The organism is Streptomyces thermocarboxydovorans, assembly GCF_039524635.1.
GTDB classification, from domain to species: Bacteria; Actinomycetota; Actinomycetes; order Streptomycetales; family Streptomycetaceae; genus Streptomyces; species Streptomyces thermocarboxydovorans.
Genome location: NZ_BAAAGU010000009.1, coordinates 54,383 through 104,604, shown reverse-complemented (window position 1 = coordinate 104,604; position 50,222 = coordinate 54,383). Strand labels below are relative to the sequence as shown.

Annotated in this window: 81 protein-coding genes and 2 pseudogenes (2 of these 83 running past the window's edge); 64 read left to right on the top strand and 19 right to left on the bottom strand. The window is 71.4% G+C overall.

What is annotated here, in order from left to right:
• Positions 1 to 99: the final stretch of a CPBP family intramembrane glutamic endopeptidase gene (locus ABD198_RS06390; protein WP_343998400.1), read on the top strand. It extends 705 nt beyond the left edge of the window; 99 of the gene's 804 nt are visible here — the last part of the coding sequence; its start codon lies beyond the left edge, outside the window; the stop codon is at positions 97 to 99.
• 44 nt (positions 100 to 143) lie between these two features.
• Here ABD198_RS06390 and ABD198_RS06385 read toward each other — a convergent pair whose 3' ends face one another.
• Both ABD198_RS06385 and ABD198_RS06380 read right to left on the bottom strand, forming a co-directional pair.
• Positions 144 to 953: a PhzF family phenazine biosynthesis protein gene (locus ABD198_RS06385; protein WP_343998399.1), complete on the bottom strand. Its 810-nt coding sequence runs from the start codon at positions 951 to 953 to the stop codon at positions 144 to 146.
• 115 nt (positions 954 to 1,068) lie between these two features.
• Positions 1,069 to 1,359: a hypothetical protein gene (locus ABD198_RS06380; protein ID WP_343998417.1), complete on the bottom strand. Its 291-nt coding sequence runs from the start codon at positions 1,357 to 1,359 to the stop codon at positions 1,069 to 1,071.
• A 33-nt stretch (positions 1,360 to 1,392) separates the two neighbouring features.
• Between ABD198_RS06380 and ABD198_RS06375 the strand changes: the two genes are divergently transcribed.
• Complete coding sequence (locus ABD198_RS06375; protein WP_343998416.1) at positions 1,393 to 1,740, top strand: hypothetical protein; 348 nt, start codon at positions 1,393 to 1,395, stop codon at positions 1,738 to 1,740.
• Positions 1,741 to 1,855: 115 nt separating this feature from the next.
• The gene (locus ABD198_RS06370) at positions 1,856 to 2,491 is read left to right on the top strand and encodes a PadR family transcriptional regulator (RefSeq protein WP_343998398.1); all 636 of its coding nucleotides are present in this window, start codon (positions 1,856 to 1,858) and stop codon (positions 2,489 to 2,491) included.
• 92 nt (positions 2,492 to 2,583) lie between these two features.
• Here ABD198_RS06370 and ABD198_RS06365 read toward each other — a convergent pair.
• Positions 2,584 to 2,771, bottom strand: a pseudogene (locus ABD198_RS06365) (hypothetical protein).
• A 199-nt stretch (positions 2,772 to 2,970) separates the two neighbouring features.
• Here ABD198_RS06365 and ABD198_RS06360 point away from each other — a divergent pair.
• The 3 genes from ABD198_RS06360 (at position 2,971) to ABD198_RS06350 (ending at position 5,925) form a co-directional block, all read left to right on the top strand.
• Complete coding sequence (locus ABD198_RS06360; RefSeq protein ID WP_343998397.1) at positions 2,971 to 3,585, top strand: Clp protease N-terminal domain-containing protein; 615 nt, start codon at positions 2,971 to 2,973, stop codon at positions 3,583 to 3,585.
• Between the two features lie 139 nt (positions 3,586 to 3,724).
• Positions 3,725 to 4,723, top strand: coding sequence for an EamA family transporter (locus ABD198_RS06355; RefSeq protein ID WP_343998396.1), 999 nt, complete (start codon positions 3,725 to 3,727; stop codon positions 4,721 to 4,723).
• 239 nt (positions 4,724 to 4,962) lie between these two features.
• Positions 4,963 to 5,925 carry a DMT family transporter gene (locus ABD198_RS06350; protein ID WP_343998395.1) on the top strand — a complete coding sequence of 321 codons (963 nt, stop codon included), beginning with the start codon at positions 4,963 to 4,965 and terminating at the stop codon, positions 5,923 to 5,925.
• A 77-nt stretch (positions 5,926 to 6,002) separates the two neighbouring features.
• Here the strand turns inward: ABD198_RS06350 and ABD198_RS06345 are convergent, their stop codons facing one another.
• Entirely contained in the window at positions 6,003 to 6,473 is a 471-nt protein-coding gene (locus ABD198_RS06345) for a pyridoxamine 5'-phosphate oxidase family protein (protein WP_343998394.1), read from the bottom strand.
• A 146-nt stretch (positions 6,474 to 6,619) separates the two neighbouring features.
• On the opposite strand from ABD198_RS06345, the gene ABD198_RS06340 reads away from it, so the two are divergent.
• Positions 6,620 to 7,309 carry a cysteine hydrolase family protein gene (locus ABD198_RS06340; protein ID WP_343998393.1) on the top strand — a complete coding sequence of 230 codons (690 nt, stop codon included), beginning with the start codon at positions 6,620 to 6,622 and terminating at the stop codon, positions 7,307 to 7,309.
• 4 nt (positions 7,310 to 7,313) lie between these two features.
• Here the strand turns inward: ABD198_RS06340 and ABD198_RS06335 are convergent, their stop codons facing one another.
• Positions 7,314 to 7,793: a Rieske (2Fe-2S) protein gene (locus ABD198_RS06335; RefSeq protein WP_343998392.1), complete on the bottom strand. Its 480-nt coding sequence runs from the start codon at positions 7,791 to 7,793 to the stop codon at positions 7,314 to 7,316.
• Positions 7,794 to 7,986: 193 nt separating this feature from the next.
• Here ABD198_RS06335 and ABD198_RS06330 point away from each other — a divergent pair, with 193 nt between their 5' ends.
• Together ABD198_RS06330 and ABD198_RS06325 are read left to right on the top strand one after the other, a co-directional pair.
• Positions 7,987 to 8,751 carry a HipA family kinase gene (locus ABD198_RS06330; RefSeq protein ID WP_343998391.1) on the top strand — a complete coding sequence of 255 codons (765 nt, stop codon included), beginning with the start codon at positions 7,987 to 7,989 and terminating at the stop codon, positions 8,749 to 8,751.
• Entirely contained in the window at positions 8,748 to 9,146 is a 399-nt protein-coding gene (locus ABD198_RS06325; protein ID WP_343998390.1) for a DUF3037 domain-containing protein, read from the top strand. The genes ABD198_RS06330 and ABD198_RS06325 overlap by 4 nt, the downstream gene beginning before the upstream one ends.
• Before the next feature lie 18 nt (positions 9,147 to 9,164).
• On the opposite strand, the gene ABD198_RS06320 is transcribed toward ABD198_RS06325, so the two are convergent.
• Positions 9,165 to 9,740 carry an excalibur calcium-binding protein gene (locus ABD198_RS06320; RefSeq protein WP_343998389.1) on the bottom strand — a complete coding sequence of 192 codons (576 nt, stop codon included), beginning with the start codon at positions 9,738 to 9,740 and terminating at the stop codon, positions 9,165 to 9,167.
• A gap of 549 nt (positions 9,741 to 10,289) precedes the next feature.
• Here ABD198_RS06320 and fabG point away from each other — a divergent pair.
• The 5 genes from fabG (at position 10,290) to ABD198_RS06295 (ending at position 15,162) form a co-directional block, all read left to right on the top strand.
• Positions 10,290 to 11,051: a 3-oxoacyl-ACP reductase FabG gene (gene fabG, locus ABD198_RS06315; RefSeq protein WP_343998388.1), complete on the top strand. Its 762-nt coding sequence runs from the start codon at positions 10,290 to 10,292 to the stop codon at positions 11,049 to 11,051.
• A 12-nt stretch (positions 11,052 to 11,063) separates the two neighbouring features.
• Positions 11,064 to 11,822 carry an SDR family oxidoreductase gene (locus ABD198_RS06310; RefSeq protein WP_343998387.1) on the top strand — a complete coding sequence of 253 codons (759 nt, stop codon included), beginning with the start codon at positions 11,064 to 11,066 and terminating at the stop codon, positions 11,820 to 11,822.
• 239 nt (positions 11,823 to 12,061) lie between these two features.
• A complete protein-coding gene (locus tag ABD198_RS06305; RefSeq protein ID WP_343998386.1) occupies positions 12,062 to 13,648 on the top strand; it encodes an ABC transporter substrate-binding protein in 1,587 nt (528 codons plus the stop codon).
• Between the two features lie 90 nt (positions 13,649 to 13,738).
• On the top strand, positions 13,739 to 14,422 hold the full coding sequence (gene ung, locus ABD198_RS06300) for a uracil-DNA glycosylase (RefSeq protein ID WP_343998385.1): 684 nt from the start codon (positions 13,739 to 13,741) through the stop codon (positions 14,420 to 14,422).
• A gap of 212 nt (positions 14,423 to 14,634) precedes the next feature.
• Entirely contained in the window at positions 14,635 to 15,162 is a 528-nt protein-coding gene (locus ABD198_RS06295; protein ID WP_343998384.1) for a hypothetical protein, read from the top strand.
• A 170-nt stretch (positions 15,163 to 15,332) separates the two neighbouring features.
• Here the strand turns inward: ABD198_RS06295 and ABD198_RS06290 are convergent, their stop codons facing one another.
• The 3 genes from ABD198_RS06290 to ABD198_RS06280 form a co-directional block, all read right to left on the bottom strand.
• Entirely contained in the window at positions 15,333 to 15,821 is a 489-nt protein-coding gene (locus ABD198_RS06290) for a hypothetical protein (protein WP_343998383.1), read from the bottom strand.
• A gap of 114 nt (positions 15,822 to 15,935) precedes the next feature.
• Positions 15,936 to 16,535 carry a mycothiol transferase gene (locus ABD198_RS06285; RefSeq protein ID WP_343998382.1) on the bottom strand — a complete coding sequence of 200 codons (600 nt, stop codon included), beginning with the start codon at positions 16,533 to 16,535 and terminating at the stop codon, positions 15,936 to 15,938.
• A complete protein-coding gene (locus ABD198_RS06280) occupies positions 16,466 to 16,762 on the bottom strand; it encodes a TetR/AcrR family transcriptional regulator (RefSeq protein WP_343998381.1) in 297 nt (98 codons plus the stop codon). The genes ABD198_RS06285 and ABD198_RS06280 overlap by 70 nt, the downstream gene beginning before the upstream one ends.
• A gap of 314 nt (positions 16,763 to 17,076) precedes the next feature.
• On the opposite strand from ABD198_RS06280, the gene ABD198_RS06275 reads away from it, so the two are divergent.
• The gene (locus ABD198_RS06275; protein ID WP_343998380.1) at positions 17,077 to 17,982 is read left to right on the top strand and encodes a Gfo/Idh/MocA family protein; all 906 of its coding nucleotides are present in this window, start codon (positions 17,077 to 17,079) and stop codon (positions 17,980 to 17,982) included.
• Here ABD198_RS06275 and lnt read toward each other — a convergent pair.
• Both lnt and ABD198_RS06265 read right to left on the bottom strand, forming a co-directional pair.
• Positions 17,906 to 19,468: an apolipoprotein N-acyltransferase gene (gene lnt, locus ABD198_RS06270; RefSeq protein WP_343998379.1), complete on the bottom strand. Its 1,563-nt coding sequence runs from the start codon at positions 19,466 to 19,468 to the stop codon at positions 17,906 to 17,908. The genes ABD198_RS06275 and lnt overlap by 77 nt on opposite strands.
• Before the next feature lie 85 nt (positions 19,469 to 19,553).
• On the bottom strand, positions 19,554 to 20,042 hold the full coding sequence (locus tag ABD198_RS06265; RefSeq protein WP_343998378.1) for a nuclear transport factor 2 family protein: 489 nt from the start codon (positions 20,040 to 20,042) through the stop codon (positions 19,554 to 19,556).
• Positions 20,043 to 20,429: 387 nt separating this feature from the next.
• Between ABD198_RS06265 and ABD198_RS06260 the strand changes: the two genes are divergently transcribed.
• Positions 20,430 to 21,170 carry an SDR family NAD(P)-dependent oxidoreductase gene (locus ABD198_RS06260; RefSeq protein WP_343998377.1) on the top strand — a complete coding sequence of 247 codons (741 nt, stop codon included), beginning with the start codon at positions 20,430 to 20,432 and terminating at the stop codon, positions 21,168 to 21,170.
• 96 nt (positions 21,171 to 21,266) lie between these two features.
• On the opposite strand, the gene ABD198_RS06255 is transcribed toward ABD198_RS06260, so the two are convergent.
• The 5 genes and pseudogenes from ABD198_RS06255 to ABD198_RS06235 form a co-directional block, all read right to left on the bottom strand.
• Positions 21,267 to 21,446, bottom strand: a complete 180-nt coding sequence (locus ABD198_RS06255; protein ID WP_343998376.1) for a hypothetical protein — start codon at positions 21,444 to 21,446, stop codon at positions 21,267 to 21,269.
• A gap of 67 nt (positions 21,447 to 21,513) precedes the next feature.
• Positions 21,514 to 21,645, bottom strand: a pseudogene (locus ABD198_RS06250) (undecaprenyl-diphosphatase); the annotation flags it as partial.
• 5 nt (positions 21,646 to 21,650) lie between these two features.
• Positions 21,651 to 23,045: an integrase gene (locus tag ABD198_RS06245; protein WP_343998375.1), complete on the bottom strand. Its 1,395-nt coding sequence runs from the start codon at positions 23,043 to 23,045 to the stop codon at positions 21,651 to 21,653.
• Between the two features lie 69 nt (positions 23,046 to 23,114).
• Positions 23,115 to 23,312: a hypothetical protein gene (locus ABD198_RS06240; protein WP_343998374.1), complete on the bottom strand. Its 198-nt coding sequence runs from the start codon at positions 23,310 to 23,312 to the stop codon at positions 23,115 to 23,117.
• Positions 23,313 to 23,460: 148 nt separating this feature from the next.
• Positions 23,461 to 23,826, bottom strand: coding sequence for a hypothetical protein (locus ABD198_RS06235; protein WP_343998373.1), 366 nt, complete (start codon positions 23,824 to 23,826; stop codon positions 23,461 to 23,463).
• A gap of 250 nt (positions 23,827 to 24,076) precedes the next feature.
• On the opposite strand from ABD198_RS06235, the gene ABD198_RS06230 reads away from it, so the two are divergent.
• The 17 genes from ABD198_RS06230 to ABD198_RS06150 all read left to right on the top strand — a co-directional run bounded on the left by ABD198_RS06230 (position 24,077) and on the right by ABD198_RS06150 (position 32,290).
• Positions 24,077 to 24,322, top strand: a complete 246-nt coding sequence (locus tag ABD198_RS06230; RefSeq protein ID WP_343998372.1) for a helix-turn-helix domain-containing protein — start codon at positions 24,077 to 24,079, stop codon at positions 24,320 to 24,322.
• A 2-nt stretch (positions 24,323 to 24,324) separates the two neighbouring features.
• A complete protein-coding gene (locus ABD198_RS06225) occupies positions 24,325 to 24,606 on the top strand; it encodes a hypothetical protein (RefSeq protein ID WP_343998371.1) in 282 nt (93 codons plus the stop codon).
• A gap of 78 nt (positions 24,607 to 24,684) precedes the next feature.
• Positions 24,685 to 24,915: a hypothetical protein gene (locus ABD198_RS06220; RefSeq protein WP_343998370.1), complete on the top strand. Its 231-nt coding sequence runs from the start codon at positions 24,685 to 24,687 to the stop codon at positions 24,913 to 24,915.
• The gene (locus tag ABD198_RS06215; RefSeq protein WP_343998369.1) at positions 24,912 to 25,205 is read left to right on the top strand and encodes a hypothetical protein; all 294 of its coding nucleotides are present in this window, start codon (positions 24,912 to 24,914) and stop codon (positions 25,203 to 25,205) included. The genes ABD198_RS06220 and ABD198_RS06215 overlap by 4 nt, the downstream gene beginning before the upstream one ends.
• Complete coding sequence (locus ABD198_RS06210; RefSeq protein ID WP_343998368.1) at positions 25,202 to 25,462, top strand: hypothetical protein; 261 nt, start codon at positions 25,202 to 25,204, stop codon at positions 25,460 to 25,462. Before ABD198_RS06215 ends, ABD198_RS06210 begins: the two co-directional genes overlap by 4 nt.
• Entirely contained in the window at positions 25,462 to 25,632 is a 171-nt protein-coding gene (locus ABD198_RS06205) for a hypothetical protein (protein ID WP_343998367.1), read from the top strand. Before ABD198_RS06210 ends, ABD198_RS06205 begins: the two co-directional genes overlap by 1 nt.
• Positions 25,629 to 25,982: a hypothetical protein gene (locus tag ABD198_RS06200; protein WP_343998365.1), complete on the top strand. Its 354-nt coding sequence runs from the start codon at positions 25,629 to 25,631 to the stop codon at positions 25,980 to 25,982. The genes ABD198_RS06205 and ABD198_RS06200 overlap by 4 nt, the downstream gene beginning before the upstream one ends.
• Entirely contained in the window at positions 25,982 to 26,128 is a 147-nt protein-coding gene (locus ABD198_RS06195; RefSeq protein WP_343998364.1) for a hypothetical protein, read from the top strand. The genes ABD198_RS06200 and ABD198_RS06195 overlap by 1 nt, the downstream gene beginning before the upstream one ends.
• Positions 26,125 to 26,562 (top strand): hypothetical protein, encoded by a 438-nt coding sequence (locus ABD198_RS06190; protein WP_343998363.1) that lies wholly within the window; start codon positions 26,125 to 26,127, stop codon positions 26,560 to 26,562. Before ABD198_RS06195 ends, ABD198_RS06190 begins: the two co-directional genes overlap by 4 nt.
• Positions 26,563 to 26,690: 128 nt before the next feature.
• Positions 26,691 to 27,023, top strand: a complete 333-nt coding sequence (locus ABD198_RS06185; protein ID WP_343998361.1) for a hypothetical protein — start codon at positions 26,691 to 26,693, stop codon at positions 27,021 to 27,023.
• Positions 27,020 to 27,844 (top strand): PD-(D/E)XK nuclease-like domain-containing protein, encoded by an 825-nt coding sequence (locus ABD198_RS06180; RefSeq protein ID WP_343998360.1) that lies wholly within the window; start codon positions 27,020 to 27,022, stop codon positions 27,842 to 27,844. The genes ABD198_RS06185 and ABD198_RS06180 overlap by 4 nt, the downstream gene beginning before the upstream one ends.
• A 12-nt stretch (positions 27,845 to 27,856) precedes the next feature.
• On the top strand, positions 27,857 to 28,645 hold the full coding sequence (locus ABD198_RS06175) for an ATP-binding protein (protein ID WP_343998359.1): 789 nt from the start codon (positions 27,857 to 27,859) through the stop codon (positions 28,643 to 28,645).
• Positions 28,646 to 28,710: 65 nt separating this feature from the next.
• Positions 28,711 to 29,088 (top strand): DUF4326 domain-containing protein, encoded by a 378-nt coding sequence (locus ABD198_RS06170; RefSeq protein ID WP_343998358.1) that lies wholly within the window; start codon positions 28,711 to 28,713, stop codon positions 29,086 to 29,088.
• Positions 29,085 to 29,447, top strand: coding sequence for a hypothetical protein (locus ABD198_RS06165; RefSeq protein ID WP_343998357.1), 363 nt, complete (start codon positions 29,085 to 29,087; stop codon positions 29,445 to 29,447). Before ABD198_RS06170 ends, ABD198_RS06165 begins: the two co-directional genes overlap by 4 nt.
• Before the next feature lie 85 nt (positions 29,448 to 29,532).
• A complete protein-coding gene (locus ABD198_RS06160; protein WP_343998356.1) occupies positions 29,533 to 29,763 on the top strand; it encodes a hypothetical protein in 231 nt (76 codons plus the stop codon).
• On the top strand, positions 29,763 to 30,608 hold the full coding sequence (locus tag ABD198_RS06155) for a hypothetical protein (protein WP_343998355.1): 846 nt from the start codon (positions 29,763 to 29,765) through the stop codon (positions 30,606 to 30,608). The genes ABD198_RS06160 and ABD198_RS06155 overlap by 1 nt, the downstream gene beginning before the upstream one ends.
• A complete protein-coding gene (locus ABD198_RS06150) occupies positions 30,605 to 32,290 on the top strand; it encodes a DNA cytosine methyltransferase (protein WP_343998354.1) in 1,686 nt (561 codons plus the stop codon). Before ABD198_RS06155 ends, ABD198_RS06150 begins: the two co-directional genes overlap by 4 nt.
• A 61-nt stretch (positions 32,291 to 32,351) precedes the next feature.
• On the opposite strand, the gene ABD198_RS06145 is transcribed toward ABD198_RS06150, so the two are convergent.
• Positions 32,352 to 32,555 carry a hypothetical protein gene (locus tag ABD198_RS06145; protein WP_343998352.1) on the bottom strand — a complete coding sequence of 68 codons (204 nt, stop codon included), beginning with the start codon at positions 32,553 to 32,555 and terminating at the stop codon, positions 32,352 to 32,354.
• A gap of 183 nt (positions 32,556 to 32,738) precedes the next feature.
• On the opposite strand from ABD198_RS06145, the gene ABD198_RS06140 reads away from it, so the two are divergent.
• From ABD198_RS06140 to ABD198_RS06065, 16 genes are all read left to right on the top strand, one after another.
• Positions 32,739 to 33,587 (top strand): hypothetical protein, encoded by an 849-nt coding sequence (locus ABD198_RS06140; RefSeq protein ID WP_343998351.1) that lies wholly within the window; start codon positions 32,739 to 32,741, stop codon positions 33,585 to 33,587.
• Between the two features lie 8 nt (positions 33,588 to 33,595).
• Complete coding sequence (locus tag ABD198_RS06135; protein WP_343998350.1) at positions 33,596 to 34,381, top strand: ATP-binding protein; 786 nt, start codon at positions 33,596 to 33,598, stop codon at positions 34,379 to 34,381.
• Positions 34,378 to 34,713: a hypothetical protein gene (locus ABD198_RS06130; RefSeq protein WP_343998349.1), complete on the top strand. Its 336-nt coding sequence runs from the start codon at positions 34,378 to 34,380 to the stop codon at positions 34,711 to 34,713. The genes ABD198_RS06135 and ABD198_RS06130 overlap by 4 nt, the downstream gene beginning before the upstream one ends.
• Positions 34,710 to 34,898, top strand: a complete 189-nt coding sequence (locus ABD198_RS06125; protein WP_343998348.1) for a zinc finger domain-containing protein — start codon at positions 34,710 to 34,712, stop codon at positions 34,896 to 34,898. Before ABD198_RS06130 ends, ABD198_RS06125 begins: the two co-directional genes overlap by 4 nt.
• Positions 34,895 to 35,086 carry a hypothetical protein gene (locus ABD198_RS06120; RefSeq protein WP_343998347.1) on the top strand — a complete coding sequence of 64 codons (192 nt, stop codon included), beginning with the start codon at positions 34,895 to 34,897 and terminating at the stop codon, positions 35,084 to 35,086. Before ABD198_RS06125 ends, ABD198_RS06120 begins: the two co-directional genes overlap by 4 nt.
• A complete protein-coding gene (locus ABD198_RS06115; RefSeq protein WP_343998346.1) occupies positions 35,083 to 35,283 on the top strand; it encodes a hypothetical protein in 201 nt (66 codons plus the stop codon). The genes ABD198_RS06120 and ABD198_RS06115 overlap by 4 nt, the downstream gene beginning before the upstream one ends.
• Positions 35,284 to 35,559: 276 nt before the next feature.
• The gene (locus ABD198_RS06110; RefSeq protein WP_343998345.1) at positions 35,560 to 36,321 is read left to right on the top strand and encodes a DNA-methyltransferase; all 762 of its coding nucleotides are present in this window, start codon (positions 35,560 to 35,562) and stop codon (positions 36,319 to 36,321) included.
• Between the two features lie 76 nt (positions 36,322 to 36,397).
• Positions 36,398 to 37,225: a DNA adenine methylase gene (locus tag ABD198_RS06105; RefSeq protein WP_343998344.1), complete on the top strand. Its 828-nt coding sequence runs from the start codon at positions 36,398 to 36,400 to the stop codon at positions 37,223 to 37,225.
• A gap of 73 nt (positions 37,226 to 37,298) precedes the next feature.
• Positions 37,299 to 37,583: a hypothetical protein gene (locus tag ABD198_RS06100; RefSeq protein ID WP_343998343.1), complete on the top strand. Its 285-nt coding sequence runs from the start codon at positions 37,299 to 37,301 to the stop codon at positions 37,581 to 37,583.
• Between the two features lie 55 nt (positions 37,584 to 37,638).
• Positions 37,639 to 38,565, top strand: coding sequence for a hypothetical protein (locus ABD198_RS06095; RefSeq protein ID WP_343998342.1), 927 nt, complete (start codon positions 37,639 to 37,641; stop codon positions 38,563 to 38,565).
• A complete protein-coding gene (locus ABD198_RS06090) occupies positions 38,562 to 38,738 on the top strand; it encodes a hypothetical protein (RefSeq protein ID WP_343998340.1) in 177 nt (58 codons plus the stop codon). The genes ABD198_RS06095 and ABD198_RS06090 overlap by 4 nt, the downstream gene beginning before the upstream one ends.
• Positions 38,735 to 38,986: a helix-turn-helix domain-containing protein gene (locus tag ABD198_RS06085; protein WP_343998339.1), complete on the top strand. Its 252-nt coding sequence runs from the start codon at positions 38,735 to 38,737 to the stop codon at positions 38,984 to 38,986. The genes ABD198_RS06090 and ABD198_RS06085 overlap by 4 nt, the downstream gene beginning before the upstream one ends.
• A 115-nt stretch (positions 38,987 to 39,101) precedes the next feature.
• The gene (locus tag ABD198_RS06080) at positions 39,102 to 39,434 is read left to right on the top strand and encodes an FDXHR family putative zinc-binding protein (protein ID WP_343998337.1); all 333 of its coding nucleotides are present in this window, start codon (positions 39,102 to 39,104) and stop codon (positions 39,432 to 39,434) included.
• Positions 39,435 to 39,558: 124 nt separating this feature from the next.
• Positions 39,559 to 39,735, top strand: coding sequence for a hypothetical protein (locus tag ABD198_RS06075; protein ID WP_343998336.1), 177 nt, complete (start codon positions 39,559 to 39,561; stop codon positions 39,733 to 39,735).
• A gap of 27 nt (positions 39,736 to 39,762) precedes the next feature.
• Positions 39,763 to 40,395 (top strand): hypothetical protein, encoded by a 633-nt coding sequence (locus ABD198_RS06070; protein ID WP_343998335.1) that lies wholly within the window; start codon positions 39,763 to 39,765, stop codon positions 40,393 to 40,395.
• A gap of 77 nt (positions 40,396 to 40,472) precedes the next feature.
• The gene (locus tag ABD198_RS06065) at positions 40,473 to 40,943 is read left to right on the top strand and encodes a DUF4429 domain-containing protein (RefSeq protein ID WP_343998334.1); all 471 of its coding nucleotides are present in this window, start codon (positions 40,473 to 40,475) and stop codon (positions 40,941 to 40,943) included.
• Positions 40,944 to 41,033: 90 nt separating this feature from the next.
• Here ABD198_RS06065 and ABD198_RS06060 read toward each other — a convergent pair whose 3' ends face one another.
• Both ABD198_RS06060 and ABD198_RS06055 read right to left on the bottom strand, forming a co-directional pair.
• The gene (locus ABD198_RS06060; RefSeq protein WP_343998333.1) at positions 41,034 to 41,183 is read right to left on the bottom strand and encodes a hypothetical protein; all 150 of its coding nucleotides are present in this window, start codon (positions 41,181 to 41,183) and stop codon (positions 41,034 to 41,036) included.
• A complete protein-coding gene (locus ABD198_RS06055) occupies positions 41,180 to 41,941 on the bottom strand; it encodes a helix-turn-helix domain-containing protein (RefSeq protein WP_343998332.1) in 762 nt (253 codons plus the stop codon). Before ABD198_RS06055 ends, ABD198_RS06060 begins: the two co-directional genes overlap by 4 nt.
• Positions 41,942 to 42,451: 510 nt before the next feature.
• Between ABD198_RS06055 and ABD198_RS06050 the strand changes: the two genes are divergently transcribed.
• The 15 genes from ABD198_RS06050 to ABD198_RS05980 form a co-directional block, all read left to right on the top strand.
• Positions 42,452 to 42,928: a DUF6907 domain-containing protein gene (locus ABD198_RS06050; protein WP_343998331.1), complete on the top strand. Its 477-nt coding sequence runs from the start codon at positions 42,452 to 42,454 to the stop codon at positions 42,926 to 42,928.
• Positions 42,925 to 43,194, top strand: a complete 270-nt coding sequence (locus ABD198_RS06045; protein WP_343998330.1) for a hypothetical protein — start codon at positions 42,925 to 42,927, stop codon at positions 43,192 to 43,194. The genes ABD198_RS06050 and ABD198_RS06045 overlap by 4 nt, the downstream gene beginning before the upstream one ends.
• On the top strand, positions 43,194 to 43,406 hold the full coding sequence (locus ABD198_RS06040) for a hypothetical protein (protein WP_343998329.1): 213 nt from the start codon (positions 43,194 to 43,196) through the stop codon (positions 43,404 to 43,406). The genes ABD198_RS06045 and ABD198_RS06040 overlap by 1 nt, the downstream gene beginning before the upstream one ends.
• 172 nt (positions 43,407 to 43,578) lie before the next feature.
• On the top strand, positions 43,579 to 43,761 hold the full coding sequence (locus tag ABD198_RS06035) for a hypothetical protein (RefSeq protein WP_343998327.1): 183 nt from the start codon (positions 43,579 to 43,581) through the stop codon (positions 43,759 to 43,761).
• 40 nt (positions 43,762 to 43,801) lie between these two features.
• Positions 43,802 to 44,041 (top strand): hypothetical protein, encoded by a 240-nt coding sequence (locus ABD198_RS06030; RefSeq protein WP_343998325.1) that lies wholly within the window; start codon positions 43,802 to 43,804, stop codon positions 44,039 to 44,041.
• Between the two features lie 50 nt (positions 44,042 to 44,091).
• Positions 44,092 to 44,280 carry a hypothetical protein gene (locus tag ABD198_RS06025; RefSeq protein ID WP_343998324.1) on the top strand — a complete coding sequence of 63 codons (189 nt, stop codon included), beginning with the start codon at positions 44,092 to 44,094 and terminating at the stop codon, positions 44,278 to 44,280.
• 87 nt (positions 44,281 to 44,367) lie between these two features.
• Positions 44,368 to 44,643, top strand: coding sequence for a hypothetical protein (locus ABD198_RS06020; protein WP_343998323.1), 276 nt, complete (start codon positions 44,368 to 44,370; stop codon positions 44,641 to 44,643).
• Between the two features lie 144 nt (positions 44,644 to 44,787).
• Positions 44,788 to 44,946, top strand: a complete 159-nt coding sequence (locus ABD198_RS06015; RefSeq protein WP_343998322.1) for a hypothetical protein — start codon at positions 44,788 to 44,790, stop codon at positions 44,944 to 44,946.
• Between the two features lie 100 nt (positions 44,947 to 45,046).
• Positions 45,047 to 45,250: a hypothetical protein gene (locus tag ABD198_RS06010; RefSeq protein WP_343998321.1), complete on the top strand. Its 204-nt coding sequence runs from the start codon at positions 45,047 to 45,049 to the stop codon at positions 45,248 to 45,250.
• Between the two features lie 17 nt (positions 45,251 to 45,267).
• Positions 45,268 to 45,477, top strand: coding sequence for a hypothetical protein (locus ABD198_RS06005; protein ID WP_343998320.1), 210 nt, complete (start codon positions 45,268 to 45,270; stop codon positions 45,475 to 45,477).
• Positions 45,478 to 45,518: 41 nt separating this feature from the next.
• Entirely contained in the window at positions 45,519 to 46,664 is a 1,146-nt protein-coding gene (locus tag ABD198_RS06000; protein WP_343998319.1) for a hypothetical protein, read from the top strand.
• Positions 46,665 to 46,682: 18 nt separating this feature from the next.
• Positions 46,683 to 48,785 (top strand): FtsK/SpoIIIE domain-containing protein, encoded by a 2,103-nt coding sequence (locus tag ABD198_RS05995; RefSeq protein ID WP_343998318.1) that lies wholly within the window; start codon positions 46,683 to 46,685, stop codon positions 48,783 to 48,785.
• A gap of 209 nt (positions 48,786 to 48,994) precedes the next feature.
• Positions 48,995 to 49,450: a hypothetical protein gene (locus ABD198_RS05990; RefSeq protein ID WP_343998317.1), complete on the top strand. Its 456-nt coding sequence runs from the start codon at positions 48,995 to 48,997 to the stop codon at positions 49,448 to 49,450.
• 145 nt (positions 49,451 to 49,595) lie between these two features.
• Entirely contained in the window at positions 49,596 to 49,823 is a 228-nt protein-coding gene (locus tag ABD198_RS05985) for a MerR family transcriptional regulator (RefSeq protein ID WP_343998316.1), read from the top strand.
• 118 nt (positions 49,824 to 49,941) lie between these two features.
• Positions 49,942 to 50,222: the 5' portion of a phage tail fiber protein gene (locus ABD198_RS05980; RefSeq protein WP_343998315.1), read on the top strand. 100 nt of this gene lie beyond the right edge of the window; the window shows 281 of its 381 coding nt (coding positions 1-281); it begins with the start codon at positions 49,942 to 49,944; its stop codon lies off the right edge, out of view.

Below are 50,222 nucleotides of genomic sequence, written 5' to 3'. Positions count from 1 at the left end.
GTGGGCCCGCTGGTGGTGGCGCACACGCTGCTCGACATCGGGGCGTTCGTCGGATACGCGCTGCTGGCGGGGAAGGCCGACTGGCTGCCGACGGCGTGACCGGGACGGGGCGCACCGGGGCGCCCCCGCCGGGAACGGGGCGGTCAGACCAGCAGTTCCCCGTCGATGACGGTCACCGCCCGGCCGCTCAGCAGGGTGCGCTCGCCGTGCAGCCGGGTGCGGACGCGGCCGGAGCGGGCCGAGGCCTGCAGACCGGTGAGGTCGGTACGGCCCAGCCGCTCGGACCAGTACGGGGCCAGCGCGGTGTGGGCGCTGCCGGTGACCGGGTCCTCGTCGATGCCGACGTCGGGGAAGAAGCAGCGCGAGACGTAGTCGTAGCCGCCGGCGGGGTCCGCCGCGCGGGCCGTGGCGATGATGCCGCGCTCGGAGTGCTCGCACAGCGCCCTGATGCCGGGCCGCAGTGCGTGGATGTCCTCCTCGGCCGCCAGCTCGACGAGCAGGTCCCCGACCTGAGGGCCGGTGTCGTACGCGGCCAGCGGCTCGGCGCCCAGGGCCTTCACCAGGCCCTCGGGGATCTCGACGGGCGTCAGCGGCGCCGTGGGGAAGTCCAGGGTGATCGACCCGTCCTCCTCGGGCGTGGCGATCAGCACCCCGCTGCGGGTGGCGAACCGCACCGGCCCCTCATGGGCGCCGGTGGAGCGCAGGACGTGGGCGGTGGCGAGCGTGGCATGGCCGCACATGGCGACCTCGGTGGCGGGGGTGAACCAGCGCAGCGCCCAGTCGGCCTCACCGCCCGCGGGGAGCGGATGGGCGAACGCGGTCTCGGCGTGGTTCACCTCCAGGGCGACGTTCTGCAGCCAGACGTCGTCCGGAAAGGCGTCAAGGAGCAGCACCCCGGCGGGGTTACCGGCGAAGGGACGGTCGGCGAAGGCATCGACGATTCGGATCCGCATGCCCCGACCGTAGGGGCCGCCCGAAGCACCGGGCCAAGGCCAATTCACGAGTGCTGGCCCGGTTGCCGGGGTCCGGCGTCCGACTCGGGCGGGCCGGTCCCGGCCCGCTGACGAGCTACGCGTTCGGCTGCCGGCGGGCCGACTGCTCCAGGGCGGCCTCGTAGGCGTGCAGGGCCTTGATGACCGTGGCGCGTTCCGCGGGGCTCAGATCGCGCATGACACGTTCCCAGGCGGAGGCGCTGCCGGAGAGCCATTCGCCGATCGCCGCGGCGTAGGCGGGGGCGATGGCGACGATGCGGCGACGGCGGTCGGCAGGATCGGCGGTGCGCTGCAGGATGCCCGGCCGTGACAGTTCGCTGACCATGAGGCTGACCGTGGTCGGGGCCACCTCCAGCCGGTCGGCCAGCTCGTTGATGCTCGTGGGGCCGTCGTACTCCAGGTGGGCCAGCAGAGCGAGTCCGCGCTGATCGCCGCGCTGACCGACGCGGTCGTGGGCGTCTACGGCGATTGGGCCCGCGACCTCGTCGGCATCCGCCTGGCCGGGGTTCCCGCGGGGCGCTTCGGGCAGGGCGGCAAGGCCGTGGACACATGCGCCTCGGTGGTCCTGGGTGTCCGTGCCGGCGTCTTCGACCGCCCCGACGCCGCCGAGATCACCGCACGCCTCGGCGCCGCGCTCACCGATGCGATCACGCGGGTCCTCGGCGACGACCTCCGGGCCGGCACCACCGTCGAACTCGTGGCCTCGCCGCCGGAACGCACCTTCGTCGGCGGCGTTCCCGCCGCGTGACCGGACTGTGGCCGATTTCCGCACCGCGCTCGGGCCGGGCCTTGCCGCATCCCGCGTACCGATATATCGTTGAGGCATCGCGACAGATCAACGATGGAATGGAGAGTGGTTGGCGATGCGTACGCACGGTTACGAGCACGGGTGCGGTCACGGCGAGCGGCGCGGCGGTTTCGTCGCAGATGCCGAGCGGCTGCGGGCGGCGTTCGGGCCCTTCGGGCCCGGAGGTCCCGGCGGGGGGCCGGGCTTCGGTCCGGGATTCGGACACGGCCCCTGGGGCGGACGAGGGCGCGGCGGACCGAGGGGCAGGGCACGGCGCGGTGATGTGCGGGCCTCGATCCTCGCCCTGCTGAAGGACCGGCCCATGCACGGCTACGAGATGATCCAGGAGATCGCCGAGCGCAGCGGAGGGGCCTGGAAGCCCAGCCCCGGCTCGGTGTACCCGACCCTCCAGCTGCTGGAGGACGAGGGGCTGATCACCAGTGAGACCGAGGGTGGGGGCGGCAAGCGGCTGTTCTCGCTCACCGAGGAGGGCCGGGCGGCCTCCGAGGAAGGCCCCGAGGCTCCCTGGGAGGAGGCCTCGCGCGGGGTCGACTGGGAGGCGCTCAACGAGATCCGCCAGGCCGGCTTCGGACTGATGGAGGCCTTCGGGCAGGTCTGGAAGACCGGCAGCAAGGAGCAGCGCGAGAAGGCCCTCGCCGTCATCAACGAGGCCCGCCAGAAGCTGTATCTGATCCTCGCCGACGAGCACTGACGGACCGTCACCCCCACGGGGGCCCGGCACGGCGCCCCGCACACGACAGGTGCGGGGCGCCGTGCCGGTGCGGCAGGAGGGGTGCCGGGTCGTCAGCCGATCCGGCGTATGACCGCCGCGTCGAAGATGTCGCACGCGCGGGATGGGGGCCCTCGTCGTGGCAGTGCCATGCCTCCCAGAACAGGTCGGCGAGCAGCGCGTTCACGGGGGCGTGCACGCGGTAGACGTACTGTCTGCCGTCCACCGCGGGCAGGGCCACCAGCCAGCAGCTGCTCTCCATGACCCAGTTGGACCAACGGCGCGGTTCATCGGTTGCCCTCGGGGGCGCGGCGCAAGGCGGCGCGCGCCCCTCGGGGAAGAACGGCCTGATCTCATCCGCAAGGAGGAGATGCCGGGCGGCCGTGTCAGCTTCCTGTGGGACGCCGGAATGCTTCCCGCCGGGGATGACCAGGCTCCCTGGGGCTGATGAGGTGGGGGACGTGCAACCCCGTATCCCACGCCAGTCCGACCGGGAACCGCAGGAGCGGTCCGGCCGGAGCGCGGACAACGATGCCAGGCTCAGCCCGGAGCTGGCTGCGGCCGTCGCCGGTGCCCGCCGCCGGGTGCTCCGGGACGGGGACCGGCAGATCGACACCGCTCATCTGCTGCACTCGCTGCTGGAGAGCGACGCCGAGGTCCGGTCCGTCTTCGGCGACGGCCCGGGGATCGCCCGGCTGCTCGGCTACCTGGTCCAGCGCAGCATCGGCTACGGACTGCGCTGGCAGGGCGGGGTCGAGGACTCCGGCGGCGTTCCCGTGGTGACGGAGGCCGAGGGGTTCTCGCCGCTGGCCGCCGCCTGCATGGAGCACGCCCAGGAGCGCGCCCGGCGCCGCGACGACGCCGCGGTCCGGGGCGTGGACCTGCTCGCGGCGCTCGTCACCGACCCTCAGGCGCGGGCCGTCGAGGTCCTGCAGCGGGCCGGCATCGACCCGCACGATGTGTACACCCGCGTCGAGACGCTCAACGGCCGTCACGAGGACGGGTCGGCGGACCCGTCGCCCGGCGGCGCCGGCGGGGAGTGCCCCGTAGGGCGCCAGGACCCGGCCTCCTGGTGAACGGACCGGCATCCGGGACGCCTTGGTGGCCTGACGCTTCCGCAGCCCCCTCCGCCGCCGCGCGCTGCCCTGCCGTCCAGCCCGTGAGACAGGTGTCATAGGGGGTGACGCTCCTGTCGTCGCCTGTCATCATGGGCCGGTGCATACATCTGTCAGCACCCGGAGCCATCGCGGCAAAGGCATAGGCCTCGGCCTTGCCCTGCTGTCCGCCGTGGCCTTCGGGGGATCCGGTGTCGCGGCCAAGCCGCTGATCGAGGCGGGACTCGACCCGCTCCACGTCGTCTGGCTCAGGGTGGCCGGCGGCGCCCTCGTCATGGTGCCACTGGCGGTGCGTCACCGGGGGCTGCTGCGCAGCCGTCCGGGGCTGCTCGCCGGGTTCGGGCTGTTCGCCGTCGCCGGTGTGCAGGCCTGCTACTTCGCCGCCATCTCCCGGATCCCCGTCGGTGTGGCGCTGCTGGTCGAGTATCTGGCGCCGGCGCTGGTCCTCGGCTGGGTGCGGTATGTGCAGCGCCGGCCGGTGACCCGCGCCGCCGCGGTCGGCGTGGTGCTGGCGGTCGGCGGACTCGCCTGCGTCGTGGAGGTGTGGGCCGGGCTCGGCTTCGACGCCCTCGGACTGCTGCTGGCGCTCGGCGCCGCCTGCTGCCAGGTCGGCTACTTCGTCCTCTCCGACCGGGGCGGCGACGCCGGGGACGAGGCACCCGACCCGCTCGGTGTCATCGCCTACGGGCTGCTGATCGGCGCCGCCGTCCTCACCGTCGTCGCCCGCCCCTGGTCCATGGACTGGCCGGTGCTCGCGGGCAGCGCGGAGATGAACGGCACCCCGGTCGCCGCGTTCGCGCTGCTGGCCTGGATCGTCCTGCTCGCCACGGTGATCGCCTATGTCACCGGCGTCCTGTCGGTGCGCCGCCTCTCGCCCCAGGTCGCCGGCGTGGTGGCCTGCCTGGAAGCGGTCATCGCGACCGTACTGGCATGGGTCCTGCTCGGCGAGCATCTGTCGGCGCCGCAGATCGTCGGCGGTGTGGTCGTGCTGGCGGGCGCCTTCATCGCCCAGTCCTCCGCCCCGGCGAAGGGCTCGGAGCAGCCCGTGGCCGGTGGCGGACCCGAACGGGAGTTGTCCGCTCCGGGGAAGGCGGCCTAAGGTGCTGATCATGCACGCGCGCGCACTTGTTCTTCCGCCCCCGGCCGCCTGAGGCGGGCCCTTCCGTCCCCAGGCCCGGCAGCTCGCCGGGTCTGACGGTGCTGCCCGCAGACGAGGTCCCTGGATTTCGCCGAGCCGGCGCTCCCGTTGAGCGCTGATCCGGCTCGACGTCGCGGAATCCTTCCGAACTTCCGCGCCCCGCCCGCTCGGGCGTGTGCGCGCTTCTGCGGAGAGAACTCGTGTCGAACGCTTCCTCGGCCCTGCCTGTCGGGCGTGGCCTGCTCTATCTGATCGTCGCCGGTGCCGCCTGGGGCACCGCGGGCGCCGCAGCATCCCTGGCCTACCGGGCCGGTGACATGGGGCCCGTCACCCTGTCCTTCTGGCGCTGCGCGGCCGGGCTGGTGCTGCTGCTCGGGGCCCGCCTGCTGCTGCCGCGCGCCCGGACCGCCGGGCCCGAGCCGCTGCGGCGCCGTGCGCTGCGTGCCGCGGCCACCGGGGCCGGGCTCGCCGTCTTCCAGACGGCCTACTTCGCCGCCGTCTCCGCCACCGGCCTCGCCGTCGCCACCGTGGTCACCCTCGGTGCCGGGCCCGTGCTCATCGCGCTCGGGGCGCGGGTGTTCCTCGGGGAGCGGCTGGGAGGCACCGGAGCCGCCGCGGTGGCGGGCGCACTGCTCGGCCTCGTGGTGCTCGTGCTCGGCGGGGGAAAGGCCACGGTGGACGCCTGGGGCGTGCTGCTCGCACTGCTGTCCGCCGCCGGGTACTCGGCGATGACCCTGCTCACCCGCTGGTGGGGCCGCGACGGCCGGACGGACGCCTCCGGGACGACCGTCGACGCCTTCGCCGTCACCAGCGTGCTGCTGCTGCCGTTGGCGGCGGTCGAGGGCCTGCTGCCGCACGCCGACGACCCCGCCCTGCTGGCGGGACTGATCGCCTACATCGCGACCGTGCCGACGGCGCTCGCCTACGGCCTCTACTTCGCCGGTGCGGCCGTCGTCCGGTCCGCCACGGTCTCCGTGATCATGCTGCTGGAGCCGGTGAGCGCGGCGGTGCTCGCGGTCACCCTGCTCGGCGAGCGGCTCACCGTGACGACACTGGCCGGCACTCTGCTGATGCTGGGCTCGGTCGCGGGCCTGGCGATGAGCGAGGCGCGCGGAGCGCGCGGCCGGCCGCAGGCCGAGGCGGCGGACACGGTGCCGGTCTGACCGGGACGAGGTCTTCCCCAATCCGGGCCGCGGTGCACGCGCTCCAGGAGGCGGGCAGGAAGGCCGGGTGCGGCCGGCTACCGCACCGCGCCCAGCTTTCTGAAGTCCCAGGACACGATCTTCTCCGGGGTCAGCCGCAGCCAGGCGTGCCGGCCGTCGTGCGGCATCTCGTCCAGCCCGAAGTTCTTGCGGGCGAACAGCGTCTCGGGGACATCGAGTTCGGCGCACAGCTCACCGGTGCGCGGGATCTCGCCCACGAACTCCACCCGGCCCGACAGCTCCACCCCGCGCAGCTCCTCGTACTCCTCGCCGGTGTCCACCACGACCGCCACCCGCGGATCCCGGCGCAGCTGCGCCCACCGCTTGCTCCGCACCACCGAGTACAGCCACAGCGAGGTGCCGTCCCAGACGAACCACAGGGCGCTGACGTGCGGCATGCCGTCCGCGGACACCGTGGCGACCCGGCAGGTGCGCTGCGTGGTGAGGAACTCGTCCAGCTCACCGGGCGTCATCATGATCTTCCGGCCCCGGCGCTGCGTGGCGGCCATACGTCCCCCTCTTGTTCCCGTCCTGCTCCCACGTCGTGCCAGAGATGATCCTCTGACATCACGTCAGAGAAGGATGAGATGTCTTCCTTCCGCACGCAATCGTGACTAACCTCACCCCGCCCACCAGCCGACGCCCAGGGGGAACCGTGCCGTTGCACACCCAGCTCGGCCACCCGCTCGACGCGGCCGGCACCGCCCTGCTCACCGTCGAGTGCCAGGAGGGCGTCGTCGGACCCGACAGCGCGCTGCCCGAACTCGCCGAGGAGGCCCGCTCCTCGGGCGCGCTCGGCAACATCGCCCGCCTCGTCGCCGCCGCGCACGCACGCGGCGTCCAGGTGCTGCACGCCGTCGCCGAACGCCGCCCGGACGGCCGGGGCGCCGGCCGCAACGCCCGGCTGTTCCGCGCCGCCGAACGGCTCCCGGTACGGCAGCTGACCGGCAGCGCCGCCGTCCGCGTCGCCGCCCCGATCGAGGTCACCGACGAGGACCTCGTGGTGCGGCGGCTGCACGGGCTCTCCCCGATCCAGGGCACCGAGGCCGACGCACTGCTACGCAACCTCGGCTGTCACACCCTGATCGTGACCGGCGTCTCGGCCAATGTGGCCGTGCCCAACACCGTGTTCGACGCGGTGAACCGCGGATACACCGTGGTCGTCCCCACGGACGCCATCGCGGGCGTGCCCGCCGACTACACCCGCGCCCTGATCCGCCACACCCTCGCCCTGGTCGCCACCCTGACGACCACCGGCGAACTGCTGACCCACCTGGCCGGCCCGCCCGGCGAGCCCGGCCCCGCGGAGACCCGCGCCCACCAGTGCCGTACGGTCCGGCACTGACCGCTCAGGCGAGCGTGATGGAGTCCCCGTTCACGGTGATCTCCACGGCGGGCAGCGGCTTGGGTGCCGGCCCGCCCTGCACACTGCCGTCGGCGATGGAGAACTTGCTGTTGTGGCAGGGGCAGTTGATGACCCCGTCGGCGATGCCTTTGACCACACAGCCCTGATGGGTGCAGGTCGCCGAGAACGCTTTGAACTCGCCCGCCTTCGGCTGCGTCACCACCACTTTCTCGTCGGCGAACACCTTGCCGCCGCCCTCGGGGATTTCCGCGGTGGACGCCAGGGCGGCACCACCGGCGGCCGCGTCGCCCCCGCCCGAACCCCCGCCGCCCTGGCCGTCCGAGCCGGCGTCCACCGAGGTGGAGCCGCCGTCGTCCGAGCCGGAGCACGCGGTCAGCGCGGCGGTGAGACCCACCGCTCCGACCGCCGCCACGACGGTCCGACGCGCCGGTCCCGGTGCGGGCTGCTGCGATGCGCTGGTCATGCCGGGGACTTCCTTCCGGTCGGGTTCGCGATCCGGTCTCAGGTACGGCCCGCGGGCCCGCCCCGTTCACGATCTGCCGCAGCCGGACCGGCCGGGAGCAACCGGGAGGCAGGCCGTGCCCGGCCGCCGCACACGCACGCCTTTGGGCCCGAGGCGCGCCCGACCTGCGGGGACACGCCAGTAGCCTGGGGCGATGCTCAAGGAAGTCACCGCCACCCGGTACATCGCGCCGCTGCGCGAGGGCGGCTCGCTGCCGGGACTGATCGAGGCCGACGACCTCGGCACCTACGTCCTGAAGTTCACCGGCGCCGGACAGGGCCGCAAGACCCTGGTGGCCGAGGTGGTCTGCGCGGAACTCGCCCGCCGGCTGGGACTGCGCGTGCCGCGCCTGGTCACCGTCGAGGTCGATCCCGTGCTCGGGCTGGGCGAACCCGACGAGGAGGTGCAGCAGCTGCTGAAGTCCAGCGGCGGCACCAACCTCGGCATGGACTTCCTCTCCGGGGCGCTCGGTTTCGACCCGCTCGCCTTCGACGTGAGCGCGGAGGAGGCCGGGCGGATCGTCTGGTTCGACGCCCTGGTGGGCAACGTGGACCGCTCCTGGCGCAACCCCAACCTGCTGCGCCGGCGCGGCGAGCTGTGGCTCGTGGACCACGGGGCGACCATGATCTGGCACCACAACTGGCCCGGCGCCGCCGCCTTGGCCGCCCGCCCCTACGACGCCGGCGACCACGCCCTGCGGCCCTTCGCCCCCGACGTGGCGTCCGCCGCGGCCGACCTCGCGCCCCGGGTCACCGAAGACCTGCTCGCCGAGGTCACCGCCGAGATCCCGGACGCCTGGCTGACCGGCGAGCCGGGCTTCGACACCCCCGACGAGCTGCGCCGCGCCTACGCCCGGCCGCTGCTCGACCGCGCCCCCACCGTCCACCAGCGCATCCAGGGACTCGGAGGCGACCGATGAGCGGCCGTCGGGCGGGCGACCGCCATGTCTACGAGTACGCCGTGCTGCGCGTGGTCCCGCGCATCGAACGCGGCGAGTGCGTCAACGCCGGGGTGCTGGTGTACTGCCGGCCCCTCGGGTTCGTCGCCGCCCGCACCCATCTCGACGAGGCCAGGCTGCTGGCCCTCGACCCGGACGTGGACCTGGCCGGGGTCCGGGCCGCGCTGCGTGCCGTCGAGCAGGTGTGCGCGGGCGGCGACGCGGCGGGCCAGGCGGCGCGGGACGACGCCGGGCGCCGTTTCCGCTGGCTGATCGCGCCCCGCTCCACCATCGTGCAGCCCGGCCCGGTGCACACCGGGCTCACCGCCGACCCGGCGGCCGAGACGGAGCGGCTGCTCCAGGTGCTGGTGCGGTGACCGGTGCGGTGACCGGCGTCAGGCGCGGCGGCGCCTGATCAGGTAGCCGCCCGCCGCGGCCGCGCTCGCCGCGAACACCGCGCCGACCGCCACCTCCCAGGCGGCCGGTCCCGCGTCCGACGCGCCGCCCAGGCCGCCCGCCACGCCCCGCGGCGGGGAGGGCGCCGCCGTCGTGGGCGGCACGGCGGGAGCGCTGCCGGTGGCCGCGGTCGCCGTGGCCGGGGGCGCGGTGCGCGTGGGCGAAGGCGTAGGAGCGGGAGTGAAAGTGGGAGTGCTTGGAGAGGCGGAGGCAGGAGACGGAGTGACCGGGGCGGGCGTCGGGGTGCCCGGCCGGGGGCGGCTCGTGGAGGAGGTGTCGCCCTGGTCGTAGCGGCGGGGGAGTGCCTCGCAGGCGATGCCGTCGTCGGGACCCGCGTCCTCGTCCAGCCGGTGCGGATCACGCCGGTCCGCGTCGAACACCAGCTGGGCGTCCTCCTGCCAGCGGAAGTCACCGCAGTCCAGGTCCACATCGGGCCCGGCGTGCGCGGTACCGGCCAGGGGCAGGGTCGCGGTGAGCGCGATCAGCGTGCCCAGGGCACCGGTGCGACGACGCATGACGCGCCTCCTTTCCCCTCGCGGGTGGCTCGCGTTTCGACGCTAGGGCCTGTCGTCTGGAGCAGCCCGCGGACGCGGGGTCTGGCACGCACATCTGCGGCGTTGTCACCGGTTGCCGATGCTCCGCATCGGCGCCCTCCTCCGCCTTGCAGCTGCACGCACCAGACCCCGCTCACCGGTGCTGACAAGGCGCCGGCGATTCCCGCGGGCTGATCCAAACGAAAGGCCCCAGGGGCGGCCCGGCGCCGGGGCGCGCAGCCGTAGGCCGATCGGGTGCCGCGGACGGCCGGGGCGCGATATCGCCCTGTACCCCGGCCGGTCAGGGCCGAAGCGAAGGGCGGGCCGAACCGAGCGAAGGCGAACCGGTCCGAAGCGAGAGGGTGGCCGGGCTGAGGCGAGAAGCGGCGGGGAATGGATCACAGACGCGGGTGTGCCGTTGACACCGGGTGCCAGGGCTTCTAGCGTCACGTCTGCTGAAGGTACTAAGCGGTCGCTCACCCATCGGTGACGGCCGCAGGAGCCGCATCCCAAGGGCGAGGAGAAGCAGCAATGTCCACCACTGAGCAGCGGGTCGCGGTCGTCACCGGCGCCGCGCGCGGAATCGGCGCCGCCACCGCCGTACGACTGGCCGCCGAGGGCCGCGCGGTCGCCGTGCTCGACCTCGACGAGGCCGCCTGCAAGGACACCGTCGAGAAGATCACCGCCGCCGGCGGCAAGGCCATCGCCGTGGGCTGTGACGTCTCCGACGAGGCGCAGGTCGAGGCCGCCGTCGCGCGGATCACCGAGGAGCTCGGCGCTCCCACCATCCTGGTGAACAACGCGGGCGTGCTGCGCGACAATCTGCTGTTCAAGATGAGCGTCGCGGACTGGGACACCGTCATGAACGTGCACCTGCGCGGCGCCTTCCTGATGTCGCGGGCCTGCCAGAAGCACATGGTGGACGCCGGCTTCGGCCGGATCGTCAACCTGTCGTCCTCCTCCGCGCTCGGCAACCGCGGCCAGGTCAACTACTCCGCCGCCAAGGCCGGTCTGCAGGGCTTCACCAAGACCCTCGCCAAGGAGCTCGGCAAGTTCGGCGTCACCGCCAACGCCGTCGCCCCCGGCTTCATCGCCACCGAGATGACCAAGGCCACCGCGCAACGGGTCGGCATGGGCTTCGAGGACTTCAAGGCCGCCGCCGCCACCCAGATCCCCGTCGCCCGCGTCGGCGAGCCCGAGGACGTCGCCAACGCGATCGCCTTCTTCACCGGCGACGCGGCAGGATTCGTCTCCGGCCAGGTGCTGTACGTGGCCGGCGGACCCCTCGACTAGGAAGACCGGAACATGACTTCAGTGGAACTCTCGGGCAAGGTCGCCCTGGTCACCGGCGCCAGCCGGGGCATCGGCTACGGCGTCGCCGAGGCCCTCGTCGCACGCGGTGACCGCGTCTGCATCACCGGCCGCAACGAGGACTCCCTCAAGGAGGCCGTCGAGCGGCTCGGCGCCGACCGCGCCATGTACGTCGTCGGCAAGGCGCACGACGAGCAGCACCAGGCCGCCGCCGTCGAGCGCACCATGGAGACCTTCGGCCGGGTCGACTTCCTGGTCAACAACGCCGGGACCAACCCGGTGTTCGGGCCGATCGCCGACCTCGACCTGAACGTGGCCCGCAAGGTGTTCGAGACCAATGTGATCTCGGCCCTCGGCTTCGCCCAGCGCACCTGGCACGCCTGGCAGAAGGACAACGGCGGCGCGATCGTCAACATCGCCTCCGTCGCGGGCCTCGCGCCCTCGCCCTTCATCGGCGCCTACGGCGTCAGCAAGGCCGCGATGATCAACCTGACCGTCCAGCTGGCGCACGAGTTCGCGCCCAAGGTGCGGGTCAACGCGATCGCCCCGGCCGTGGTCAAGACCAAGTTCGCCCAGGCGCTCTACGAGGGCCGGGAGGCGGAGGCCGCCGCGGCCTACCCGCTGGGCCGGCTCGGCGTGCCGTCCGACATCGGGGGCGCCGCGGCCTTCCTCACCTCCGAGCAGTCGGACTGGGTCACCGGCCAGACCCTGGTGGTCGACGGCGGCATCTTCCTGAACGCGGGTGTCGCCTGAGCCGAGCGGCACCTCATGTGCTGACGCCGGCATCGGATGTGCCGGCGTCAGCACGAACCCCGGCACGGGCGCCCGTTGACCAAAACGGCGGCCGTGCCGGTGTATCGGAGCCGCACAGGGCCTTTGACATCGTAGTCATCGGGCGTCTCGTCTCAAGGACCGTACGGAGTGCAGCCACCAGGCGGAACACTGCGGTAAGGTCTGCCGACCCTTGGTATGGCAGATCGAGGAGCGTGCGCGTGTTCAACCGGAACCGATGCCTGCGGCGCGTGGCGGCCATCGCGTCCATATCGGCGCTGGTCGCCGGCTGTGGCGTCCTGTCGTCCGACACCCCGGAGGACGAGGGACCGATCGTTGTCGGAACGACCAGTGCCCCCAGCACGCTGGATCCTGCCGCCTCCTGGGACGGCTCCTGGGAACTGTTCCGCAACATCTATCAGACCCTGCTGAGCTACCCCGTCGGCTCGTCCACACCCCAGCCGGACGCCGCGGAGAACTGCGAGTTCACCGACAACTCCAACCGCGTCTTCCGCTGCGAGATGCGTGAGGGCCTGGAGTTCTCCGACGGCACCCCTCTCGACGCCAAGGCGGTCAAACACTCCATCGACCGGATCCGCATGATCAACGTCAACGGTGGCCCGGCCGGTCTGCTGACCAGCCTCGACCGGGTGCAGGTGCCCAACGAGCGCGAGGTCGTCTTCCACCTCAACCAGCCCGACGCCACCTTCCCGTTCGTGCTCTCCACGCCCGCCATGGCGATCGTCTCCCCGAAGGCCTACCCGGCCGACAGCCTCCGCAAGGAGCGGAGCGTCGTCGGCTCCGGGCCGTACAAGCTCCAGGTCTACGAGGAGGGCAAGCGGGCCGAACTCGTCCGCAACGACAAGTACAAGGGTTACGCGGAGCACAAGAACAACGCGGTGACGATCCGCTACTTCCAGGACTCCGCCTCCATGGTCAAGGCGCTCCGGGACGAGCAGATCGACCTCACCGACCGCGGTCTGGCCGCCGCCGACGTCATAAAGCTCCAGGGCAAGACCTCCAAGGAGGAGGACCTCCAGCTGGTCGAGGGCACCGGCGCCGACATCAGCTACCTGGTGTTCAACCCCAAGCACCCCTGGGTCGGCAAGAAGGCCGTCCGCCAGGCCATCGCCCAGATCGTCGACCGCGGGGCCATCGCGCACAAGGTCTACAAGGACACCGTCGACCCCCTGTACTCCATGGTCCCCAAGGGGGTGGCCGGCCACACGACCGGCTTCTTCGACGACTTCGGCGACCCGAGCGTCGAGAAGGCCCGGCAGATCCTCACCGAGGCCGGCATCACCGAACCGGTGCCGCTCACCTTCTGGTACACCACCGACCGCTACGGCTCGGAGACGGCTCTGCTGTTCAAGGAGCTGAAGCGGCAGCTGGACTCCTCCGGCCTGTTCAAGATCACGCTCAAGAGCCGGCCCTGGAAGACGTACGTCACCGGCTACCAGAAGGGCGAGTACCCGGTGTTCGGCCGTGGCTGGTTCCCGGACTTCCCGGACGCGGACAACTACATCGCCCCGTTCGTGGGCAAGCAGAACGCGCTGGGCACCCCGTACGAGGCCACCGAGATCACCCAGAAGCTGCTGCCCACCTCCCGCAGGGAGAGCGACCGCGGCAACGTGGTGAAGCAGTTCGAGGAGGCCCAGCAGATCCTGGTCGACGACGTCCGTCTGCTGCCGCTGTGGCAGGGCCGCCAGTTCCTGGCGGTGAGCCGGGACATCTCAGGCGCCGAGCGGTCCCTGGACCCGTCCACGATCATGACCCTGTGGGAGCTGTCCCGGAAGACCAGCTGGTAGAGCGGGGGAAGGCCGTTCGCGGGGCGCGATGTCAGTGGTCACCGGTAGGTTCTGAGACCTGCAAGTGACCACGACCGTGAGGACGTTGACGTGACCGACATCGCCATGCTGCCCGAGTCCTGGCGCGGGGTTCTGGGCGACGAGCTGCAGCAGCCCTACTTCAAGGAGCTGACCGAGTTCGTCGAGGAGGAGCGGGCGAAGGGTCCCGTCTACCCGCCCCGCGAGGAGGTCTTCGCGGCGCTGGACGCCACGCCGTACGACAAGGTCAAGGTCCTGATCCTCGGACAGGACCCGTACCACGGGGAGGGCCAGGGGCACGGCCTGTGCTTCTCGGTCCGCCCCGGGGTGAAGATCCCGCCGTCGCTGCGGAACATCTACAAGGAGCTCAACGCCGATCTGGGCACGCCCATCCCGGACAACGGCTATCTGATGCCGTGGGCCGAGCAGGGCGTGCTGCTGCTCAACGCGGTGCTCACGGTCCGCGCGGGCGAGGCCAACTCGCACAAGGGCCGCGGCTGGGAGAAGTTCACCGACGCGGTGATCCGCGCGGTGGCCTCGCGGCCCGACCCGGCGGTGTTCGTGCTGTGGGGCAACTACGCGCAGAAGAAGCTGCCGCTGATCGACCAGTCGCGGCACGCGGTGGTCAAGGGGGCGCACCCCTCGCCGCTGTCGGCGAAGAAGTTCTTCGGCTCGCGCCCGTTCAGCCAGATCAACGAGGCGGTCGCCGCGCAGGGGCACGAGCCGATCGACTGGACCATCCCGAACATCGGCTGACGCGGGCCGTGCCTCGGCTGACGCGGGCCGTGGTCCGGTTTCCGGGGTGCGGGACGCCGGCTCCCACACGCTGTGCGTGATCATTCGGCCCACCCCTCACGGTGCGGCTGACCTGCATCGCCGTCCGCTGCCGTTAGCGTCGGAGCGGACAGCGGACAGCGGACAGCGGACAGCGGACAGCGGGCGAGCGGGCGAGCGGTGCGGAGGGTGCGGTGGCCGAAGGGCAGCGGCAGGTGGCGGCGGAGGACCTGCTGACACGGATCGGCCAGGTCGTGATGCTCCACCACGCCGGGGACCGGGAGGAGGCCCGGCACCGGCTGCTCGGCCTCTGGACGGAGCTGGGCGAGCACGGCGACCCGCTGCACCGCTGCACCCTGGCACGCTGCCTCGCCGACACCCAGGACGACCCGGAGACCGAACTGGCCTGGGATCTGCGGGCGCTGACGGCGGCCGAGGAGGCGGGCGGCGACCGCGCGACCGCCGGCGAGGGAGCCGTCGCCGTGCGTGCCCTCTACCCGGCCCTGCACCTCGATCTCGCCGCCGACTACGCCCGGCTCGGCCGCTCCGACGCCGCCCGCGCACACCTGCACCGCGCCCGCTCGGCGGCCGGCACCCTCGCCGACGACCGCTACGGCGCGGGGGTGCGCAGCGCCATCCGGCGCCTGGAGCGGAGGCTGGGCGGGGGCAGGGGCGACGGCGGGGGCGAGGGGCCGACCGGGCCGCCGAGGCAGCGCCTCTGACACCGCCGGGTCCGCCGATCTGCGCTGGCAGCCCCCCAACACCGCCGGGTTCACCGACCCGGCATGGCAGCGCCCTGCGCCGCCAGCTCTGCCGATCTGGCTCGGCAGCGCCCTGCGCCGCCGGGTCCGCCAACCCGCCCCGGTTGCGTCCACACACCGCCCGGCCGCGGTCATCTGCCGTAGGCGTTCCGGCAGATGACCGTCTCCGGGCTGTCCGCGCGCCAGCCGCCGTAGCGCTTGCCCAGGCCGCAGATGTCCGGTGTGCTGCGCAGGTCCCGGCGGGCCTGCTCCGGGATGCCGGAGAGGTCCACCGGAGGACGGTGCGGGGTCCGGTCCGGGCGGGGCGTGGCGCGGGGCCGCTGCTGGGGGCGGTCGTCGGCCGGCGCCGTGCCCCTCGGTGCGGGCGTGGCCGGGTTGCCGCGGGGTGACAGGGAGGCGGGACCCTTGGTGGGGCGGCGGGAGGGGCCGACCATCTCCAGGGCCTCACGGGCAGGTGCCTGCACGATCTGGGGACCGGTGCGCCCGTCGGAACGGGCCAGCGGTGACTGGGAGGGGGCCGCAGGTCCGGGTGCGGCGGGACGCTGCACCGTGACACAGCCGGTCAGGGCCGACAGGGCCACGGTCACTGCGAGCGTCGCTGCGGTCGTCGTTCGATGCACCCGCGTCACTCTGCTGGTTCCGGCGGCCCCGCGAGGGCCGGACGGGCACAGGATGCCCCGCACGGGTGATCTCCGCCCCCGGACGGAGGCCCCGCCGGTCCTCCGGGGTGACGGTCAGTCGCCGGTGGCGCCGTCCAGCCGCTCGCGGATCAGGTCGGCGTGGCCGTTGTGCCGCGCGTACTCCTCGATCATGTGGGTGTAGATCCAGCGCAGGCAGACCGGGCCGCCCGCGTGCCGGCTGTGGCCCTTGGACAGGTCGTCCAGGGCGAAGCCCGCCGCGTTGCGCCGGGCGGCGGCGATCTCCTCCTGCCAGGCCGTGCCGGCCTGCTCCCAGGTGTCCGCATCGGTGAGATGGAACTCGCCGTCCGGATCCGCCTCGCTGTAGAAGATCGGCCCGGGGTCGTCGTCCACCAGCACCCGGCGGAACCAGGCCCGCTCCACGTCCGCCATGTGCCGCACCAGCCCCAGCAGGGACAGCTCGGAGGGCGGCACCGCCGCGGTGCGCAGCTGCTCGTCGGTCAGGCCCGCGCACTTCCAGGCGAGGGTTTGGCGGTCGGCCGCGTCGAAGTAGGCGCGCAGCTCCGGGCGGCGGGTCGCCTCCAGGGCCAGTTCGTAGCGGGCCGGCGTGAGATCGCGGTTGCGGGTCAGCGCGCGGTGGGCGGCGAGCGCGAGGGCGTCCACCAGGGACTCCGTCCCGGCCACCGGGTCCGGCATCTCGTCCAGCGGAGCACCCGCGCCTCCCGGTCGGCGAGGCGTCGCACGGCCGGCTCCAGCAGGGCCTGGCGGGTGCGGGCCACGTTCGAGGTGGAGCCCTGCGGCAGTCCGGCCGCCACGTCCACCGCCCGGTGGGTCAGCCCGCGCATCCCGCGTTCGGCGAGCAGGGCGAGGGCGGTGTCGGCGACGAGATCGGCGCGCGCGGCGCCGGCGGAGCGTACGGACATGGTGGTCGAAGTCCCTGCCGCGCTGCGTTCGACGACCGGCGCCCCCTCGACTGGCTGGTCTCGGCGACCATCACGCTCGGCCATGCCGCGAGCGAGGAGCAGGCCGCGGGCCGGCTGTCCGCCGCGTCCGCACGGGACGCGCTGCGTGTCAGTCTTCTCCGCGTGCTCGGTGCCTCGTCGTAGTGATGCCCTTGACCGACTGCGCCTCGACGATCAGTGTGACCGGGGCAGGGAAAGTCCTTTCCCGGATCCGCCCGGTGATCCAGAGATCCGCCCCGTGATCCAGACGAACCCCCCGTAGAGGAGACCACCCAGTGAAGGTCGGCTGCATCGGACTCGGCGACATCGCGCAGAAGGCCTATCTCCCGGTCCTCGGCTTCCAGCCCGGCGTCGAGCTGCATCTGCAGACGCGCACGCCGGAGACCCTCGCCCGGGTCGCCGACAGCCTGCACCTGCCGGACGGGCAGCGCCACGCCGACCTCGACTCCCTGCTCGCGCAGGACCTCGACGCCGCCTTCGTGCACGCGCCGACCGCGGTCCACCCGCAGATCGTGACCCGGCTGCTCGAGGCGGGCGTACCCACCTACGTGGACAAGCCGCTCGCCTACGAACTCGCCGACTCCGAGCGGCTGGTGCGGCTCGCCGAGGAGCGCGGGGTGAGCCTCGCCGTCGGCTTCAACCGGCGCTACGCCCCCTGCTACACGCAGTGCGCGGACCATCCGCGCGAGCTGATCGTGATGCAGAAGAACCGCGTCGGGCTCCCCGAGGAGCCGCGCACCATGATCCTCGACGACTTCATCCATGTCGTCGACACCCTGCGCTTCCTCGTCCCCGGACCGGTCGACGACATGACGGTGCGGGCGCGCGTCGTGGACGGGCTGCTGCACCACGTGGTGCTCCAGCTCGCCGGGGACGGCTTCACCGCCCTCGGGGTGATGAACCGGCTCAGCGGCTCGGCCGAGGAGATCCTGGAGGTGTCCGGCCAGGACACCAAGCGTCAGGTGGTCAACCTCGCCGAGGTGATCGACCACAAGGGCCAGCCGACCGTGCGGCGTCGCGGCGACTGGGTGCCGGTGGCCCGGCAGCGGGGCATCGAGCAGGCGGTGCTGGCCTTCCTGGACGCGGTGCGCGCGGGCAAGCTGCTCAGCGCCCGGGACGCGCTGGCCACTCATGAGCTGTGCGAGCGCGTGGTCCGGGCGGTGCGGGAGCCGTCCGCCTGAGGCGCACCACGGCCGCGGTCACGGCCCAGGACGCCAGGATCAGCAGGGCGACCCGCGGCGGCCAGTCGCCGAAGCGCACATAGGGCGTGGTGCCGTGGGCGAGCGGAACCTCGTACACCTGGGTGGTGCTGGCGTCCGTGCCCAGCCACGGGCCGATGCGCTGCCCGCTCGGCCCGTACACGGCCGACACACCGGTGAGGGTGGCATGCACCATGGGGCGGCCGGTCTCCGCGGCCCGCAGCGCGGCGAGCGAGGCGTGCTGCCCGGGCGCCCAGCTCTGCTGGAACGTCGACGTGGAGGACTGCGCGAGCAGCAGGTCGGCGCCGTCCTCGGCGAGGCTGCGGCTCATGTCGGGGAAGGCGGTCTCGAAGCACACCATCGGCCCGAACCGCAGCCCGCCGCCCGACTCCATCACCACCTGCCGGGTGCCCCGCATCCGGTCCTCGCCCGCCGCCTTGCCGACGGAGGTCGCCCAGCCCAGCAGGGAGCGCGCCGGGATGTACTCGCCGAACGGGACCAGCCGCATCTTGTCGTAGCGGTCCCCGGTGAGCCCCTCCGGCCCGACGAGCACCGAACTCTTGTAGATACCGGGCCGGTCGACCCGCCGTGCGTCGACATTGACCAGGATCTCCGCGCCCGTCTCCCGGGACAGCGCGGCCAGCCGGTGCGCCAGGTCGGTGCGGGCGGCCAGGTCGAAACCGACGCTGCTCTCACCCCAGACGATCAGGTCCACGTCCCGGCCGGCCAGCTCACGGGTGAGGCGCTCCTCGCGGGCGAACCGGGCCTCGGCACCCGCCGTGACCACGCCCGGCTGCACCACGGCGACCGCCACATGGTCATCGGTGCCGGGACGGGGCGACCACACCCACGCGGCGGACGCGGCCACCGCCACCAGCGCCAGCCCCGCCACCGCGGGCACCCAGGCCTGGCGCAGGGCCACCAGCACGGCCACGGCGACGTTCACCGCCACGATCAGGAAGCTCGGCAGCCATATCCCGCCCACCGACGCCAGCCGCAGCGCCGGTTCCACCTGCCACTGGCTCGCGCCCAGCACCCCCCAGGGGCCGCCGAGCCCCTGCCAGGAACGGACCAGCTCGATCGCCAGCCAGCCCGAGGGGAGCACCAGCAGCGCGGCGGCCACCGCCCGCCCCGACGGCACGCCGCCCAGCAGCCGGCGCACCAGCCAGCCCCACGGCGCCCACAGCGCACCGAGCAGCACGGCGATGACGAAGGTGAACACATGCAGGTTCGGCAGCAGCCAGTGATGCATCGCCAGCATGAAGCCGAACCCGCCCCACCAGCCGTCCCTCAGCGCCCGCCTGCCGGTGGGCGCGCCGCGGGCCAGCAGGATCCACGGCACCAGCGCCACATGGGCGAACCACCACAGACCCGGGGCGGGGAAAGCCAGGACAGGCAGGGCGCCCGCAAGCGTGGCGGCGACCGCACGCCGCCACGGGGAAGCGAGCCACTGGTTGAGCGTCTTCATAGGCGCCTCTCTACCCCGAGCTGCCTCCAGTGTGCGTCCCGGCGGTGATCCGCGACAGGGCGCGTCGATCAGCGGGTGTGCCCGCTCAGTCGACCACACCGGCGGGCCGCCGGCCGGGAAGGCGCCGCCACTTCTCCCGTACCACCACCTCGCTCAGCCGCCAGCCGTCCCGGGTGCGCACCATCGCGAACGCGTACCGGCCGCCGCACACGAAGTCGGGCGCGGCCGGGACACCGTCGCCGCCCGTCCCGGCTCCCATCGGGGCTACGTAGTCGGCCTGCACCTGCGCCGTGTCCCCGGTGTCGTGCTCCCAGATCCCGAACCGCACCCTGCGGTTGACGATCAGATGCTGGCGCAGCGGAAACGCCGCGAGGCTCTCCGCCAGCCAGGCGGCCACCGCGTCGGCGTCGCCCTCCACACCGCCGGCCGAGCGGTAGTCGGCCCGCCCGTCCTCGGTGAACAGCCCCCGGTACGCCGCCCAGTCCCCGTCGTCCACCGCCACCGCGTACTCGGTGACCAGCTCGTCCACGGCCAGCCGGTCCCTCACGGTCGCGAGCTCCACACGCTGCGTCATCGGCACAGTGTTGGCCATGACGGGCCCGGAGCCAAGGGGGCTGCGCGCACGGGTTCAAGGAGCACACCGCCCCCACCGGTTCCTCCGTCACCTTCCGTCAGCTCTGCCCGTCGTCGATCGTCCCCGGTGAGGCGGCGTGACTGCCGGTGGAGGGGAGGCGAGGAACGGCGGAATTCGGGGTCCGCGCCCGCGAAGGCCAGACCGATGACGAATCCAGCCGCTTCCAGAAGGCGGCGCGACGGGAGAGGCCCGGCGCGGGTGCGTGAAAGCGCTCCGATGAGCTGAAGCGTGCCGTCACCCTGCTTCCGGCGAGCGGCGCCCGGGGCGACGAGGTGCCGGCTCATCTGCGAGCCTGAAACCACGTGCCCCTGTCACCTGGAGGAAGTCATGAAGCGTCTTGTCACCGTGGTCACCGGGGGGAGCCGGGGGATCGGGGCCGCCATCTGCCGGCGGCTCGCGGCCGAGGGGCACGATGTGGCCGTCGGGTACGTCCGGGACCCGGACGCGGCCGAGAAGGTGGTGGTCGAGGCGCGGGCGGCCGGGGTCCGGGCCGTCGCCGTTCAGGGCGACACCTCGGTCGAGGCGGACGTGGACCGGCTCTTCGAGGTGGCCGAGAGCAAGCTGGGGCCGGTGACCTGCCTGGTGAACAACGCCGCGGTGACCGGGCCGCTCGGCCGGTTGGCCGACGTCGACACCGACACGCTGCGCCGGGTCGTGGACGTCAATCTGGTCGGGACGCTGCTGTGCGCACGACGGGCCGCCCAGCTGATGACGCCCAGGGGCTCGGGCGTGATCGTCAACATCTCGTCGGGAGCCGCCACCCTCGGCAGCCCCGGCGAGTATGTGCACTACGCGGCGACCAAGGCAGCTGTGGACGCGCTCACGGTGGGGCTGGCCAAGGAGCTCGGGCCGGAAGGGATCCGCGTCAACGCGGTCGCGCCGGGCGTCGTCGACACGGAGATGCACGCCGCCATGGGCGCACCGCACCGGGCGCGGAAGATCGGTGCCACGGTGCCGCTGCGCCGCGCGGGGCGGGCCGACGAGATCGCCGCCGCCGTCGCCTGGCTGATGTCGCCGGAGGCCTCGTACACCACGGGGGCGGTGCTGCGGGTGGCCGGGGGACGCTGAGCGCCCGGCCGGAGGGGTCCAAGGGAAATCACAGGGGTTACAGGGGCACAGGGAACACGGGGTCACGTGGGCGGTCGGGCGGGGGAGCGGGGGCGTTCAGGCGACCTCGACGACCCGGTTGCGGATCGCTGCCGCCCACTCGATCACCAGAAGCTCGTACTCCGCCCGCTCCTGCGGGGACAGCGAGCCGCCCGCCCGCAGCCACAGCGCGCGTATCTGCTCGTTGACCTCGGCAGCAGGCCGCACGGAGCCAGGGGTCGTTAAGTCGGGGGACATGCGGACAAGCCTAGGGCCAGGGACTGACAGTGCGCTACCGGACGGTCACAGCTCCGCAAACGTTCGGTCAGTGCGCCGGTTCCCCCGCGTCGGGGCTGAGCGCACCGGTGCCGACCAGCGCGATGATGACGACGCCCAGCGCGATGCGGTACCAGACGAACGGCATGAAGCTCTTCGTAGAGATGAATTTCATGAACCAGTGCATCAATCAAGAGCCTCGGCGGCTGTGACCTGCCGCTTCCACCAGTCGGCCAGGCCCTCTGGGAGAAGACTGGGAGAACTCACCGCCGTCTCCCAAACCGCCTCCCGCACGAAGCGCAAGAAGCGCTCCTGCAGCGCATCCATCATCCGCCGCTCCATCGCCGTTGTCACGTTCGCGTAGAGCCCCTCCACGCCCGCGACCTCATGGCCCATGCGCGACTCGACAGCGATACGCGAGTGCACGCCACCCGCCTCGTCGATCCACTCCTTGTGCCCGTGCCGCAGCAGGTACAAACGCTTCCCCGCGTAGGCGGTCGCCGGCAACTCCGGCACCGGGCGCCGGGACGTCACCGTCTGCCGCTGCCCCAGCCGCACCCGATCGAACTCCGCCGACGCCTCGCGGCCGTCGGCGATGGGCCGCCAGTAGTGGTAGGTGAAGTTCGCGTTCGCCAGCAGGCCACCGGAGATCGAGCGGAAGACGTACTCGCCCTCATGACTCTGCAGCAGCAGTTCCAGGAGCTCCGCCAGGAACGGCGGGACGACGAGGGTCCGCCTGCTCTCATACTTCGGCGGGAACAGCTTCAGCACGCCGTTCTCCCGCTGGTGCTGCCACTGCACCCGCACGGCCGGCATCAGGTCGGGCCCGTACCGCTCGAGGTCCTCGACGTGCCGTTCCTCCCTGCCCGCCTCGTCCGGGTCGTCGAGGGGATCGGAGGCCGGCCAGAACGGGTGAGAGTAGACCCGGCGCAGGGCGTACAGCTCGGCAGGACGCATGCCGGTGGTGGCCATCGTCCACACGAAGACGAAGCCGTCCAGCCCCCAGAAGCCGAGCGCGTTGCAGGCGAGCTGGTGGACGTCCTCGATGCGCATCTCGCGCTTCCGCTCGCGCGGCTTTTTCTTGTACCGGCCGCGGCGCTGCTTGCGCCCCTTGGGGACGGGTGAGGTCTTGCGGAGTCCGTCGTCGACGGCGTCGTCCATGAGCATGGAGAAGACGGTGAGGATCTCCTCCCCGTACTTGTCGCCGACGTTGGGGAGGGCTTTCAGCTGCTTCTTCCACGCCCGGTAGATGGACGGCTGGATGTCGGCGATGGCGGTCTCGCCCCAGCGGGGCACGATGTAGAGCCGCAGCATGGACCGGATGGCCTTCTCACGCAGGTGCCCGACGTCGAGGGTGTCGACCCAGGTCTTGGCGTACTCGCCGATGGTGACGGCGCCGTCGCGGCGGGAGATGTAGGCGTCGTTGCGGATCTCGGCTTCGCGGTCCAGCCCGTAGTTCTTGGCTGTGACCTCGTCGGTGAAGCCGCCCTTCTGGTCGTAGATCCACTTGCCGCGTTCGTCTTTCTTGCGGGTGTTCCATACGACCCGGCAGGTCTTCCCGCGCCACTCGACGTAAGCCACGTTGTCCCCTGTCGTGCTTGCGGGGTGGCCGGCATGCACGCCTGAGTGCTGCCGGCCCCACCGCTGCGGCTACGCGTGCTTGCCGACCACACAGGCCCGGCAGGCGGCGCAGTCGCCTCCTTGACGCGCTATCAGGTCTCGCACGGCGAGACGTGCCTCCTCGTCGTGCTCAACCCGCGGCGTCGCAACGCACACGATTCTCCCATCTACCGTCCCCCGGAAGCCGTTGAAGTCGGCCCCCAGGTCGATGGTGAGCAGTTCGTGCATGGGCTCCCCCTTTCGGGTGAGAGGGAACCTCCCAAGTGCTCACCGATGCTGCCATGCTGACGGACAGTTGTGACCATCTTCGTCGCAAGTGACACGGGAGTAGTAGGTAACGAATCGGCAAACTGGAAAGGTTGTACGTCAACTGTGATCAATCTCGATTATTTCCGGTAAGCCGCCCGCGTTTCATCAGCTCCTCCACTACGCGGCGCTTGAGTTCGCGGATCTCAGCCGACGTGAGCGAGTCGCTCACGGACACGGCGGCGTCCTGGACGGCGGCGGCCACGTCGTCGGCGAGGTCACCCTGGCGGACAGGGGAGACGGCGGCCCCTGCCTGCTGGGTCTCGATGACGGTCGGTTCGGCGCCTTGGAGTACATCCAGGCAGCTGCCTCGCGCCCAGCCGATGACGGGCTCGATCTTCCCGTAGGTGACGGGCCGTACCGGCTTGCCCTCTTCGATCTTGCTGTAGGTGTTGATCTGGATTTGGGCGCCGCGCGCGACATCGATCTTGTTCATGCGGAGGCTGGAGCGGCGCTGAATTACCAGTGTGGCGAGCCTCTGAAGTGCGCTTTCGTCGTATGGGGGGGCCATGACGCACATCATCGCAGGGACTCTTAGGAACAGCTAGGAACACTTGCGTTTCTGGCTTGAACCTTCACCTGCGCACCCCCCAAACCGTGATCTTCGCGGCGCGTTAGTGCGTGTTTCTGCATGTTACTAACAAGTACGGGTAGCGGAAGCTCGTAGAAACACGTAGATTCTCTGCATGGCAAGAACCCCAGCCACCTACCTGGTGCACGGGCCATCGCTCCGCAAGCAGCGCAAGAGCCTCGGCCTCACCGTCCAGCAAGCCGCCGCTCGAGCTGGCATATCACGCAGCTACCTCCAGCGGCTGGAAACAGGCACCCGGGAACGGATGGGACCCCCGCGCTACATCCGGCTCCGTGCAGCCCTCAACGCAACCGACGACCAGCTCTCACCCCCACGAGAAGAACTCCAAGAAGAGAGGTGAACATGTCCACCCCCACCCCCGGCACGGTCGACATCGGCGAACTGATGCGCCGTGACGGCTACCGGGACCCGAAGGAAGCCGCACGCGCCATGGGCGTCGGCTACCGCTGGCTCCTCGACGGCCTCAACAAGCACGGCTTCCCCCACACCCGCATGGGCCGCTCCAAGTGGCTCAGCGAGGACGACATCCGCGAGATCCGCACCCTCTGCGCGATCCCCGCCGACCGGTCGAAGATCGCCCGCCTCCGCCGCGCCCAGAGCAAGCCGGCCCGCGCCGCCGCCTGAGCGGCAGTGAGGCCGCCCCCGCAGCCACGGGAACGGCCTCGCGATCCACCCACACCATCCACGACAGAAGGGCAGACCGTGCCTACATCATCCCAGAGCAGCCCCGCCTCCACCGAGGCTCCCCGCACCGAGCGCTCCCTCTGGCAGTCCATCGCGGACGCCCTCAACGCCGCCCAGGCGGCCGGCCTGGCGGTCGGTATCGACCTCGACGGCACCCTCACCGACCACAAGCGCTGGTCGGTCATCTGGGACCGTGACACCAAGCAGTGGACCGTCGCCGCCTACGACACCGAGGACGGTGCGGCATGAGCGACCTGACGCCGTTCGACGGCCACCCGCTCGATGAGTTCGACGAGCTGACCGCGCAGCTGCCCAACCCGTCCCCGTTCCAGGTGATGTGGAACGAGGCGGAGGAGATGCTCCTCGAGTACCAGCCGCAGGGCTTCGAGCCCGAGGAGATCGGCCGCATCGCCTTCGACTGCCTGCCCGACGAGGAGAAGCCGGCCGCGCTGGACGCCCTCTTCTACTGCTGGTGGACGGCCCTGCAGTCCGACCGCGAAGCCCGCGCCCGCTACCAGGACATGGGGGGTGCGCTGTGAACGCCGAGCAGTTCAACGCCCGCTACCCGGTGGGCACTCCGGTGTTCGCCTACCCCGGCTGCCGTCCGGAGGACGACCCGAACGACAACCGCCGCCGCATCTACATCGACGGCAAGGGCAACGCCTGGATCTCCGTCTGCGCCGACGAGGGCACCGAGTGGGTCGTGCCCGTGCAGCCCGAAGCGGCCGTCGAGCAGGACGTGCGCGACATCGCCGACGACACCGGCTCCATCCGCGAGATCGGCAGGTGCTGGTGATGACCGCCCCGCGGATTGTGATGCCGCTGCCGCCCGTGTGCGAGCCGCGGGACGCCGTGGTGCTGCGGTGGGCCGGCCGCCAGCTCGAGGACCACCAGGAGCCCACCGCCGCCGCCCACCTGTACCTGCTCGCCGAGCAGATCGAAGCCCACTTCAAGGAGGCGTCGTGACCGCCACCATCTTCACCGAGTTCCTGCCCGCCCGACCGCACAAGGCATCCGCGGGCCGGCGCCGCCGCCACGTCAAGGAACTGCCGTGGCGCCTCCACGAGATCGCCCCCGGCGCGGTCACCATCCTCGTCACCCCGATCTGGTGTGACGGCAGTGGCGCCTTCGAACGGGCCTTCCTCGCCCGCGCCCTCGACGCGCAGGGCCAGATCATCAAGTTCAAGTCCGGCGGGTCCGCCCGCATCGCAGCCCTGCTGCAGAAGGCGTACCCGCGCGCCGACTGGAACCGCGCCCAGACCTGGCGCGCGGCGGACAACACGCTCACCGCACGCCCACGCCAGCGGGCCGCCTGATGACCGGCTCGCTGCCCACGGCACGCATGTCGCCCACGGCGGGCCTGGTCAACGCGATGGCCCGCCTGTACATCCTCCGCACCGCCGCCAGCTTCCGCGAAACGAAAGCCGCCGGCTACATCGACCTCGACCTGGAGTGGCCGTGAGCCTCACCGACTACCTGGAAGGCCGGCGCAAGCAGCGCAAGCACCGGCTCAAGGACGACTACCGCCGCGCCAAGCAACGCGTCCGCGAACTGGAGGAATCCGTCGACGCCGGCATCAAGAAGATCGGCCGCCTGACGGCCGCCTACGACCAGCTCGCCGCCGAACGCAACCAGCTCGCCGAACAACTCGACCAGGCACAGATCGACCTCCGCGTGGCCTGCGAGGAACTCCGCCAAGCCGAGGGGACCATCCGCCTCCGCGACCGCACGATCGCCGACCTCCACCGCAAGGCCGACATCCGCGCCAAGGCCGACCAGGTCGTCACCCGCACCCAGGAGATCCCCGTCATCCAGGACCCGCACGGTGTGATGCCGCTGCACCAGTCGCCGCTCGCCAATCCCGCCCACGTGCCCGCCTGGGCACTGCGCGGCTGACTCAAGACCACAACCCAAGAACGCCGCGTCGAGCGCCACCCCCAGCGCTCCGCGGCAGCCGAGGCCCCGCCCACCTCATCCCCCCTGGCGGGCGGGGCCCGGCACCACCCATCCCATTTGGAGACCACATGAACACCAACAGCCCCACCATTCCCGCCGACGTCGCCGCGCACGTCCTCCATCAGTTCGGCCGCGGCGGGATCCCGGCCGGCGAGTGGCACGAGATGCTGATCACCCTCATCGCCCGCGCCGACATGGAGCGTGCCGCCAAGCTCACCGCGGCCTTCCCCGACTACGGGGGCGCCGTCCTGCTGGCGAAGTACGCGGACGACGGCCTCGCCATGCTGCAGGACATCGCGGCGGGCCGCTGCACCCGCTGCAAGCAGGACGACGGCCCGATCACCCCCTCCGGCCTGTGCGAGCCCTGCGCCGCACCGATGCCCCTGGACGGCGTCGCATGACCACCGCCGTCGACGTCGAGCCCGGCCTGTACGACATCCCCGCCGAGCTCTACCACTCCGACCCGATCCCCGGCGGCAGCCTCTCCTCCACCGGCGCCCGCACGCTGGTGAAGAAGTGCCCCGCCGCCTTCAAGTGGCAGCTCGACAACCCACAGCCCTACAACAAGGCCCTCGAACTCGGCACCGCCGCCCACAAGCTCGTCCTCGACGACGGCCCGGAACTCGTCCTCGTGGACGCGGCCCGCTGGGACACCGACGCCATCAAGGCCGAGGTCGCCGCCATAAGGGCCGCCGGGGACATCCCGCTCAAGCGGCACGAGCTCGAGCAGGTCCAAGCCATGGCCGCCGCACTCCGCCAGCACGAGGAAGCCGCCAGGCTCCTGGAGCCCGGCTCCGGCGTCGCCGAGCAGTCCGCCTTCTGGGAGGACGCCGGCATCTGGCGCCGCTGCCGCTTCGACTGGCTGCGCCACGACGGCCAGATCGTCGACTACAAGACCGCCCGCTCCTGCCGCCGCGAAGACCTCGAGAAGGCCTTCAACGAGCACGGCTACCACCAGCAGCAGGAGTGGTACATCGACGGCGGTCTGGCCTTCGACCTGATCGACCCGGACAAGCCCTTCCAGTTCGTGCTGCAGGAGAAGGACCCGCCGTACCTGGTCGTCGTCACGACCTGCGACCCGATGGCCCGCGGTATCGGCCGCCACCTCAACGAGGTCGCCCTCAACACCTACGCCATCTGCCGCGAACGCGACGAATGGCCCGGCTACCCGATCAACCCGATGCTCTCGCTCCCTCCGTATGTCGAGCGCCAGTACGCCTAGGAGAAACCCCGCATGTCCCAGCTTCCGCCGCCCGTCCGTACCGGCCGCCCGGCCGCCGAGCAGAACGGCAGCGCCCAGCAGTTCGCGTTCCGCCCCGCCTCCAAGGCCGGCCGTAAGGCCCGCCTGTCCATCCAGGGCATGTCCGGCTCCGGCAAGACCTGGACCGGCCTGTCCATCGCCCACGGGCTGTCCGAGGGCCGCAAGTTCGCCGTCATCGACACCGAGAAGGGCGCCGCCAGCCTGTACGCCGGAATCGGCGGCATCCACTTCGACACCTGCCCCATGGACCGCTACGACCCCCGCGACCTGATCCGCGTCCTGGACTCCGCGGCGCAGGCCGGCTACCCGACCGTGTTCGTCGACAGCCTCTCCCACTTCTGGAAGGGCACCGACGGCACCCTCGACCAGGTCGAGAAAGCCAGCAGCAGGTACGGCGGCAACAAGTTCGCCGGCTGGAAGGACGGCACCCCCCTCCAGAACGACATGGTCGCCGCGATTCTCGACTACCCCGGCCACGTCGTCTGCTCGATGCGCTCCTACACGGAGTGGGTCCTCGAGGAGAACGAGCGCGGGCGGAAGGAGCCGAAGCGGGTCGGCACCCGACCCGAGCAGCGCAAGGGCATCGAGTACGAGTTCGACGTCGCCGTGGCGATGGACCTCGAGAACACGCTCGAAGTCCTCAAGTCCCGCTGCCCCGGCCTCAACCGCAAGGTCATCAAGCGGCCCAACGGCGCCCGCGACATCGCTGGCCCCCTGCTCGCCTGGCTGGCCGCCAACCCCGAACCCACCGCCGAGCAGTAGCCCGCACACGCCGAAGCCGCCCCGCGGGCAGTGCGGGGCGGCTCCTCACCCGACAAGGACATCACATGAACGCTCCGACCCGCATCCAGCGCCGCCGCACCAAGGGCTGGCGCAAGCCCGAAGGCGCCGTCTATGTCGGCCGCGGCACCCGCTTCGGCAACCCCGCGCGCATCGCCCCCGCCAACGACCACAACAGCGGTCTCCTCGTGATCTGGGAGCCGAACGGGATGCCCGTCGGCACCTGGCCTGCCGACGGCCGGGAGGCGCGCCGCTACGCGACCGAGCTGTACCGGTTCTGGATCACCCAGCCCGAGCAGGCAGATACGTTGCGCATGTTCCGGGAGCTGCTGCGCGGCCGGGACCTCATGTGCTGGTGCCCGCCCGACGAGCCCTGCCACGCCGACGTCCTCCTGGCGCTCGCGAACGAGGAGGTCGCGTCGTGACGCAGCAGCTCCAGTTCCCGATCGTCCCGCAGGGCACCGTGTCCCCGGCCGCCGCCGAGGCTGCCAAGCAGGACGGCATAGCCCGCGCCACCGCCAACACCCAGCCCGACTGGGCCACCGCCTGCCGCGCGGCGATAGAGCTCATGGCCCGCCGCGGCACTCCGTTCCAGGCCGCGGACCTGATCGCCGAAGGGCTGGTCGACGAGCCCGACTCGCCGGCCAGGTGGGGCGCCGCCTTCCACGCCGCCGCCCGCGCCGGAGTGATCGAGGCCGCCGGATTCGTCCGATCGAAGCGGGCCACCGTCCACGGCTCCATCTGCAAGCAGTGGACCGGCACCCCCGCCTGGAGGGCCGCATGATCGCCGCCCTGTACCTGGCCTGCCTCGGCCTCACGATCGGCATCGCCGCCGTCGCCTTCCACCTCATCACCCGAGGGAGGCGGCCGTGAGCACCCTCGACATCTACCTCGCCGCCGCCCGCGCCAGCCACCCCGCCGCCGACTGGGCCATCGACCAGCTCCTGCGATACGGGCCCGGCGTCCTCCTCTGCTGCGGCATGTACGCCCTCGTCTGCACCTACGACGCCGCCCGCGACCGCATCCGCATCCACCGCATGACCCGCCGCCTCGAACACCTCGCCAACCACCCCAGCCACCGCACCCGGAAGGAGGACTGATGGCCCGCCGCACCGACCGCCAGCCGCCCAACCACAACACCCTCACCTGCTACACCAACTACGGCTGCCGCCTCCCCGAATGCGTCAACCGCTACCGGCAGTGGAACCGCAACCGGGTCGACGCCATCAAGGCCGGCCAGTGGCAGCCCCTCGTCGACGCCGAACCCGTCCGCCGACACCTGCGGATGCTCGGCCGGCACGGCATCAGCATCCGCCAGGCCGCCGTCCTCGCCGGTATCAGCCCGCGGTCCCTCCACCCGCTGTTCCACCGGCCCGTCCGCCACACCGTCCGCCCCGAGATCGCCCGCGCGGTCCTCGCCATCGACCCCGAACAGGTCACCCCGACCCGCGTCGACGCCACCGGCACCGCCCGACGCATCCAGGCCCTCGTCGCCGACGGCTGGCCCATGAAGCACCTCGCCAACCCCCTCGGCCTCTACCCCTCCTACGTGCCCGCCCTCATCAGCCGCAGCGAAGAAGGCAAACCCATCCGCGCCACCACCGCCGCCAAGGTCGCCGACGCCTACACCAGGCTCGCCGGCCAGAAGCCCACCCGGCACGGGGTGAGCCGCCGCCTGGCCAAGCAGGCCCGCAACTACGCCGCCGCCCGCCGCTGGCCCACCACCGGCTACTGGGCCGACCGCATGGACGTGATCGACGATCCCCACTTCCAGCCCGAATACGGGCTCGGCAAGCGGCAGATCATCGCCCAGGAAGCCCATTGGATCATGCGAGCGGGCGGGCTCGACCGCGCCACCGCCGCCGCCCGCCTCGGCGTCGACAAGTCCTACCTCGACCACGCCCTCCGCGACCACCCCGAATACGACCTGGAGACCGCAGCATGAGCTACCGCCACGACAACGACGCGCTGACCGTCATGGACTGGTTCTGCGGCGCCGGCGGCAGCTCGCAGGGCATGGACTCCGTCCCCGGCGTTCGCATGGAACGGGCGGCGAACCACTGGGAGCGGGCGATCGAGTCGCACGCCGCGAACTTCCCGCAGGTCGACCACTACCGCGGCGACATCCGCGAGGCCCCCGTCGAGAAGTGGCCCGTCACGGACATCTTCTGGGCGTCCCCGGAGTGCCCGCAGTGGTCGAACGCCCGCGGCAAGAAGCGCGACTTCGACCTGTCTCTTCAGGGCGACCTGTTCGACGGGTTCGGCCCCTCGGAGGAGGTCGAACGCTCCCGCGCTCTCATGGAAGAGGTCCCCATGTACCTGCGCGGCGTCATCGCGCGGGGCGGGCTGGTGAAGGCCGGCGTCGTCGAGAACGTCGTCGACGTCCGCGCCTGGGACCAGTGGGACCGCTGGCTCGGCGAGATCAAGAAGCTGGGGTACAAGACGCGGGTCATCGCCCTGAACAGCATGCACGCCGACCCGCGCACCGTGCACAAGGCCCCGCAGTCTCGGGACCGCCTCTATGTGGCGTACTGGCACGAGAGCCTGGGCCGCACCCCCGACTGGGACAAGTGGCTGAGGCCGCGCGCCTGGTGCCCCGACTGCGACACCTGGGTGCAGGCCGTGCAGCGGTTCAAGACGCCCGGCCGGGACATGGGCCGCTACCGGCAGCAGTACGTCTACCGGTGCCCCCACACCTCATGCCGGAACCGCATCCTCGAGCCTGAGACGCTGCCCGCCGCGGTCGCGATCGACTGGACGCTGCCCGGACAGCGCATCGGCGACCGCACCAAGCCGCTCGCGGAGAAGACCCTGGCCCGTATCCGGGCGGGGCTGAAGAAGTTCGCGCAGCCCCTCGTGGTCCCCGCGGGCGGCACGTGGCGGAACGACGCCACCCCCGTCGCCGAGGCAATGCCGACCAGGACCACGCGGGAGAACGACGCGCTTGCCATCCCGCCGCTGCTGATCCCCGTGGAAGGCCGCGACGGCAAGGAGCCGGCCAGCGCGAACGCGCCGCTGCGTACCCAGACCGCGCGGAACGAGACCGGCCTGGCGTGGCTGCCGTTCGTCGCCGAACTCCGTGGCGGCGGCAGCGTGGCCCGGTCGGTCACCGAGGCGCTCGCGACCGTGACCGCGTCCGGCAACCATCACGGGCTGGTCACCCCCGACATCCCGGCGTTCGTGATGCGGAACAACGGCAGCAAGGGCGACGGGAGTGAGCACTGCACCAGCGCAGCAGAGCCGCTGCGCACCTTCACCACCGCAGGTCACCAGTCCCTCGTCTGCTGGGAGCCGCTGCTGGTGCCGTACTACGGCAACGGCACCGCCCGCACGGTCCGTGAGCCCGTCGGCACGCTCTCCACCCGAGACCGGTACGCGCTCGTCCAAGGCGACGTCGACATCAATGACGTCCTCTTCCGGATGCTCGAACCCCACGAGATCGGCCGGGCCATGAGCTTCGCCGACAGCTACGTCGTCCTCGGCAACAAGCGGGAGAAGGTCCGCCAGTACGGCAACGCGGTCACCCCCAACTGCGCCGAAGTCATCGTCGCCGCCCTCGTCGAGGCGATCACCGGCGAGGACATCGAGCGGCACGCCGACCCCCAGCCCCAGCTCGCCACCGCCTGACCCACACGACAAAGGGCCCCGCCGGCAGGCGGGGCCCCGAGAGGAGAGAGGAGGAGGGATGTCAGTCGGGCTGGGAACGCGGCGCGATCTTCGCGACCCACTCGCGGGTGAAGCCGGTCAGCTTGGCCATGTGGGAGGGGCCCTTGCCGGCCGCGCGCCCCTCGACGAGCAGGGCGCGCAGCTCGGCGTCGGCCTCTGTGAAGGCCTTCTCGGCGCGGGCCCGCTTCTTGGCGGCGGCCTGAATCCTCTCGTCCAGCTCGTCCATGTCGCACATGGTGGCACAACTCTCCGTGTTCGCGCTACGCGACCGCGCATAGTGGTCGCGAATAACGACCGCGAACGGTATTCTCGCAGTCATGCAGTTGGCCGACGCGCCACATTGCCCCCATGAGGGCTGTCGCAACACAGCAGAGATCACCAAAGACACCCTCCTGAGAGAAGAGAAACGATGGGTTACGAGCTCCGCCGGCAACTCCGCGAGGCGCTGGGGCCGGAGATCACCGGCCTCCAGCGAGCCGTCGCACTGGAGATCGCGGACGACGCCAACGAGCGGACCCGCCGGAGCGCAGCCCCCCTGGAGAAGCTCGCCCTCTGGACGGGCGCCAAGGACACCAGCGTCATCCGCAACGCCCTCAAGCGGCTCGCCGCCGCCGGTTGGGAGTTCCGGGTCCCGATCGGCAAGGGCAAGGACGGGCGCACGCTCTACGCGGTGCCGGGCCAGAGGATGACGTTCTTCGTCCCCCACTTCGAAGGGGGAGCCACCGCTACCCCTAAGGGGGAGCAGGGGCTCCCTCTAGGGGTAGCCACCGCTACCCCTCACGGCGAACAAGGGGGAGCAGGGGCTCATTCAGAAGGAGCCACGGCTCACTCTGAAGGTGCCGTGGCTCCCCCCTTCTCCTCAGACTCCTCAGACTCCTCAAGAAAGCAAGCTAGCGAGCAAGGGGGAGCGAGGGCTCCAAAGCCACCGGCGACCATCCCCGAGTTCGCCCGCCCCCTGGTCGACCGGATCACCCACGCCGACGTACTCGTCCGCTGGGGCCTGAGCGAGAGCGAGTGGTTCCAGATCCACTCGCTGATCAAGAAGTGCGGCATCGAACCGATGGCCGCCTTCGCCGTCAAGGTCGCCGCCCGAACCCCCGTCGAGTCCGCCCGCTACTTCCTGCCCGGCTGGCGCGAACTCCCGCCGCAGCCCGAACCCGACGCCACCGGCCGCCCCCCACTCCGCGCCGTCTCCGGCGGCTGGCAGCCCTTCAAGAACCCAGAAAACCAGGACGTCTACGACGAACCCCTCATCTAAGGAGCCCCATGACCACCCAGTGGACCCCACCCAGCCAACGCCACCGCAGCATCGACTTCACCGCCCTCGGCGTCCCGCCCGGCCGCTACGTCCACCCCGACGTCACCGACTTCCTCGTCAGCCCCGCAGGCACCCAGGACGGCGCCAACCGCATCCACGCCTACCTCGCCGGCCAAGCCGACCTCACCACCCTCCAGCCCGCCGAAGTCGACTTCATCCGCCAGCACTTCCTCGCCGCCTCCGAAGAACAGCGCCAGCGCTGCATCACCCACTTCGAGAACCGCGTACCCCGCCGCTACGCCGCCGCCCGCCCCAACCAGATCGCCACCGCCTGGGCCCAGTCCGTCGTCACCAACCCCGACGACACCCGCTCCCTGCTGATCGTCGGCCCCACCGGCACCGGCAAAACCCACTACGCCTACTCCGTGCTCCGAGCCGTCGCCGAGACCGGACACGGCGCCAAGTGGGCCGCCTACACCGCCGCCGACCTCTACGCCCAACTGCGGCCCCGCACCGGCCGCGACAGCGAAGCAGAATTCGAAACCATCGTCGGCACCAGCGTCCTGTTCATCGACGACCTCGGAGCCGCCAAGCTCACCGAGTGGACCGAAGAAGTCACCTACCGGCTCATCAACCACCGGTACGAGCAGTGCAAGCCCAGCATCTTCACCAGCAACGTCCCGCCCAGCCAGCTCCGCGACGCCCTCGGTGAGCGCATCGCCTCCCGCCTCGTCGAAATGTGCGAGCGCGTCACCCTCAAGGGCGACGACCGCCGGAAGGGGATGGCGGCATGAAAGAGCTGCTGACCTTCGCCGACGCCCGCACCCTCAAAGAGCAGGGAGACCTTGGCCGGTTCATCAAGCACCACATGGCCGAAGCCCAGCGCGCCGCTGCCTACCGCCGCAGCCTCGTCCTCCGCTACCCCGACCTGGCGGCCAAGCTCACCCAGCCGCCCATCGGCCACACCAGCCCCCAGATGTGGAACGGCTACATCCCCCCGGCCACCGACTGCCGAGGCGCCATCAACACCGCGCCCTGCCGGCCCGCCCTCCTCGAGCTGGTCGCCGAGGCCGAACGCCGCCAGCAGCAACCGCAGCAGACCTCGGCCCTCGAGGAGGCGGCGTGAGCAAGCACCTGCGCCCCGGCCGCCTCCACCGCTGGCAGCAGATCGTCGACTGGGCCCGCACCATCGCCTGCTGCCCAACCTGCCAAGTCACACCCGGAGTGCCCTGCCACCGCGACGGCATAGCCCTCCGCAACGGAGCCGTCCACGCCGCCCGCTACCTCGAAGCCGAGGAGACCGCCGCGTGAACGCCAACCTGCCCGCCTGCCGCCCTCAGTGCGCCCAGCACGGGGCGATGGAACTCCGTCTCGGCCACACCGCCGAGCAGCGCTGGTGCGGCACCTGGTACGTCTGCGCCGCTCACCGGTGCCAGACCGCCACCTTGATCCCGTCCGCAGCCCTCGCCGCACAGATGGAAGGGCAGGCGGCCCGGTGAACGCCTACGAGCGGCTGATGGCGGAGGCGGTCCCGACCGGCACGTTCGGCCACGCCCGCCCCGCCCGCCAGCAGCAGACCGAGTCCGCGCCGCGGTGGACGCCGGAGGAGCAGGCCCGGCACCGCGCCGAGCTCGAGGCCGCCCTCTCCAGCCGCCGCCGGCCGCACCTGCGGGTCATCGACGGCGAGGCCGCCTGATGTCCCGCCGCGCGTGGCTGCGGCACCCACCGCGCACGATCCACCCCCGGCCGTGCCCGACCCGTCGGCTACGTCCTGTGCCCGGCGGGCGCGAGGTGCCCTGCTGGCCTGCGCGCCGTCTTCCCGCCGCTCGCGAACGGACGCCTCCCGATGCACCGCGACGTGTTCAACCGGGCCTGCCCGGGCGCCCGCAAGAAGCCGACCACGCCGCCGCTGCAACTGCGCCCCGCCGCTTCCTGACCGGCCATCCGATCCCACCACACGAGAGGCACCACCGTGACCACCCCGTACTGGGAAGACCCCGACACCGGCCTTCAGCTCTACCTCGGCGACATGCGGGAGATCCTGCCCGCGCTCGGCCTGAAGGCGGACCTCGTGGTCGCCGATCCGCCCTACGGCGAAACCGCGCTGGACTGGGACCGGTGGCCCGACGGCTGGCCCACCCTCGCTGCGACCGTCGCCTCGTCGATGTGGTGCTTCGGCAGCATGCGCATGTTCCTCAACCGCCGCGACGAGTTCACCGACTGGAAGCTCAGCCAGGACATCGTCTGGGAGAAGCACAACGGCAGCGGGTTCGCCGCCGACCGCTTCAAGCGCGTCCACGAGATCGCCACCCACTGGTACCGCGGCGACTGGTGCGACGTACACCACGAAGTACCCACCGAAAGGTCCGGGCGGCGTGGCGGCGGTGAAGGCGGAGTGCGCGCAACGGCCACGGCTCGCGAGCACACCGGGAAGATCGCAGCGAAGACGTGGGACGGCTCCGACGGCATCCGACTGCTGCGGTCCGTCGTCAAGGTCCGATCGATGCACGGTCGCGCTCTACACCCGACGGAGAAGCCTCTCGGCGTCCTCGACCCGCTGATCCGCTACGCCTGCCCGCCCGGCGGTCTGGTCGTCGACCCGTTCGCCGGCAGCGGCAGCACGTTGGACGCCGCCCGCCAGACCGGGCGCCGCGCCATCGGCATCGAGGCGAACGAGAAGTACGCGGAAGCCGCCGCCCGCCGCCTGTCCGCGCTGACCCTGCCAGCCGCATGACCACAACACCGGCCGCCCCCGCGCCTATCGGGGGCGGCCAGCCCACCCAGTCCACCACAACCACCCGGAGCAGCACATGACCACCGCGGTCCGATCGCCCATCCCGTACTTCGGCAGCAAACAGCGCATAGCCCCCTGGATCGTGTCCCTCCTGCCCCCGCACGAGCACTACGTCGAGCCCTACGCCGGCGGACTCTCCGTCCTCCTCGCCAAGCAGCCCTCCCGCATGGAAACCGTCAACGACCTCGACGGCGAACTGATGACCTTCTGGCGCGTCCTCCGCGACCGGCCCACCGAGCTGCTCCGCGCCTGCATGCTCACCCCGCACTCCCGTGCCGAGCTCGCCGCCACTTGGGACCCGACGGAGGACGACCTCGAGCTGGCCCGCCGCATCTGGTGCCGCCTCGCCCAAGGCCGCTCCGGCACGCTGCGCAACACCGGCTGGCGGCACTACATCGACCCGGCCGGCTCGGCCACGTCGATGCCCGGCTACCTCGAGGCCTACGCCCAGCGCCTCGCCGCAGCTGCAGAGCGCCTCCACGGCGTCTCACTGGAGTGCCTGCCCGCGCTCACCCTGATCGGCAAGTACGGGGCCCAACCGGACGTGCTGCTGTACGTGGATCCGCCGTACCTCGGCACGACCCGCCCGTGGTCGAACTACCGGCACGAGATGAAGACCGAGGAAGAGCATCGGGAGCTCGCGGCCGCGCTGGCCGACTGTCGAGCCGCGGTCGTCCTGTCCGGCTACAGCAGCCCGCTCTACGACGAGCTGTACGCCGGCTGGCACCGGTACACGCAGGCGTCGATGACCGGCAACGCCAAGACCGACAAGGCGCGGACCGAGGTGTTGTGGTCCAACCGGCCGCTCGGCAATCAGCTCGACCTGTTCACCGCCACCGCCTAGCCGTGACCACACCGGCCGCCCCCGCGGCAATCAGGGGCGGCCGGCCATCCGATCCCACCAGAAAGGCACCACCATGACCACCAGCCCCGCCCACGGCCTTCCCGACTACCTCGTCGCGTACCTGGCCCAGCGCGACGCCCAGCGCGCCAACGCCGTGGCCGACGTCCTCGGCGCCCTCACCGACCGGGAGCGCGCTCTGATCAAGGACGCCGCCGTCATGGGCTATGTCCGGGGCCGCATGCACCCGGACAGCGAGGCGCACCCCAAGGACAGCGCGGTCCTGGCCGAGGTGATCGACGCCTGCCTCGCGCACCCCGACCTGTACCCGGCCGTCGCCGCCGTCGCCGCCCAGTCCTGACCTGACCCGTTCGGCCGCCCCCACCACGGGGCGGCCCCACCACCCGGAGACCACGATGACCAACCAGACCACCACCGCCGAACTGCCCGCCTGGGAAGCCCTCTACGAACCCGGCAACGTCTCCACCTACCTCATCGGCTACGCCAACGATCAGGACGCCGCCACCGGCATGGCCGAAGCGTGGATGCGCTCGCAGGCCGAGGTGACCGGACGCCTGGAGTGGGTGGACGACACGCAGATGGCGACCGGCCGCTACGACCGGTGGTTCGAGCTGATCGAGTGCCACGGCGACGGCGTGGACACGGGGACGAGCATCGTCGTGCGGCGTCGTGTGGCCGACGACCCGGCGCCCGCCGCTGTGTCTGCTGCCGTGGCCCCACCCACCACCACGACCCACGGCCTGTCCGTGCAGCACGCCGACGCGTTGTGGGACGCCGTCGCCATCCCCGGCCCGCGCACCGCCACCTACCCCGAGCAGCACGAGCGGGTATGCCGGGCCGTCCGGGAGATCCTCGACGAGCTGACGCCCGCCCGCGCCGACGCGGTGCTTGCGGTGCTGCCCGAACCCGCCGACCGGGCCGCCATCTACGCCGAGGTCGCAGAGCGCCTCGCCACCGACGCGGAACAGGGCGACAAGGACGGCCTCACGCGCATCTACCGCCGCTCTGCCGCGAAGCAGGTCCGCGAGTGGGCCGACCGGCTGCGCCGCATGGCCGACGAGACGGCAACCGAGCACCGCCCCGCCGTCTCCCGCTGGCGCGTCGAAACCCTCGACAACCTCGCCAACGAGTGGGCGCCCGGCACCGGCTGGCCCGTCCGCGCCCTCGCCGTCGAACGCTTCGACGCGATGAACGCGCAGGCGCCCCGGTGGAAGGACGGCACGCCCGTAACCCGCCGTCTGGTCCGCGAGACGACCACGTACACCGTCGAGGCCGAGCACCAGCCCGCCGCCGGGGCGCGGCAGGACGGAGCCGAGTCGTGAGCCGCCGCCCGGTCCGCTGGATCCCCGACGACGGCAGCGCGGCGATCCTCACCGCCTACGCCCGCCGCCGCGAACCGTTGCGGTCCGTCCTGCGTCGCGCCCTCCGGCTCCTCGCCCAGGCCGACGGCCTCCTGGACACCCGCGGACGCATCAGAGGCGGAGGCCGGCCGTGAGGGGCCTGACGGTCCGGCAGCGGCAGGTGCTGCTCCTCGCCGCCGCGGGCTACACGAGCGAGCAGGCCGGCCGCCGACTCGGCATCCACCGCAACACCGTCGACCGGCACCTGCAGGAGACCTACCGGCTCCTCGGCGCCCGCGACCGCACCCACGCCGTCGTTCTGGCGATCTACCACGGTCACATCAGCCTCGCCGACATCGCCGCCATCGCCACCGCCACCCACACCCTGGAGACCGCCGCATGAAGCTACCAGCGAGTTAACTCCCTGAGTCGTCGAACCCCCCACCCAAGGCAATCCACCTTCACCCCCACACGACAGGCCGTCACACGCGAGCCCAGGCGCCGAATCGGAGGCAAAAATGCCCACACCCAACACCCCACTCCCGCCCAACGCCCTCCGCCACCCCAAATGCGGCAACTGGTGGACCGGCCAGACCCGCGCCCACTGCCCCGCCTGCTGCCGCACCTTCAGCTGCGACAGCGCCGCCGACAAACACCGCGTCGGCCGCCACGGCATCGACCGCCACTGCGTCGACCCCGCCACCGTCGGCCTCGTCGCCGTCGACAAGCCCTACGGCGTCCTCTGGCAGAACCCCGGCGGCGACCCCTGGTTCAACGGCCCCAGCATCCGCGAAGCCGCCGCCGACGACCGCCGCTGGTGGACCGACAAACACGCCGGAGACAACCAGTGACCGGCGCCCTCATCCTCGCCGCCGTCTTCGCCGTGGCCCTCGTCGCCGCGCCGCTCCTCGCCTGGCACGACCACCGCGTGCTCGCCCGCAAAACCGCCGCCCGCCAAGCCCGAAAGGACCAGCCGTGCCCCAGCCCGTCGACTGCGACCCCACCTGGACCGACACCCCACCCGGGCAGCGCGAGCGCACCCCCACCGGCACCCACCTCCGCCACGTCGAGATCCACGACATGACCGGACAAGCCCGCCTCGTCGACCTGTGGAACGCCGAAACCGTGCCCGTCAACGACCAGTACCTGTAACACCCCACCGCACCAAGGAGAGCCGCCGTGAACGACGCACCCGCCCCGGCCTGCACCATCTGCGGCAACCACCTCTACACCGACGAACTCCAACACCAGGCCTGCCGCCCCTGCACCAACCGCGTCGACCACAACCTCGCCGCACTCGCCGGGCGGCGCGGGCTCTACGCGCGCCTCACCCACCACCTCCGCCCCGGCAGCAGCAACAACGGCCCCGCCGTCTCCGGCAGCCGCACCGCCCCGCTACCCGTCCGTCTCGAGCCGCTCTCCCTCGCAGCCCGCGGCGGCGTCGTCACCATCCTCCAAACCTGGCTGGTCGACTGGCATGACCTGCTCGGCTACCGGTACCCCCGCTGGGAAGGCGACCTCCAGCAGCAGTGCGACCAAGCCGTCCACCGGCTCCGCACCCTCCTCCCATGGGCCGCCGAACAGCACGGCGCCTTCGCCGAATTCGCCCACGAGATCGCCCAGCTCCGACGCCAATGCGAAGCCGCCACCGGCGGCGAAAAGCCACCCCGCCGCGTCCCCGTCCAATGCGGCTGCGGACAGATACTCCGCGTCACCCTCGACACCGCCGGCATCCGCTGCCCCGCATGCGAGACCCAGTACGGACACAGCGAAGCCCTCCAACTCCCCCTCGCAGAAAGGCGAGCGGCATGACGAAGCCCCGCCCGGAATCCACCCGGGCGGGGGCTTTCCCATGCCAGAATGCCGCCCTCGCACCAAAAGGGGGGACCTTGATCCACGCCAAAGGCCACAACGGGCAAGTCCACTTCGACGGCCAGTACGTCACCATCACCCGCCGCGGCTTCCTCGCCCGCGTCACCGTCGGCAAAGGCGAAAAACGCATCCACATCAGCCAGATCAGCAGCGTCCAATGGAAGCCCGCCGGACCCTTCGTCAACGGGTTCATCCAGTTCAGCGCCGCCGGCGGCAACGAGCGACGCTCCCGGTTCGGCAGCCAGACCACCAGCGCCGTCGACGACGAAAACTCCGTGATCTTCATGCGGGGCAAACAGCAGACCGAGTTCGAACAACTCCGCACCGCCGTCGAAGCCGCCATCGCCGCACAACACACCCCGCCCTCCGCCGCAGCCGGCACCCCATCGGTTGCTGACGAGCTCGCCAAGCTCGCCCAACTGCACGAACAGGGCATCATCAGCACGGCAGAACTCGACCAGCAGAAACGACGCCTCCTCGGCGGATGAACGCCAAAGCCCCCATGTCGAAACGTCGACATGGGGGCTTCATGCTGCGCTCAAACGCGGGACGCCTCGAGCGGCGCCGGCGCCGGCGGGCTACTGCTCGGGCGACTCCTGCCACAACTGCGCCGCCAGAAGATCCACCTCATCCTGAGAGAGTCCCGGCTTCACCGCGATCATCATCCGCGTACCGTCCGGAAGCGTCGCCTGGCGCATCTCCACCTCTGGCGGTGTCGCTTCGTTCACTCGGGCCTCCGGCTGTACTTGGCGATCGTCTTCTGGTTGGTCGACGAGTCTTCCAGCCTCAGTTCCCACGGTCCGGTGTTCATGTCGAAGTCCTTGCCGAACCCCACCCACTTGCCGGCCATGCGGCGGCCGGTCGGCTCGATGAGCATCTGGATGGCGCCGTGATAGCGGGCGCCCCTGTAGTAGCCGTCGGTGGCGGTCTGCTCCACCCACGTGCCAGTCACGACGCCGCCATCGACGGTGAGGTCCATGGTCAGTGGCGAGTTCGGGTTCGACGAGGCTTCGGGCAGCGACCGGACGGTGAGCCGGTTCCCGTGCTGGAGCACGACCACGTAGTGCAGGCCGACGAAGCTTGAGTTCCGGCCGCTGGAGAAGTACTCGTACTTCGACAGCCAGACGCCGGAGTAGTTGGCGCGCGGGTTGATCTTCGGGCTGGCTGCTGCGTTCGGTGGAGCGACGCCCTCGGGTGAGGGGTGTACGTCGTGTCCGCCGGCGCCGTCCTCGGCTACGCGTGCCATGGCAGGGGAGGCGAAGCCGAGGCTGTCGATCGGCATGCCTGTGACAGCCTCAAGCGCGCGGGCGTACCGAGGGCTCGGGACCGAGATGGCCCCTGACTCCCATCGCTGCACAAGGCGCTTGCTGGCTTCGAGCTCGTAGCCAGCTTGCTCGCCGGCCTCGCGGAGTGCTGCGGCGAAGTCGTCCTGGCTCAGCATCATCGAGATGCGCACGGCCCGGAGTGTGGTGTTCGGGGTCGTCATGCATCCACGTTAGCCGGATGACGCCTCAATGTCGCCTTACATGTCGTCGCGGAGCGTGCGCGCAGGGTGTCATCGTGGGGGCATGACCGATCAACCATCCCCTTGCGGGATACCTCCTCCGCTGCCTGCTTTAGGTGGACGCGGTGGCAGTTCATCCGTGTCGTGCACCAGCCACCTCAAGAACGCGTTGATGTACGCGGTCATGGTCGCCTCCTTGCCGTCGCCCATCGCCTCGACTGCCGCCTTGGCGCGCTCGTACACGTCGGGGTCAGGGCGGTATGTGCGTGCTCTTCTCAGGTGGACTCCGGCTGGCATGGCGAAATCTTCGCACAGTGGATTGCCACGGTCTAGAGAAGCCGCTACGTTAGTGGAGTGCCACTCGGGCCGCTCCACCGGTCCCGATGGGACACCTGTGCTGCTCCACCAGCACACACAAAACAAAACGGGCCGACACCGCGACTCCACTCGCAGGCCGGCCCTCACCACGAGGAATCTCTGAAGGGTCCCCTCATGGCTATGCAGAAGTCTACCCAGGACAACCTGGGTACCGTCGCCGCCTTCCCGGCGGTCGCGCCGGGCCTCCACCTCGCCCCCGTGGCGATCGGCGCCCCCGGCCCCGAGCAGAAGATCGTCTTCGTGCCTTGTCCGGACTGGTGCACCACGAACCACGTCTCCGAGTGGGTCCACTTCCTGGAAGACCTGGACCACAGCGGTGAAGAGTTCGCGGTCCACGTCCCCTCGTTCTTCAACGGCGACAAGCCCGTGTACACCCTGACGGCGTCGATCGGCTGCGACTCGATGTCGAAGGACCCGCAGATGCGTGCCGCGCATGTCATCGTCGGCGACCAGGGCAGCGTGGACGCCTACCTGACGCCGGACATGGCGGACGAAACGGCAGCCGGCCTCGAGCGCCTGGCGGCCAAGCTCCGCGAGAACGCCCGCACTGCCCGCCTGCACAACCAGCACGCGGCGGAGGTGGCGGCATGAGCACCCCCACCGCCCCGCTGCCGCCGGCCGCTCTGGCCGCGGTTCGTTCGCTGGAACTGCGGCTGGCCGTCCCGGCCGATGTTGCCCGCGCGGTGTCGGTGCAAGAGGCGGCCTCGGCTCGTGCGGCCAGGCTGTCGGATCTGGCCGCGGCCGGCCGCATGTCGGACCTGGACGCCGACTCTCTGGCGCACGCCGAGGACCTGATCGCCGGTGCCCGCGCCACGCTCGCCAAGGCGGGCCGCCTCGACCTGATCGGTGGTGCGTGATGGTGTCGCGTATCGAGCTGGACGAGGCGGACCGCCGGGCTGTTGAGCGGGCTCGGAGGATGCTCGCCGAGTCGGAGCCGTCCGCCGCACCCGAGGACGCTGCCGCCTATGAGGCGTGGTGTGCGGACCGGGTCGGGAGGCTGCTCGCTGCGGTCGACATGCTGCTGCAGGTCGTCGACCAGGGCGGCTCGTTCGGGAGGCGCGGTGACTGACGCCGAGCGTGAGGCGCTGCGCCAGAAGGTCCGCGAGGCCAACAAGCAGTCGAAGCAGCGGCCCCGCTAGCCCCCACCCTTTCTATGCCGCCGCGCCGGCGGGGATGACGTTCCCCCACGGCCTCCGCCGGCGCGGCCTTCAACCCTTCCTCTCTCTGATCTTGGAGTTCCCATGCCTTCTTCCGGCCGTGAGCCGAGCCGTGCCGACCTGGATCGGGCCTACACGAACGTCGCCGAGCGCCTCCTGGATGTGTCCGCGCAGGCGGACGCCGAGGGCAAGCCGGCTGTCGCGGAGGCCGCGCTGGCCGCGGCGGAACGGGCGCTCGTGAAGCGCAGCAAGCTGCGGCGCCGCTGACCCCAACCCCCCTCCACTACTGCTTCGAAAGGGCACGCCCATGTCCCCCTTCCTGTTCTCCGCCGATCACGCCCACTCCGACTTCGGGCAGTGGTTCCGGTCGTCGGTGACCGTCGCCGAGGCGCTCACGCTGTCGATCTCCGAGCTGTTCGCCGAGTACGCGGAGGCCCGTCGGTCGGGCGACCCGGCGCGTATGGCGGCGGTCCGCGAGTACGCGGCCGGCCTGGACGACTCGCTGGTCGACGAGCTGGCCGGCTTCGACTACCCGGCGGCTGCCTGAAGGCGCCGGCCACCACCCCCTGTTCATCACCTGTCTGAGAGGAGCCCGTGATGGGCCTGTTCTCCCGCAAGCAGTCCGCCCCGAAGGCCGCGGCCGTGGACATGGATGTCGCCCGACATGCCGGCGAGGCCGTGAACCGCGGCGATCTGGATGAGGCGAAGCGCCTCGTCGACGCCACCAGCGACCCGCGGGCGCACGCGTTCGCGTCGTTCCGGTTCATCGACGTCGAGGACGACTGACCTCCCCTGGTCCGCCGCCGCGCGGGTCGTCTACTCCCCGTCCCCGCGCGGCGGCACCCCCACCCCTTTCCTTGAGAGGAGCCCGTTATGGATGACCTGACTGCACTGCGTGTGGCTGATGCCCGGGAGCTGATCGCGGCGGTGGATGCCGCGGACATCACCAGCCCGGACCTGCCGCAGCGGACCGCGCTCGACCTGATCGCCCGGCTGAAGGTGACGGTCGACATCCTCGCCCGCCACGCCGAGACCCAGCAGCGGTTCATCGGTGACCTGCGCGGCCAGATTCGCCGGCTGGCGGACGAGAAGGCCCAGGTGTGGACGCAGCTGGCCGAGCTGGAGGAGCAGGCCCAGCAATCGGCCTGACCTGCCTTAGCCCCGGTCCGGCCGATCTCGGGCCTACGCCGCGAAGGCAGACCGGGGCACGCACCACCCACCTGATCACCACCCGAGAGGAGCCCGCCATGGGCCTTCAAGAAGACCGCCGAGGAGAAGGCCGCGATCGCCGAGATGAAGGCCGCGGACCGCCGCCTGAACGAGAACTCCGACCGCGAGCGCCGCGCTGGCATCCGGCACGAGACGCCCGAGTACCAGCGCCTCAACCGCCGCGCCAACGAGGCCGCCGCGGAGGTCTCGTTCTGGCACGGCGGCACCAAGCGGGGCCGCTGACCCACCCAGCCCCGGTCAGGCCGTGATGGTGCCCGATCGAATCGGGCCCGGGGCGCCACTACCGACCAACGAATCCGCCCGACCCCTTGGAGAGGTCGCCATGCTCCGCATCGTCTTGTGGGCGCTCGCCGCCCTGTACCTGCTGCTCGTCGGCCTGTGGCCGGCCGCCGCCGCACCCATCGGCCTCGCAACCGCGGGCGCGGCCGTCGTCATCGGCCTCATCCCCGCCCCCGTGCTTGCACTCGCCGCCGTCGCCGTGTGGCTGAAGTACCGGCCCGCCCCCACCAAGCCCGCCACCGCCTGAATTGAGAGGAGCCCGTCATGGGCCTGTTCACCCCGAAGTACCCGAAGTCCGACACCCCCGGCGCCATCAGCAAAGCCAGGAAGGCGGAAGAGGCGCGGCGAGCCAATGCCCGCATAGAGGCCGCCCTGGCATCCATGGAGCGCACGTCGAGGGAGATCGAACAGCGGCGCGCCGAACTGCGTGCCAAGTGCCCTCTGTCCAACCACGACCGCTGCCTCAGCCACTGATCTCCCCGGCCGCCTGAACCCCGAAAGGACTACCGATCACCGTGAGCAGCTGGTTCGAGGAGCGCCGCGCCGACAAGGTGGCGGACGCCGAGCAGCGGCGCCTTGATGAGGAGCATCGCTCCAAGCTGCGCCGCGAGGAAGCCCGCGAGGCGAAGAAGGAGAAGCGGGAAGAGAAGGCGCAGCGCCGCCGCGACAAGGCAGCCCGCCGCCAAGCCCGCGCCGCACGCCGGGAGAAGTCCCTCACCCCCGGCAACGTTTACCGGCGCGGCACCCTCGCCCTCGTCGCCGCGTCCGCCCTGGCGTCGCTGCCCGCGCAGATCATGCACTTCGTCACGATCTCCGCGATGCTGCTGCCCCTGCCGTTCGCCCTTGAAGGCGCCGCCTGGGTGATGGCCGCCGGCGTCGCCTACGCCGACGAACGCAGGCTCCCGGCCTGGGTGCGGTGGCTGCTGCGCGCCCTGTGCCTGACCGCCGCCGGGTTCGCCGCGTGGATCAACTACGACTACGGGCGGCACACCGCCGCATCGGTCGGCTACGGGCTCGCCGCGGTGTCCCTCCTGGGGCCGCTGTTCTTCGAAGTCCGCCAGTGGGTGACGACGCTGTCGTTCGATGCGGCCGAGAAGAAGCGCCGCGCCCAGGAGAAGGACCGGGCCCGGCACGAGAAGCAGCGCCGCAAGGACCACAAGACCGTCGCGCAGATCGCCGACCGACTCGTGTCCGCAGCCCCGTTCGGGCAACTCACGTTCGAAGAGGCGTGGGAGCGGGCCTGGGCGATCGTGCACGGCACGACCGACGGGTGGATGACGCCGGACCTGCACGCGCTGGCAGTCCGCTCCGCCGCTGCCCTGGCCGCCGCGCAGGAGCCCGCGCCGGTCGACGAGAAGACGATACGGCGCCGCATCCTCGACCACCTCTGGGCGCCCGCCAGCGCCCCCGCCAAGCCGCTGCGGTACGTCCTGCCGACACCCGCCACGACGGCACTCCGAGTGACGAAGAAGCCGCAGGTCGTTACCGATCTCCCCCCCTCCGCCAAGGCGCCCTCCGAGAAGCCGAAGAAGGCGGGCCGCAGGCAGCCTCCTCCGCACCGTCGGACCAAGGGGGACAGCGTCCCGTTCCACCCCATCGTCGCCCCCCTCGCCGCCGACACCGCCCGCAAGCACGCCACCGTCAACGGCCACCACCACTGACCCGCCGAAGGACACCCCGTGAGCATCGAGACGACCCCCAGCAGCGCCCCCGACCCCGAGTGGGAACGGCTCGTCGCCGGCTACCAGAACAGCCCCGACAAGACCCCCGCCGCGCCCCTGCCCGCGGCCGTGGACCTGATGGGCGACACCCCCCTCACCCCCGCCTGGACGAAGACCCGCAGCGGCTGGAAGAACCGGGCCGCCCTCGGCCGCATCAACACCACCCGCGGCTTCCGTAAGTGGCTGCGCCGGCAAGGCACCGAGCACGGGCACGCCGCCCAGATCTACCGAGGCGCCGCCCGCGTCACCGTCTGGGTCCGCGGCGTCGAAGGCGTCGAGGTCGCCAAGGCCAAGCACGAAGCGCGCCGAGCACACAAGGAATACCGGCAGGCGCAGTGGGCCAACGGCAAGCGGCTCATGCCCGGCAGCGTCAAGGACAAGCTGGCCAGGGAGATGGACAAGGCCGCTGAGGACTCCGAGCGGGCCATGAACAAGTACCGCAAGGCCCGCAAGGACGCCCGCACCCTGCAGTCCCTTCGTGCCGCCGCCGCCATCACCCCGCTCGCCGCCATCGAGAGCGCCGGCCTGTACGTGGGTGGCGGCCCCGGCGGGATCATCGCCGCTGGCCTCACCCTCACCGGGCTCGCCCTCATCGGCCGCCGCACCACCACGGGCGAACTGTGGTCGGACCGCGACGCGAAGATCGGCGACGGTGACCGGATGACCGAGACCATGCTGAACCGCGTCTACCGGGATGCCAAGGTCATCGGCTCCGACGACGTACTGAAGCTGACCACCCCATGCACCCTCACCGCCGACGGCAAGGCATGGCAGGTCGTCTTCCAGCTGCCGTCCGGCATCCCCGCGAAGAAGGCGCTCGGCTCCCGCGAGGGCATCGCCAACGGGTTCGGGGTGTCCGTGCAGCAGGTCCACCAGACCCGCGGCGACCGCGAGGACACCATCCACCTGCGGGTCTCGCTGAAGCTGCCGTTCTCGTCCAAGCCGACCCGCGGCCCGCTCCTCGAAGCCGAGCGGGCCAACCTGTGGAAGCCCATCCGTATGGGCGTCAACCTGCGAGGCGAGGAAGTCGTCACCTCGTGGGTCGAGCGGTCCGGCCTCTTCGGAGGAGAGCCCGGCTCCGGCAAGTCCGCCGCGGCCAACGACCTGCTCCTCGCCGCCGCGCTCGACCCGACGGTGCGCATGTACCTCGCCGACGGCAAGGCCGGCGCCGACATCACCCCGTTCGAGCCCATCGCCACCATGTACGACACCGACGGCGACCCCGAGAAGCTTCTCGAGATCCTGCAGCACATGTGGGATGTCGAGATCAAGGAGCGGCGGGCCCTCGCCAAGGAGCACGGGTCCCGCAAGCTGACCGAGGCGATGGCCGTCGTCGACCCGCGGGTCTGCCTGGCCGTGCTCCTCGTCGACGAGTGGTCCTCATACGGTGCGGCAGCCGACCAGAGGACCAGGCAGGAGATGGAACGGCTCCTGCGGCTGATCGTCCAGCAGGGCCGGGCGCTCGGCATCATCACGCTGGCGGCCACGCAGAAGCCCGACAGCGACTCCGTGCCGACCGGCATCCGCGACATCCTGTCCATCCGGTGGGCGATGCGCTGCCTCACCCCGCAGGCGTCCGACACCATCCTCGGCCAGGGCTATGCGGCGGCCGGGCACAACGCGCAGGACATCCTCAAGTCACAGCGCGGCGTGGGCATCTACATGGACGGCGAGGGTGCCGAGCCGGAGCTGGTCCGCGGCGACTACTACGACGACGAAGAAGTCGCCGTCATCCTCGAGCGCGCCTACCGGCTGCGGCAGGAGGCGGGCACGCTGCCGCTGGGGCCGCTCGACCGGCTGCGGGCCGCCGACACCGACGGTTCGATCCTCGCCGACCTGCTCGACCTGTACGACGCGGGCGTCGAGATGCTGCCCGCATCCCGGGTCCTCGAGGGGCTCGCCGAGGCCGGCCACACAGTCACCGCGGACCGGCTCGCAGCGTTGGTGCCGCGCACCGATGACGAGAAGCGGCGGCAGGACATCGACGGCAGCAGGGTGTCCGTCTACCCGCTCACCGCGGTGCGCCGCGCGGTGCTCGACCGGTACGGAATCACCGCCTGACCCCGTCCAACCCCCGTCCAGTGCACCGGTTTGCACCGGTATGCACCCCGTCAGACCCCCGTCCCGGCTACCGCAACCCCGTCCAGCCGGGACGGGCCCAGCACCCCAAAGACGGGCCCCCGTCGGGCCCTGACCAGCGCAAACACACCCCATGACGGACCCGATGACGGCCCTAAACCCACCCAAACCGAACAGGAGATTCGACCACCATGACCACCCTGCCCGAGCCGACGCCCACCGCCCCCGCGGCCGGGCAGGCCCACAACCCGCTCACCGACGCCGTCATCCGCGCCGCCGTCGAGAACGCCATCCACGAATCCCGCCGCGAGAGCACCGCACCCCCCGCCCCGCAGCCGGGCCGGCCCCCGATGTCGCAGAAGGCCGTCGACACCAGCACGGTCCTGCTGTCCGCGTCGGTGGCGACGATCCCGCCCGGCGCCATCACCATCGGCGTGACGCTCGCCTCCGGCTACGCGGACCCGGTCGTCATCGGCATGATCTGCGCCGCCCCGGCCGCGCTCGCCGTGCCGATCCTCGCCATCGCCAAGCTCGTCCGCGGCGCCAAGCCCGAGCCGGCAGTGCACCAGCACTTCCACGGGCCCGTCACCCACCACACCACCCACACCGAGAACCGCGGCGTGTGGGCCAAGAACATCAACCGGTAGGCGTTGACCCACGTTGGCTGACGCTTGCTAGTTGATCGCTGAATCTGTAATCTGCCAAGTCGATGGTGGAACACCCATCACAAGAGCACCATGAACCCCCGCCGAGGACATCCCGGCGGGGGCTCTCGCATACCAGGGGGTGGGCATGCCGACATTCCCCAACCCCGAGCTGTACGACCTGTACCTGGACGACCTCGGCGACCTCTGGGAAGCAGCGCGCGTCGCCGGTGTGAAGCCCGGCACAATCCGCGTGTGGGAATCCCGCGGGAAGATCGAGCGGGTGCCGTTCAGCGACGACGGCCAGCCGCTCTACCACCTGCCGACGATCGCAGCCGCCGCCAAGGTCAAGCCCGGCCGGCCCAAGGCCGCCTGAGCGCGGGGCGGGCCGGTCGCCGCCTCGTTGTCCCGCCGCCGGTGCCACCCCGTCCCGGCGGCGGGACCCCCAACCCCGTTGTGCGCCGCGCGGCGCGCCCAGCATTGGAGGAGGCCGCGTGGCCAACCTGACGCTCACCGCATCCAACCAGGTCCTCAACTGGCTGTTCGGCAACGCCGCGACCGCCCCAGACGGCGACCTGCAGGTCGCCCTGGTCACCGCGAACGGATCCGCATCTGCTGCGGGCACCGAGGTCGTCGGCGGATCGTATGCCCGGCAGACGATCACCGTCGCGTCCGCGAGCGGCGGCGCCACCTCGAATGCCAGCGACATCGTGTTCGAGGCCATGCCCGCCTGCACCGTCGTCGGCGTCGAAGTGTGGGACTCGGCAGATACGCC

What these genes read in the sequence shown, in the direction of transcription:
- ABD198_RS06385 (WP_343998399.1), bottom strand. Translation starts at nt 953, where the DNA reads ATGCGGATCCGAATCGTCGATGCCTTCGCCGACCGTCCCTTCGCCGGT.
- ABD198_RS06370 (WP_343998398.1), top strand. Translation starts at nt 1,856, where the DNA reads ATGCGTACGCACGGTTACGAGCACGGGTGCGGTCACGGCGAGCGGCGC.
- ABD198_RS06345 (WP_343998394.1), bottom strand. Translation starts at nt 6,473, where the DNA reads ATGGCCGCCACGCAGCGCCGGGGCCGGAAGATCATGATGACGCCCGGT.
- ABD198_RS06335 (WP_343998392.1), bottom strand. Translation starts at nt 7,793, where the DNA reads ATGACCAGCGCATCGCAGCAGCCCGCACCGGGACCGGCGCGTCGGACC.
- ABD198_RS06330 (WP_343998391.1), top strand. Translation starts at nt 7,987, where the DNA reads ATGCTCAAGGAAGTCACCGCCACCCGGTACATCGCGCCGCTGCGCGAG.
- ABD198_RS06325 (WP_343998390.1), top strand. Translation starts at nt 8,748, where the DNA reads ATGAGCGGCCGTCGGGCGGGCGACCGCCATGTCTACGAGTACGCCGTG.
- ABD198_RS06320 (WP_343998389.1), bottom strand. Translation starts at nt 9,740, where the DNA reads ATGCGTCGTCGCACCGGTGCCCTGGGCACGCTGATCGCGCTCACCGCG.
- fabG (WP_343998388.1), top strand. Translation starts at nt 10,290, where the DNA reads ATGTCCACCACTGAGCAGCGGGTCGCGGTCGTCACCGGCGCCGCGCGC.
- ABD198_RS06310 (WP_343998387.1), top strand. Translation starts at nt 11,064, where the DNA reads ATGACTTCAGTGGAACTCTCGGGCAAGGTCGCCCTGGTCACCGGCGCC.
- ABD198_RS06285 (WP_343998382.1), bottom strand. Translation starts at nt 16,535, where the DNA reads ATGCCGGACCCGGTGGCCGGGACGGAGTCCCTGGTGGACGCCCTCGCG.
- ABD198_RS06280 (WP_343998381.1), bottom strand. Translation starts at nt 16,762, where the DNA reads ATGTCCGTACGCTCCGCCGGCGCCGCGCGCGCCGATCTCGTCGCCGAC.
- lnt (WP_343998379.1), bottom strand. Translation starts at nt 19,468, where the DNA reads ATGAAGACGCTCAACCAGTGGCTCGCTTCCCCGTGGCGGCGTGCGGTC.
- ABD198_RS06265 (WP_343998378.1), bottom strand. Translation starts at nt 20,042, where the DNA reads ATGACGCAGCGTGTGGAGCTCGCGACCGTGAGGGACCGGCTGGCCGTG.
- ABD198_RS06260 (WP_343998377.1), top strand. Translation starts at nt 20,430, where the DNA reads ATGAAGCGTCTTGTCACCGTGGTCACCGGGGGGAGCCGGGGGATCGGG.
- ABD198_RS06255 (WP_343998376.1), bottom strand. Translation starts at nt 21,446, where the DNA reads ATGTCCCCCGACTTAACGACCCCTGGCTCCGTGCGGCCTGCTGCCGAG.
- ABD198_RS06240 (WP_343998374.1), bottom strand. Translation starts at nt 23,312, where the DNA reads ATGCACGAACTGCTCACCATCGACCTGGGGGCCGACTTCAACGGCTTC.
- ABD198_RS06235 (WP_343998373.1), bottom strand. Translation starts at nt 23,826, where the DNA reads ATGAACAAGATCGATGTCGCGCGCGGCGCCCAAATCCAGATCAACACC.
- ABD198_RS06230 (WP_343998372.1), top strand. Translation starts at nt 24,077, where the DNA reads ATGGCAAGAACCCCAGCCACCTACCTGGTGCACGGGCCATCGCTCCGC.
- ABD198_RS06225 (WP_343998371.1), top strand. Translation starts at nt 24,325, where the DNA reads ATGTCCACCCCCACCCCCGGCACGGTCGACATCGGCGAACTGATGCGC.
- ABD198_RS06215 (WP_343998369.1), top strand. Translation starts at nt 24,912, where the DNA reads ATGAGCGACCTGACGCCGTTCGACGGCCACCCGCTCGATGAGTTCGAC.
- ABD198_RS06205 (WP_343998367.1), top strand. Translation starts at nt 25,462, where the DNA reads ATGACCGCCCCGCGGATTGTGATGCCGCTGCCGCCCGTGTGCGAGCCG.
- ABD198_RS06195 (WP_343998364.1), top strand. Translation starts at nt 25,982, where the DNA reads ATGACCGGCTCGCTGCCCACGGCACGCATGTCGCCCACGGCGGGCCTG.
- ABD198_RS06185 (WP_343998361.1), top strand. Translation starts at nt 26,691, where the DNA reads ATGAACACCAACAGCCCCACCATTCCCGCCGACGTCGCCGCGCACGTC.
- ABD198_RS06180 (WP_343998360.1), top strand. Translation starts at nt 27,020, where the DNA reads ATGACCACCGCCGTCGACGTCGAGCCCGGCCTGTACGACATCCCCGCC.
- ABD198_RS06175 (WP_343998359.1), top strand. Translation starts at nt 27,857, where the DNA reads ATGTCCCAGCTTCCGCCGCCCGTCCGTACCGGCCGCCCGGCCGCCGAG.
- ABD198_RS06170 (WP_343998358.1), top strand. Translation starts at nt 28,711, where the DNA reads ATGAACGCTCCGACCCGCATCCAGCGCCGCCGCACCAAGGGCTGGCGC.
- ABD198_RS06155 (WP_343998355.1), top strand. Translation starts at nt 29,763, where the DNA reads ATGGCCCGCCGCACCGACCGCCAGCCGCCCAACCACAACACCCTCACC.
- ABD198_RS06150 (WP_343998354.1), top strand. Translation starts at nt 30,605, where the DNA reads ATGAGCTACCGCCACGACAACGACGCGCTGACCGTCATGGACTGGTTC.
- ABD198_RS06145 (WP_343998352.1), bottom strand. Translation starts at nt 32,555, where the DNA reads ATGGACGAGCTGGACGAGAGGATTCAGGCCGCCGCCAAGAAGCGGGCC.
- ABD198_RS06140 (WP_343998351.1), top strand. Translation starts at nt 32,739, where the DNA reads ATGGGTTACGAGCTCCGCCGGCAACTCCGCGAGGCGCTGGGGCCGGAG.
- ABD198_RS06135 (WP_343998350.1), top strand. Translation starts at nt 33,596, where the DNA reads ATGACCACCCAGTGGACCCCACCCAGCCAACGCCACCGCAGCATCGAC.
- ABD198_RS06130 (WP_343998349.1), top strand. Translation starts at nt 34,378, where the DNA reads ATGAAAGAGCTGCTGACCTTCGCCGACGCCCGCACCCTCAAAGAGCAG.
- ABD198_RS06105 (WP_343998344.1), top strand. Translation starts at nt 36,398, where the DNA reads ATGACCACCGCGGTCCGATCGCCCATCCCGTACTTCGGCAGCAAACAG.
- ABD198_RS06100 (WP_343998343.1), top strand. Translation starts at nt 37,299, where the DNA reads ATGACCACCAGCCCCGCCCACGGCCTTCCCGACTACCTCGTCGCGTAC.
- ABD198_RS06095 (WP_343998342.1), top strand. Translation starts at nt 37,639, where the DNA reads ATGACCAACCAGACCACCACCGCCGAACTGCCCGCCTGGGAAGCCCTC.
- ABD198_RS06080 (WP_343998337.1), top strand. Translation starts at nt 39,102, where the DNA reads ATGCCCACACCCAACACCCCACTCCCGCCCAACGCCCTCCGCCACCCC.
- ABD198_RS06055 (WP_343998332.1), bottom strand. Translation starts at nt 41,941, where the DNA reads ATGACGACCCCGAACACCACACTCCGGGCCGTGCGCATCTCGATGATG.
- ABD198_RS06050 (WP_343998331.1), top strand. Translation starts at nt 42,452, where the DNA reads ATGGCTATGCAGAAGTCTACCCAGGACAACCTGGGTACCGTCGCCGCC.
- ABD198_RS06045 (WP_343998330.1), top strand. Translation starts at nt 42,925, where the DNA reads ATGAGCACCCCCACCGCCCCGCTGCCGCCGGCCGCTCTGGCCGCGGTT.
- ABD198_RS06040 (WP_343998329.1), top strand. Translation starts at nt 43,194, where the DNA reads ATGGTGTCGCGTATCGAGCTGGACGAGGCGGACCGCCGGGCTGTTGAG.
- ABD198_RS06035 (WP_343998327.1), top strand. Translation starts at nt 43,579, where the DNA reads ATGCCTTCTTCCGGCCGTGAGCCGAGCCGTGCCGACCTGGATCGGGCC.
- ABD198_RS06030 (WP_343998325.1), top strand. Translation starts at nt 43,802, where the DNA reads ATGTCCCCCTTCCTGTTCTCCGCCGATCACGCCCACTCCGACTTCGGG.
- ABD198_RS06025 (WP_343998324.1), top strand. Translation starts at nt 44,092, where the DNA reads ATGGGCCTGTTCTCCCGCAAGCAGTCCGCCCCGAAGGCCGCGGCCGTG.
- ABD198_RS06020 (WP_343998323.1), top strand. Translation starts at nt 44,368, where the DNA reads ATGGATGACCTGACTGCACTGCGTGTGGCTGATGCCCGGGAGCTGATC.
- ABD198_RS06015 (WP_343998322.1), top strand. Translation starts at nt 44,788, where the DNA reads ATGAAGGCCGCGGACCGCCGCCTGAACGAGAACTCCGACCGCGAGCGC.
- ABD198_RS06010 (WP_343998321.1), top strand. Translation starts at nt 45,047, where the DNA reads ATGCTCCGCATCGTCTTGTGGGCGCTCGCCGCCCTGTACCTGCTGCTC.
- ABD198_RS06005 (WP_343998320.1), top strand. Translation starts at nt 45,268, where the DNA reads ATGGGCCTGTTCACCCCGAAGTACCCGAAGTCCGACACCCCCGGCGCC.
- ABD198_RS05990 (WP_343998317.1), top strand. Translation starts at nt 48,995, where the DNA reads ATGACCACCCTGCCCGAGCCGACGCCCACCGCCCCCGCGGCCGGGCAG.
- ABD198_RS05985 (WP_343998316.1), top strand. Translation starts at nt 49,596, where the DNA reads ATGCCGACATTCCCCAACCCCGAGCTGTACGACCTGTACCTGGACGAC.